Source organism: Luteococcus peritonei (assembly GCF_039526385.1).
GTDB classification, from domain to species: Bacteria; Actinomycetota; Actinomycetes; order Propionibacteriales; family Propionibacteriaceae; genus Luteococcus; species Luteococcus peritonei.
Genome location: NZ_BAAAIX010000034.1, coordinates 111098 through 167379, shown reverse-complemented (window position 1 = coordinate 167379; position 56282 = coordinate 111098). Strand labels below are relative to the sequence as shown.

Here is a 56282-nt window from a genome sequence, read left to right as displayed (position 1 = left end):
GTCATCCAGTCGGGTGGTCTGCACCGGCGTGCTGGAGACCACCTCGGCCATCCTGGGGAAGTCCACCAGCAGCGCCAGCTGCTGCTCATCGGGCTCCAGCAGGCTGGAGAAGCCGGTCATGGCGCAGGTGTGCAGCACGTGCTCGGTACCGTCGCCGATGGCGTGCGGCAGGTAGGTCTCGTGCGGACCGGCCTCGCGACGCAGCCGCTCCAGGGCCTCGGGCTGGGGCTCGAAGCCGGTGACATGGCACAGGCCTTCGGCGAGCAGGGCGGCGTAGGGCGCCTGCTCGTCGAGCGGGTTGGCGCCGATGTCCAGCACCTCGCTCAACCGCTCCGGATGCAGCAGCTCGGCCAGTGCGTGGGCCTGTGCCCCGGTGGTGTCAGATCTCACGTCGCCATCCTGCCCCCTGCCGTGACGCTCCAGCGGCGGCCCGCCGGGAAGGGGGCCACGGGTTGGGACGATAGGATGCCGAAGTTTTTGCGGTGGAACGATGCCACCATTCACTCATTCTGGAGGATCTCTCGCATGAAGCACCCCAGGCCCGCCCGGGCCGTCGGACTGCTCGCGATCGGCAGCCTGCTGCTGGCCACGGGCTGCGCCGACAACCTCACCGGCTCCGGCATGCCCACCACCAGGGCCTCGTCCTCGCTGCCGCCCATCGAGGCGAGCCAGGAGCTGTTCGCCAAGCTGCCCGCGGACATCCAGAAGAGCCGCCGGATCGTGGTGGGCAACTCCCCCACCTACAAGCCGGTCGAGTTCCTGGAGGGCGGGAAGACCGCCGGGCTGGACGTCGACCTGTTCGAGGCGGTGGGTGACCGGCTGGGCGTCGAGGTGGAGTGGAAGCAGTCCCCCTTCGACCAGATCCTGATCGGCATCCAGGCCAGGAAGTACGACGTGGGCGTGAGCGCCTTCACCGTCACCAAGGAGCGCGAGAAGAGCGTCACCATGGTCAGCTACCTGTCGGCCGGCTCGCTGTGGGCCGTGGCCAAGGGCAATCCCCAGCAGCTGGAGCAGGGCAAGCCCTGCGGCCGCACCATCGCGGTGCAGACCGGCACGGTGCAGGAGGCCGAGATGAAGGCGGCGCAGGCCGGCTGCGGCAGCAACCGGATCAACCTGCTGAGCTTCACCGACCAGGGTGAGGCCACCGCGGCGCTGGTGAGCGGCCGGGCGCAGGCGATCGCCGCCGACTCCCCCATCGCGCTCTATGCGATCAAGATGTCGGGCGACAAGATCGAGCAGCTCGGCGAGTCCTATGACGCGGCGCCCTATGGCGTCGTGGTGCCCAAGGCACAGACCGAGTTCGCGGAGGCGATCCGGCAGGCCTTCGACGACGTGCGCGCCAGCGGCCACTACGACCAGGTCCTGGCCGAGTGGGGCCAGGCGGACGGCGCCATCGACTCCTTCCAGGTGAACCCGTGAGCACCGCAGCGAACCCGTCCGCGGGGCACGAGGGCCCCGCGAAGGCCGAGAGCACCCAGAGCACCGACGTGATCGACGCCGTGCCGGTGCGCCACCCCTGGCGCACGGTGGGAGCCGTCGTGGTGGCCCTCGTGCTGGCCATGGTGGTGCACCAGCTCGCCACCAACCCGGCCTTCGACTGGGGCTTCACCCTCGACGCCATGCGCCAGACCCCGGTGGTCTACGGCTTCTTCCTGGGCGTGCTGCTGGTGACCGCCGGTGCCATGGTGCTGGGTGTCCTGGGCGGCGTCCTGCTGGCCGTGATGCGGATGAGCCCGAACAAGCTGCTCAGCGGCGTGGCCTTCGCCTATGCCTGGTTCTTCCGCTCCATCCCGCGCTACGTGCTGCTCTCCATCCTGGGCGCGGCGGGTGCCTTCTTCCCCAACGGGGTGGGCATCGGCATCCCCTATGACCGTCAGATCATGGACCTGCTCGGTCTGGACGGCACGCTGCGGATCGCCACCCTGGACGCCAACCAGCTCTTCACCGGCTACCTGGGCGCCATCCTGGGCCTGGCGCTGAGCGAGGCGGCCTACTTCAGCGAGATCGCCCGCTCCGGCATCATCAGCGTCGACAAGGGCCAGCACGAGGCCGCCACCGCCCTGGGCATGGACCGCGGCCAGGCGATGCGTCGCATCATCCTGCCCCAGGCGATGCGCGTGATCGTGCCGCCGATGGGCAACGAGACCATCGCCATGTTCAAGGACACCTCGCTGCTGGTGGCGCTGCCGCTGGCCGGTGAGATGCTCTTCCAGCTGCGCAGCATCGGCACCAACTACTACAAGATGATCCCGGTCTACATGGCAGCCTGCCTCTACTACCTGATCACCACGAGCCTGATGATGTGGGGCCAGTCCTGGCTGGAGAAGCGCTTCGGCCGCGGTTACGCCCCGCTGTCCTACACCGGAACGGACCACTGATGAGCCAGAACATGTCGCACCGTCCCACCGACGAGGTGCAGGTCCGCGCGGTCAACGTGCGCAAGTCCTTCGGCGACCTGGAGGTGCTCAAGGGCGTCGACCTGGAGGTGCACCGCGGCGAGGTCGTCGTGCTGCTGGGCCCGTCGGGCTCGGGCAAGACCACCTTCCTGCGGCTGATCAACCAGATGGAGACGCTCACCGGCGGCCGGATCTGGGTGGACGGCGAGCTGGTGGGCCTCGAGGAGCGCGACGGGAAGCTGTACCGCCGCACCGACAAGGACATCGCCCGCCAGCGCTCCAGCATCGGCATGGTCTTCCAGCGCTTCAACCTGTTCCCGCACAAGACGGCGCTGGAGAACATCACCGAGGCGCCCATGGTGGTCAAGCGCACCCCGCGCGCCGAGGCGGAGCAGCGGGCCACGGAGCTGCTGGCCCAGGTGGGCCTGGGCGATCGTGGTGCCTCCTACCCCAGCCAGCTCTCCGGCGGCCAGCAGCAGCGGGTGGCGATCGCCCGCGCCCTGGCGATGGATCCCGACCTGATGCTCTTCGACGAGCCGACCAGCGCGCTGGACCCGGAGCTGGTGGGCGAGGTGCTGAACACCATGAAGGACCTGGCCGCCAAGGGCATGACCATGATCGTGGTGACCCACGAGATCGGCTTCGCCCGCGAGGTGGCCGACCGCGTCGTCTTCATGGACGGCGGCGTCGTGGTGGAGCAGGGCAGCCCCGACGAGGTGATCGGCAACCCCCGCGAGGAGCGCACCCGCGCCTTTCTGGGCCGCGTCGCCCACTGAAACCCATTCCCCGGCGAGCTCAGGGCACGCCACGAGGGCGACCACCGTGACGGGTGGCCGCCCTCGTCGTCGTCGGGCAGGAGATCGGTTCAGAGCACGGTGTCGCGCAGTCCGCAGAAGACGTCGGTGGACGGCTTGCCATGGAAGTCGCTGCGACCCTCCAGCTTGTCCACCACGGCCCGCACGGTGTGCTCGTAGCCGTCGTAGGCATTGACGAAGGTCTTCACCTGCGGCACGTCGGCCAGGTGGTAGGGGCAGGCGAAGGAGACGAAGACGGTGGGCAGCTCGTGGACGTACCAGGGGATGTCCGGGGTGCCCTTGGAGGCCGGCCAGTAGATCCGCTCGGTGGGCTGCATCAGGCCGTTCACCTGGGCCGCGGAGATCACCAGGTCATAGGAGTCGGTGAGCGCGCTGACCGGTGCCTTGCCGGCATAGGCGCCGCGCACCACCTCGGCGAACTCCTCCTCGGTCATCCGCTCGGCCTTGTCGGTGAGCGACTCGTAGAGCTCCACCTCGTAGCCACGCTCGCGCAGCACCTCGGCCAGCACCGCGGAGGCCTTGGGGCCCTTGCCGTGCGCCATCGGGTTCTTGGGGCCGCTGATCGGCACCACCAGCACGCGACGGTGCTTGTCCGGGCTGATCGGCAGCACGCCCGTGTCCTTGTCCTTGACCAGGGTGACGGCCCGGTCGGAGAGCTCCTCGGCCACCTTCAGGTTCTCCGGCAGCTGGATGCGCGCCATGGCCTCCTGCTTGGGCGGCAGGATCTCGGTGCGCTGCTTGCGGTGCAGGCCGATCTTCGCCTTGAGCCCGAGGGTGCGGGTGATCGCCTCGTCGAGCCGCTCACGGGTGAGGCGGCCGTCCTGCAGCGCCTCCATCATCCAGGCGAAGTCCTCGTCGGGGTCGTTGAAGAACAGGAAGAGGTCGCAGCCGGCCATGATCGCGGTGGGCAGGATCTCGGAGCGCTTCATGGCGCCGGTCATGGCCACCATGTGCGAGGCGTCGGTGACCACCACGCCGTTGAAGCCCAGCTTGCCGCGCAGCAGGTCGGTGGTGATCTCCTTGCTCAGCGTGGCGGGCAGGATGTCCTCGTCGGTCATCTCGGGGTTGAAGTGCTTCTGGTAGCTGGGCAGGGCGATGTGCCCGGCCATGATGGAGGGCAGGCCGGCCTCGATCAGGGCGGAGTAGACCCGCCCGAAGCTCTGGTCCCACTCCTCGGCGGAGCACCAGTTGGGCGCCGAGCTGAGGTGCTGGTCGCGCTCGTCGATGCCGTCACCGGGCCAGTGCTTGGCGGCGGGCATGATGTTGGACTCCATGATCCCGCGCATGTACTCGGTGGCGAGCTCGATGGTCTGGTCCGGATCGGCGGACCAGGTGCGCACCGAGACGATGGGATTGCGCCAGTTGCGGTAGAGGTCGACGATCGGCGCGAAGCTCCAGTTGCAGCCGATGGCCGACGCCTCGACGCCGGAGATACGGCCCAGCTCGTAGGCGAAGCGCGGGTCCTGGGCGGCAGCCACCTTGATCTCCCAGCCGACATAGGTGCCGTCGGTGCAGGCACCGTTGCCGCCGGCCTCGGTGTTGGCGGCGATCAGCATCGGGATCTTCGACTTCTCCTGCAGGATGCGGTTCTGCTCCCAGATCTCCTCGGCCGGGCCGGGCTGGTAGCGCACGGCGGCGATGTGGTAGCGCTCCACCATGTCGGTCAGGTAGTCCTCGTCGCGCGAGGAGCCCATGTTGACGAAGAGCTGGCCGATCTTCTCCTCGTCGGACATCCCGGCGAGGGTCTGCTCGACCCACTGTACGGACTCGGCATCGAGGTTGAACGGCTTGGCGGTCAGGTCGACCATGGTCACTCCTTCGTGGTGGCTTCTCCCTTTGCTCCAGTTGACCGTCCGGCGCGGGTCCCTGTCCCGGGGATGCCGCAAGTTGCCACGGATCTGTCGGCTGCCATCGGCGCTCCTGGCGGCCGGCCAGAGGTCCGCAGGGACCCGCGGGTGTCCGGATGGGCCTGCCGAAAAGTCTTGTCCCGTGGCCTCACCGGAACTACAATTAGAACATGAATTCGAATCCATCGACGCCGATGGTCGGGCCCTCGGGTCTCGGCTCCCACGGCCTGCCCGCGGGTGCGGTGGAGACGATCGAGGCACTGCGTGCGGTACGACGGGAGCGTCGGCTGGCCGAGGCCAAGGAGTTCGAGCTGGCCGCCCATTTCGCCGACCTCGCTGCCGAACTTCCCGCCTCCGTGGTCCCGGGCTGTGAGCGCCTGCGCCAGCTGGGTTCCGACGGCACCCCACTGGTGGCCGAGTTCTGCAGCCTGGAGCTGGCGGCCGCGCTGGGCATGCGCGACGTCGAGGCCGCCGCCCTGGTGGCCAGCGCACTGGATGTTCGGCACCGCCTCCCGTGGGTGTGGGCCCGCACCGTGTCCGGCGAGCTGCCGGTCTGGCAGGCGCGCCGTCTGGCGTCGCTGGTGCGCGAACTCGACCTCGACGGGGCTCGGCTGCTGGACCGTGATCTCTCCCGCTCTCTGCCCGGCATGGCCTGGAGCCGGGTGGAGCGGATGGTGGAGGGCCTGGTTCTCGCCCATCTCGCGCCGGAGCGGGCCGAGCAGCGCCGTCAGGAGGCGATGGACTCTCGCGGGGTGTGGATCGCGCAGGAGGACGACGGGGTCGCGGGCGTCCAGGCCCGGATCGACGCCCCGCAGGCCGCCCACCTGGAGCAGAGTGTCGACTGGTTGGCGCGGATCCTGGCCGAGGGTGGCTGCACCGGCGGAGCCGACGCGCTGCGCGCCCGGGCCCTCGGCGTCCTGGCCTCCCCGGCCCGCGCCCTGCAGCTGATGCAGGCCAGCCTGCTGGACCAGCTGCCCGAGGAGCCGGAGGCGCTGAGCCAGTTCTGTGCCCACGAGGGCGAGCCGGGCCACCTGTGCGGCACCGTGACCGTTGACCCTGAGCTGCTGCAGCCCCGGGCCCAGTTGGTGGTGCACCTCACCGACGAGTGCCTGGCCGGCGGAACCGGGCCGGCACGAGCCGTGCTGGGCAGCAGCCCCGCCACCCGGATCCGGCCGCTGCTCACCGAGTGGCTCAGCGACCTGCTGGCCGATGCTCGGGTGCTCGTGCGGCCGGTGCTCGATCCCGACGGCCAAGTACCCAGTGACAGCTACGAGTGCCCGCGCACCATGCGCGAGGCACTGGAGATCCGCAACCCCTACGAAGTCTTCCCCTTCTCCACGCGCCGCTCCGCCGGCTTGGACCTGGACCACACCCAGCCGTGGCGCGACGACGGCCCGCCGGGTCAGACCCGGCCGGACAACCTGGGGCCACTGGGACGCGGGGTTCACCGCGCCAAGACCCATGGCGGTTGGCAGCTCACCCAGCCGATGCCCGGCATCTTCCTGTGGCGCAGCCCCTTGGGCTACCTCTACCTGGTGACCCCGTCACGCACCATCGAGCTGGGCCGCCCCGGGCGAGCTTGTCCGACCACCACCCACCCGCCGCCGGTGCTGGCGGCCTGAACTGTTCCGGGCACCTAGGATTCTCGGGTGCCCGACCTCCCCAGCCCTTCCGACCCAGCGGCCTCCCCCGGCGTCGACCCGCACGAGCTGGAGCGTGCCTTCGCGCTGCTGGAGCAGCTCGGCGAGCTGGAGCCTGACCATCCGCAGCAGCTGCAGATGCGCCAGGCGGTGAACCGGATGAACCGGCAGATCCGTGCCCGGCGTCGTCGCCAGGCCCGCCAACCAGTCATCGACGCCGATCGCGCGGTGCTGGAGCGCACCGCCACCGGATCCCCGCTGCGGATCGACGACGAGACCCGCGGCATCCCGCTCACCTCGTCGGCGCCCGGCGCGGTGGCCGGACACCTGGCGGAGCCCCGCGACTGCTACATCTGCAAGCAGGCCTACACCCAGGTGGACGCCTTCTACCACTGGCTCTGCCCCGAGTGCGCCGCCGAGAACCATGCCCGGCGAGACCAGCGCACCGACCTGCGTGGGCGACGCGCCCTGCTCACCGGGGGTCGCGCCAAGATCGGCATGTACATCGCGCTGCGGCTGCTGCGCGACGGCGCGCACCTCACCATCACCACCCGCTTCCCGCACGACGCCGCGCGACGCTTCGCGGCCATGCCCGACGCCGCCGACTGGCTCGACCGGCTGGAGATCGTCGGCATCGACCTGCGCGACCCCGGCCAGGTGGTGGCGCTGGCCGACCAGGTGGCCGCCGCGGGGCCGCTCGACATCCTGATCAACAATGCGGCCCAGACCGTGCGCCGCTCCCCCGGCGCCTACACCCACCTGGTGGAGGGCGAACGCACGCCGCTGCCCACCGACCGGCCGCTGCCCCGGATCAGCAGCTTCGAGCGCATCTCGGAGGCCCACCCGGCCGCCCTCGCGGGGATCGGAACCGAGGCCGGTCTGGCGCGCAGCGCGGCCGAGACGGTGGCCCAGGCCCTGGAGGCGGGCCATGCCTCGCTCGAGCGCCACCTGGCCGGCACCGCCATCGACGCCGGAGGCCTGCTGCCCGACCTGGCCCGCAGCAATTCCTGGACCAAGACCGTCGAGCAGGTGGACCCGCTGGAGATGCTGGAGGTGCAGCTCTGCAATGCCACCGCGCCCTTCCTGCTGGTCTCCCGGCTGCGCGGCGCCATGCGTTCCAGCAGCTTCGAGCGGCGCTATGTGGTCAACGTCTCCGCCATGGAGGGCCAGTTCGCGCGCCGCTACAAGGGCGCCGGGCACCCGCACACCAACATGGCCAAGGCCGCCCTCAACATGCTCACCCGCACCAGCGGCGAGGAGATGTACCGCACCGACCGGATCCTGATGACCGCGGTGGACACCGGATGGATCACCGACGAACGCCCCCACGAGGACAAGCTGCGCATCGCGTCGGAGGGCTGGCACGCGCCGCTGGACCTGGTGGACGGTGCCGCCCGGGTCTATGACCCGATCGTGCAGGGCGAGGGCGGCAACGAGCTGTACGGCGTCTTCCTCAAGGACTACCGGCCCCACCCCTGGTGAGACCCAGCCCCGCCGGAACGCCCCCGGCCCGCCCGAGGCGCTAGATTCCTGCGCATGGTGCGACTCGACGTCTGGCTCTGGTCGGTGCGGCTCTACAAGACCCGTTCGATGGCCAACAAGGCCGTCGACGGCGGCCACGTCCGCCTCAACGGCTCCCCGGTGAAGCCGGCCCACTCCGTGGTGCCGGGCGACGTGGTCACCGTGCGCGAGCCGGGCTGGGAGCGCCGCTACGAGGTCACGCAGACCATCTCCAAGCGGGTCGGCGCCCCGGTGGCGCGCACCTGCTACGTGGACCAGTCACCGCCCAAGCCGGAATACCTGCTGGCCGGTCCGGTGGCCCGTCGTGACCGCGGCGCCGGGCGCCCCACCAAGCGCGACCGTCGCGAGATCGAGAAGCTGATCGGACGCCACCCGGTGACCTTCGAGGAGTGATCCCGAGGCTGCCCGGTCAGGGCCGGCCACCGAGCAGGTCCTTGATGCTGGCCAGCCGGTCGGCGATCTGTGCCTCGTTGCCGTTGCCCGTGGGGTGGTAGTAGCTCTGCCCCACCAGCTCGTCGGGCAGGTACTGCTGCGCGGCGACGGCATGCGGCGCATCGTGGGCGTAGACATAGCCCTTGCCGTGGCCCAGCTGCTGGGCACCCGAGTAGTGCGCATCGCGCAGGTGGGGCGGGACCAGGCCAACCCGTCCGGCGGCGACGTCGGCCCGGGCCGCGCCGATGGCGGTGGTGACCGCATTCGACTTGGGGGCGGTGGCGGCGGCGATGGTGGCATGGGCCAGGGTGAGCTGGGCTTCCGGCATGCCGATCAGCTGAACCGCCTGACCCGCGGCCACGGCGGTCTGCAGCACGCTCGGCGCCGCCATGCCGATGTCCTCGCTGGCCAGGATGATCAGTCGCCGCGCGATGAAGCGGGGGTCCTCCCCGGCCTCCAGCATCCGCGCCAGGTAGTGCAGGGCGGCGTCCACGTCGGAGCCTCGCACCGACTTGATGAAGGCACTGATCACGTCATAGTGCTGGTCGCCGTCCTTGTCATAGCGCAGGGCGGCACGGTCGACGGCCTTCTCAACCACCTCGGGCCCGATCACCTCGCTGCCGATCGCCTGGGCTCCGGCAGCGGCCTCCTCGATGAAGGTGAGCGCGCGACGGGCGTCGCCACCGGCCAGCCGCACCAGGGTGGCGCGTGCCTCCTGGTCCAGGCTGAACAGTCCGCCGTCGGCGGTGCGCAGGCCCCGCTCGTCGCTCAGCGCGCGGTCGAGCAGGCCGGAGATGTCCTCTGCGGTGAGCGGCTGCAGGGTGAGCAGCAGGCTGCGCGAGAGCAGCGGCGAGATCACCGAGAAGCTCGGATTCTCCGTGGTGGCGGCGATCAACGTCACCAACCGGTTCTCGACGGCGGGCAGCAGCACGTCCTGCTGGGCCTTGGAGAATCGGTGCACCTCGTCGACGAAGAGCACGGTGGCCCGGCCACGGGCCAGTTCACGCCGGGCGGTCTCCAGCTCGGCGCGCACCTCCTTGACCCCCGCGGTGACCGCGGAGACCTCGACGAAGCGACGGTTCGTGGAGTGCGAGACCACCGAGGCGATGGTGGTCTTGCCCACGCCGGGCGGTCCCCACAGGAAGACCGACATGGCCGTGGTGCCCTCGGCCAGGCGACGCAGCGGCGAGCCGGGTGCCAGCAGGTGCTGCTGGCCCACGATCTCGTCGATGGTCTGCGGGCGCAGCCGCACCGCCAGCGGCAGGTCGGAGTGGGTGGCGCCGGACAGCGTGCCGCCCGTCTGCTGGCTGGCCAGCTCGGCGGGATCCGGGTTTCCGAAGAGGTCGGTCATCGTCCTTCGAGCCTACCCGCGCCGCGACGCGGATGCTCAGCCGCGCGGTGCGTACATGATCAGCGCCACGCCGCCCAGGCACAGGGCCGCCCCGGCCAGGTCGAAGCGGTCCGGGCGGAAGCCGTCGAGCACCATCCCCCAGGCCAGCGAGCCGATGATGAAGACACCGCCGTAGGCCGCCAGGATGCGGCCGAACTCGGCGCTGGGTTGCAGGGTGGCGACGAAGCCGTAACCGCCCAGAGCCGCCACCCCGGCGAGTGCCCAGAGCCAGCCGCGGTGCTCGCGCACCGCCTGCCAGACCAGCCAGGATCCCCCGATCTCGGCGAGCGCGGCGAGGGCGAAGAGCAGGACGGAGCGCACGGTCAGCATGGCGTCCATGCTGCCAGCCCCTCGCCCGGAGAACGATTCCGCTGCGACGCCAAAGAAGACGCGAAAGAAGCTGTGCGAATCGGCCCTCATGACGCCCGTCATGGCGCACAATGCCAGTGGGTGCCCGTCGAGGACGCCCGCCAGGCCACGTCGTCGTGCTGCCTTCACCACATCCCGAGAGGTTCCCCCGACCATGTCCAAGCGCGCCATCGCCATCGCAGCACTCAGCCCCCTCGCCCTGCTGGGCGCCACCCTGCCCGCCCAGGCCGCCGATTCAGGCTGGGCCCCCGTGCCCAAGCAGCAGACCGTCAAGGCCAAGATGGTGACCGGCCGCACCGCCCCGGGGGCCAGCCCGCTGCGCCAGATCCGCTCCAGCTCGGTGCGCTGCGCCGGCACCCTGATCGACCGCCAGTACGCCTACCTCGGGCGGACCGTGGTGGGAGAGCTCACCATCTACACCACCAGCGCCAACCGCGGAACCGCCATCGCCTGCTTCAAGCACGTCGGCCCCACCAAGGGCGTCAACCTGCCCACCAGCGTCAGCCTGGTGGCGATCAAGAGCGAGCGCGCCACCCGACCGGCGGTCCAGGTGGTGGCCAGCGGGCGTTTCCGCAGCTGGGCCGGCCCGGCCGCCATCGGCGGGGTGAACAACAAGGGCTACTGCGTCCTGGCTGCGGGCGCGATGCAGTACAAGGGCCGCACCGTGGTGGTGGAGTCCGACCTGATGTGCCGGCAGTGATCTGGTTGCTGGCCTGACGACGTCCGCCGCGGTCCTGATGGGCCGCGGCGGATGCGCGTCACCGGCAATCGGCACCCCCGGCCCATCGTCGTGCACCCCAGGCAATAGCGTGGCCTGGAACACGTCCCATCGGGTGATGCCTGCTCACCCACGTGTCTGACCATGAAGGTGATTGCCATGTCTGGTGCCGCACCGCAGAAGGCCTCGGGCGTCTCGGTCGACAAGGCCGACCACGGCTACGAGAAGGACCTCAAGCCCCGCCACATCCGCATGATCGCCATCGGAGGCTCGATCGGCACCGGCCTGTTCCTGGGGGCGGGCGGTCGGCTGGCCGCCGGTGGTCCCTCGTTGGCCTTCGTCTACGCCCTGTGCGGGCTGTTCGCCTTCCTGATGGTCCGTGCCCTCGGCGAGCTGACCATCCACCGTCCCTCCTCAGGTGCCTTCGTCTCCTATGCCCGCGAGTTCATGGGAGAGAAGGGCGCCTACGTCACCGGCTGGCTCTTCTTCCTCGACTGGTGCACCACCGTCATGGCCGACATCACCGCCGTCGCCCTCTACATGCACTTCTGGAGCATCTTCGCGCCGATCCCGCAGTGGGTGATCGCGCTGATCGCGCTGGCCATCGTCTTCACCATGAACATGCTGAGCGTGAAGTTCTTCGGCGAGTTCGAGTTCTGGTTCGCCATGATCAAGGTGGCCGCCATCGTCGGCTTCATGCTGATCGCGGTCTTCTTCATCGCCACCGGACACCAGGTGGCCGGCCACACCCCCGGCCCCAGCCTGATCACCGACAACGGCGGCTTCTTCCCCAAGGGTCTGGCCCCGATGGTGACGCTGGCCCTGGGCGTGGTCTTCGCCTTCGGCGGCACCGAGATGGTGGGCGTCGCCGCCGGCGAGGCCAAGGACGCCGAGAAGATCATGCCCGGCGCCGTGAACTCCATGATGTGGCGCATCGCGCTGTTCTACGTCGGCTCCGTGGTGCTGTTCACCATGCTGATGCCTTGGACCGCCTACTCCAAGGGCGAGTCCCCCTTCGTGACCTTCTTCAACGCCATCGGCGTGCAGAATGCCGGCACCATCATGAACCTGGTGGTGCTCACCGCGGCCCTGTCCAGCCTGAACGCCGGCCTCTACGCCACCGGCCGCACCCTGCGCTCCATGGCGATCGCGGGCTCGGCGCCCAGCTTCGCCGCTCGGATGAACCGCTTCTCGGTGCCCTACGGCGGCATCCTGATCACCTCGGTGCTGGGTCTGATCGGCGTGCTGATCAACTACGTCTACCCCAGCCAGGCCTTCGACATCGTGATGAACCTGGCCGGCATCGGCATCGCCGGCACCTGGATGAGCATCATGGTGAGCCACTGGATCTTCGTCCACAAGGCCAAGCAGGGCCTCTACGAGCGGCCGAAGTACCGCCTGTTCTGGGCGCCGTGGACCAACCTGGCCACGATCCTGTTCCTGGTGGGCGTGATCATCATGATGTGGTTCGCCGACGAGATCGGCCGTCCCACCATCGGGCTGTTCGCGGTGATCGCGCTGATCATGGTGCTGGGCTGGTTCCTGGTGCGTGACAAGATCGACGGCGACGTGCTGGAGACCTCCTTCCTGGAGACCGACGTCGAGGCGCAGGCCGAGGGCCACCGACTGGAGGCGGACGAGAAGTGAGCACCGAACCGCGGCGACTGCTGGTCGTCTACACCGGCGGCACCCTCGGCATGCAGCTCACCGAGCGCGGCTGGGAGCCGGGGGCCGACCTGGCCGGCTGGCTGGCCGACCTGATGGCCGAGCACTGCGCCACGGTGGACTGGGAACTGGTCAGCCTGGAGCCGCTGATCGACTCCTCCAATGCCGGACCGGACGACTGGCAGCGCATCGTCGACGCCGTCGTGCAGCACCGCGAGAGCCACCAGGCCTTCGTGGTGCTGCACGGCACCGACACCCTCGGCTTCTCGGCGGCGGCCACGCACTTCGCGCTGGCCGGCCAGGGGCTGCCGGTGGTGCTCACCGGGGCGCAGCGCTCCTTCGTCGTGGACGACTCCGACGCGCCCGGCAACGTGCTGGGGGCCATCCGGTGCGCCCTGGACGAGCGCTTCTGCCAGGTGGCGGTCTACTTCGACCAGGCGCTGCTGGCGGGCCACCACGCCACGAAGATCAGCTCCACCGACGACCACGCCTTCGACTCGGTGAACCTGCCGCCGTTGGCGGTTCTCACCGACGACGACGAGCTGATCTTCACCGAGCAGCCGGAGCTGGGCGTGGACCGGCCCCTGGTGGCCGAGCCGAAGCCCTACTGGCGCAGCGACCTGGTGGTGCTCACCCTGCATCCCGGCCTGACCGCCGAGCGCCTGGCCGCCCAGCTCACCCCGCCCCCGCAGGCGGTGGTGCTGCGCGCCTACGGCACCGGCAATGCCCCCGACAACGACCCGGCCCTGCTGGCCGCCCTGAGCCGCGCCAGCGAGGCCGGGACCGTGGTGGTGGTCACCACCCAGTGCCCGCACGGCGCGGTGGAGCTGGGCCACTACGCGGTGAGCCAGGGGCTGTTGGCCACCGGCGCGGTGGCCGGCGGCGACTTCACCACCGACGGGCTCGTCGCCGGGCTCACCTTCCTGCTCAGCCAGGACATGGCCCCCGAACAGATCCGTTCGCTGCTGCGCGAGCGGATCAGCGGCGCGGAGACCGAGAAGGTCTAGAGCGTCCTGCTCGCAGGGACGCGAACGATGTCGTCAGAGCGTCCTGCTCGCAGGGACGCGATCAATCTCGTCAGAGCGTCCTGCTCGCAGGGACGCGATCAATCTCGTCAGAGCGTCCTGCTCGCAGGGACGCGATCAATCTCGTCAGAGCGTCCTGCTCGCAGGGACGCGATCGATGTCGTCAGAGCGTCCTGCTCGCAGGGACGCGATCAATCTCATCAGGATGGTGCTCCAGCAGCCAGACACAGGTCTCGCGCCAGGCGTCCTCGCTGGCGGCCTGGTTGTGGAAGATTGGCAGCGAGTTGTCGAAGGCGTGGTCCGCGCCGGGCCAGGAGCTGAACTCGACGTCGGCGCCCCGGGTCACCACCTCGCGGATGTGCTGCACCGTGGCGAAGGGGACGTAGGAGTCCGCCTCGCCGAAGTGGTGCAGGCTGGGCACCTGCACCACGGGGATGGTGTCCACCAGGTCGGGCAGCGCGGAGCCGTAGTAGCAGACCAGCGCGTCGGGGGCGACGGGCGCCTCCACCCCGGAGGCCGCCGCATAGGCCAGTCCCCCGCCGTAGCAGAAGCCCAGCAGCGCCACCCGACCACCGGTCTCGGGGCGCTCGCGCAGCGACTGCACGCAGGCCCGGATGTCGGCGACGGTCTCGTCCCAGGGATTGGCCTGCAGCAGCTCCATGGCATGCGGCATCATCGCCGGGTCGTCGTCCTCCACCACGGCACCACCAATGCGCCAGTACAGATTGGGCACCAGCACGGTCCAGCCCAGGTCGGCCAGGTCCGCGGCCCGCTGCTGGATGTAGCGGCTCACGCCGAAGATCTCCTGCACCAGCACGATGCCGGCCCCGGTGCCGCCCTCGGGGCGGAAGAGCTTGGCGGGCACCTGCCCGTCGGCCACCTCGACGGTGGTCTCGGTCATGGTCACGCCGGTGGCGGCCTGCCAGGCGCGGGGAACGACGCCGCTCATGCCTGGGGCTCCAGCAGCTTGGCGCGCAGCCGGCGGCTGTCCTCGTCAGTCCAGCCCTGGCCGGCGAGCCAGCCCTCGACGCCGTTCGCGTGGCCGGCACCGTACTGCTCGTCGAGCACCTGCAGCAGCATCCGCATGCTCTCGGCCGGGGTGGACTGGTCGGCCACCACCTGGCCCTCCAGGTCTGCCCGGTAGGTGTCGGAATTGGCCAGCCGGTCGAAGATCAGGTGCACCCGCTCGTTCGTGGCGTCGTAGTCCGCCACCACCGCGTCACGGTCCGCACCGGCGACGGTGAGCGCCAGGGCGCAGATGGTGCCGGTGCGGTCCTTGCCGGCGGCGCAGTGCACCAGCACCGCGCCCGGGGCTGCGGCGATCGCCCGCAGTGCGGCGACGATGTTGTCCGGCCGGCCCTCCAGGTAGCCGAAGTAGTGGTTGGCCAGGTGGGTCTCGTGGCCCACCTTGGCCTTCGCGGCGCCGGCGAAGTCGTCCTTCCAGGGGAAGGTGGGCGGCTCGTCGGTGTCAGGATCGGGGATTCCGTGCTCCATCGAGGCCTCCGGGTAGAGGCTCAGCGTGTGGAAGCGGACTCCTTCGGCGGCCAGCGGACCGTCGCCGGTGCTGGCGCGCTCCACGTCGGTGCGCAGGTCCACCACGTCGGTGACGCCCAGCTCGTCGACGAGGCGCCGGACGGAGGCGGCGGGCAGGTCCTGCAGGTTGTCGGTGCGGATCACGGAGCCGAACCGGGTGGTGGTGCCTGCGGCGGGCTTGCCGCCCAGGTCTCGCATGTTCACCACACCGGGCAGGTCGATCCAGCGGATCTCGGGAAGCTCGGACATGGCTCCAACCTATCGCGGCTCAGCGGATCAGCCGCCGCTCCCGGGCGACGGCCACCAGGGCGGTGCGGTTGTCCACGCCCAGCTTGGCGAACAGGTGCGCGAGATGGGTCTTCACGGTGGACTCGCTGATGAACAGAGCCCGGGCGACGTCCCGGTTGGAGGCCCCGGTGGCCACCTGCTGCAGGATCTCCGTCTCGCGTGGGCTGAGCGCGGCACCGGGATCCATGGTCCGTTGCACCAGCCGCTGCTGGACCTGCGGTGACAACGCGGTTCGCCCGGCCGCCACGTCCAGGGCGGCCGCCACCAGCTCGTCAGTGGGGACATCCTTGAGCACATAGCCCAGCGCACCCGCGTCGAGTGCGGCCAGGATGTCGGCGTCGGAGTCGAAGGTGGTCACCACCAGCACCCGGAAGCCACGTGCGGCGAGGCGACGGGTGGCCTCCACCCCGTCGGGTCCCCCACGGCCCAGGTGGAGGTCCATCAGCACCACCTGCGGGCGCTCACCGGTGCCTGCCAACCGCTCCACCACGGCGACGGCACCCGCGGCGTCCCCGGCCTCCCCCACCACGTCCAGCCGACCGTCGGCCTGCAGCAGCGCCACCAGGCCGGCGCGGACCACCGGGTGGTCGTCCACCAGCACCACGCGAGGCCTCACGGCCGGCCCCCGCCCAGCGCCACTCGCAGCCCCACCGATGTCCCCTGGCCAGGAGTGCTGTCCAGCTGCAGCTGGCCGCCCAGCGCGTCCAACCGGGCCTGCAACCCGGTCAGGCCGTAGCTGCCCTGGCCCACCTGGCCCGGTTCGAAGCCGGTCCCGTCGTCCACCACGTCCAGCGTCACCTCCTGCTCGTGCCAGCCCAGGCTCACCACGCACCGCCGCGCATCGGCGTGCTGCACCACATTCGCCAGCAGTGTCCGGGTGGCCATCAGCAGCGCCTCCTGCGCCGCGCCGGGCAGCGGGCGAGCGGTCCCATCGGTGCGCAGCTCCAGCTGCAGTCCCGATCCAAGTGCCTGCTCCCGTCGCGCCGTGTCGGCCACCAGCCGGCCCAGCTCCGCCTCCAGGTCTGCTGCCGGCTCCGTCATCCGGCGCACCAGCTGGCGTGCCTGCGCCAGGTTCTCGCGCGCCGAGGACTCGATCAGCTCCAGCTCACCGGCGGCCTGCGGATGCCGGGCGGCGGCCGACCGGGAGAGCACCACGATGGAGTTCAGACCCTGCGCCAAGGTGTCGTGCAGATCGCGCGCCAACCGGTCCCGCTCCTGGGTGCGGGCCGCGGCCTCGGCGGCCCGGAGCAGCTCCTGCTGCCCCTCGGCCACCTGGTGGGCCAGCCGCCGCTGCTCGGCCACGTCCTCGCGCAGCTGCCGGAAGACCAGCCAGGACAGCACGGCCGCCCCGGCGGCGAGCACCGGGCCCAGCACCCCGCCCACGGTGGGCCGCTGTCCCAGCAGCAGGGGTGAGACCACCATCCAGCCGGTCATCGCGGCCAGGACCACCGCGTCGGCGGGACGCGGCAGGATGAACAGCACCAGGAAGAAGAGCGGGAAGCCCAGCCACGCCCACACCGGCGAGCACAGGCACAGCAGCAGCCACAGCCCCACCAGGCAGGCCACCCAGCTCCGTCCGGCACGACGGCTGCGCCCGCGGTGACGCGCCTGCCACACCAGCCCGGCCACGTAGGCGGCCAACCAGCACGCCGCCAGCAGGAGCGCCCACGGCTGGTGCAGGCTGCGCCAGCAACCCACCAGCCACAGCACGCCCAGCACCAGGTGCATGCTGTGGCGCAGCATGGTGCCCAGCCGCCGCGCCTGGCCTGTCGCGTCCATCGAACCTCCCGCCGCCCAGCCTAGGTTCTGGGACCGGTGGGGCCACCACCGGCGGCCCCGGGGTCATCCAAAAGGACGAGGGCCCGATCACCCGCACGGCGACGGGGCCTGTCACCCAGCACGATGTGCCGCGCGGGGCGCGGCGATGGGATGGAGCCATGTTCCTCGCACTGCACGACATCCGCTTCGCCAAGGGCCGCTTCGCCCTGATGACCACCGTGGTGGCCCTGGTCACGCTGCTGCTCGTCATGCTCTCCAGCCTCACCCGCGGGTTGGGCGAGCAGACCACCTCCGCGGTGGCGGGGCTGCCGTCGGGCCGGCTGCTGCTGGCCCCGTCGGGCAGCACCACCTCCTGGGCAGATTCGGTCATCACGCCACAGCTGGTGAACGATGCTCGCCGCGCTGACCCCGACGCCGAGGCCCTGGCGCTGGGCCGCGCCCGCGCCATCCGGGGCGAGGCCATCACCAGCCCAGCCGTCATCGGGGTGGAGCCGGGCGGGCGCAGCATGGCCGCACTGGGCAGGCCGCTGTCCGACGACCAGGTGGTGCTGGCACAAGAGGTGGCCGACGAGCTCGCGCTGGCCCCCGGCCAGGCGCTGGATCTGAACGGTGTGCGGCTCGTCGTCGCGGCCGTGCAGCCCACCCACTGGTACTCGCACTCCCCCGTGGTGTGGACGACGCTGGCGACCGCGAACCGGATCACCGGCCAGCCGGCCGGCCAGGCCACGGCGGTGCTCAGCCCGGGCTCGGCGCCGGCCCCGGCCGCGCTGACCGCCCTGGACCGTGGGGAGGCTCTGGCGGCCCTTCCCGGCTACAGCTCGGAACGCGGCTCGTTGCTGATGATCCAGGGCCTGCTCTACGGGGTGACCGCCCTCGTGGTGCTGGCCTTCCTGAGCGTGTGGACCATCCAGCGCACCCGGGACATCGCGGTGCTGCGGGCACTGGGAGGCTCCCGGCGTTACGTGCTGCGTGACTCGCTGGGCCAGGCCGCCATCCTGCTGGGCATCGGCTGCCTGTTGGGCGGCACGCTGGGCACCGCCGCCGCCCTGGCCGCACGCCAGGCGGTTCCTGTGCTGGTGCTGCCCGCGACCACGCTGGCCCCCACCGCAGGTGTGCTGCTGGTGGGACTGCTGGGCTCCGTGCTGGCGGTACGCCGGGTCGCCGCCGTGGACCCGCTGCTCGCCCTCGGCGGCAACTGACCATCACCACCACCCACAGGAGACACCATGGCCACCATCACCACCGCTCCGCGCCACGCTGTGCTCGAGCCCGTCCCGCCAGCGGCGCTGCTGCTGGAGGGCATCACCGTCCGCCACCGCGACGGCACCGACGCCGACGGCACCCCGCGCCACCAGGTGGTGCTCGACACCGCCCACCTGTCGGTGGCACCGGGCGACTTCCTGGCCGTGGTCGGCCCCTCCGGCTCCGGGAAGTCCACGCTGCTGTCAGCCGCCGCCGGCCTGGTGCGTCCCAGCAGCGGCCGGGTCCACGTGGCCGGGACGGCGCTCACCGGGCTGTCCGACGACCAACGCACCCGGGTGCGGCGCGACCACATCGGCATCGTCTTCCAGCAGGCCAACCTGCTCGCGAGCCTGGACGCCACCGAACAGGTGCTGCTGCCGCTCCACCTGGCAGGCATGCGTGGCCGCGTACTGCGCCGCCACCGCAGCCGCGCCGACGAGCTGCTGCGTCGGGTGGGACTGCAGGGCCTCGGCTCACGACGGCCGCACCAGCTGTCCGGCGGACAGCGGCAACGCGTCGCCATCGCGCGGGCCCTGGTGGGCAGCCCTTCGCTGCTGCTGGTGGATGAGCCCACCAGCGCGCTGGACCAGCAGGCCTCCCTGCAGGTGGTTGATCTGCTGCACGGTGTCGCGCAGGACCTCGGACCCGCCGTGGTGATGGTGACCCACGACGCGGAGATGGCGCAGCGGGCGGATCGTCGGGTGCGGGTACGTGACGGGCGGCTGCTCGACTGACCTGGGGCGGGCTCAGCGGCCACGGCGCTGCGGCGGCACCCACCGGGCCGTGACGCCGCAGCGGGCCCAGGGCGCCCCCAGCTCGCGGAAGCCCAGTTGGGACTGCAGGGCCCGGTCGACCCAGTCCGCCACGTCAGCCACGACGGCGCGACGCTCGTCGCCCTCCCCCACGAAGCTGACGCCATCCTCCAGCGGCACCGGGTCGGGGGCGGACTGGGTGGCCTCCAGCACCGCCATGAAGGCACCGGTGGCCTCCAGCGGCACCAGCAGGTCGGCGCCGTGCTCCAGGTGGTCCAGCAGGTTGGCCAGCAGGTCGGTGCGCGCGAAGCGTTCCCGACTGCTGCGACCGTCCACCACCAGCTCCAGCTCGTCGTCCTCGTAGTGGTAGCTGGCCCGTCCCCGGCTGCCCCGCAGCTCCACCGTGGCCCCCTCTTCCTGCTCCGCGCAGACGGTGAGCGCTGCGCACAGGGTGCTCCCGTCGGCCAGCTCCACCCGCACGAAGGCGGTGTCGTCGGCCTCGATCGGATTGGCGCGGTAGAGCTCCAGCTCGACGCCCGCCACGTCCTCCAGGTGCCGGGCGCCGAGCGCCGCCAGGGCGGTCACCACGGCGTGCGGCAGCTGGTTGGTCACCACCCCGTCGGCCACCCGTCGTCCCTGGTGGCGGCGCCGACCGGCCCAGGCGGAGCGCTCGTAGTAGGCACGATCCCGCACCCACAGCCCGCGGGCTCCCACCTGCACGGGACCGCCCAGTTCGTCGCCGGTCACCAGCTCACGCAGCCGTCCGATCCCGTCCGAGCCGAGGCTCTGGAAGCCCACCTGCACCACCCGCTGGTTGGCGGCGGCGGTGTTGAGCAGCGCCTCGAAGTCGGCCAGCGAGGTCACCGGCGGCTTCTCCAGCAGGACGTGCGCCCCACCCAGCACCGCCCGGGTGGCCAGCTCGGCATGGCTGTGCATCGGACTGGCGATGCTGACCACGTCGGGTCGCAGCGCCTCCAGCGCGGGGCCCAGGTCGTCGAACCAGGCCACCTTCAGGCCCTCGGGCAGACCGGATGGTGCCACGACGCCCACCAGCTCCACGCGCCCCTCCGCCTGCAGCGCCGCGATCCGCTCCAGGTGCACCTCGCCGAAGCCGCGCACCCCCACCTGGACGATCCTCGTGGTCATCGTCGTGCCGCTCAGCGCGCCGTCACGAGTTCGCCGTGCTCGTCGCGGTCGTCGCCGATGTAGTCGAGCATGGAGTCCACCTCGGCCGGAACCTGCTTGCCGCGGGAGGCGTTCAGCACGCCGCCCAGGATGTAGAAGAAGGCGGAGACCAGCATCGGACCGGCGGTGACCCAGTCGGAGGGGAAGTCGCTCTTCCAGATCTGGCTGGCCGCGAAGGTGAGCATGCCGAAGATGATGCCGATGATCGCCCAGGTGCCGTCGGTGTGGCGGAATCGCTTGAACAGGCCCAGCAGCAGGGGCACACCGGTCACGCCCACCAGGGCGCCGAACCAGGTGATGATCATGCCGATGATGTCGCCGAAGGCGTCCTTGTTCAGGCCCACCACCAGGGTGACGACGGTGAAGAAGATGGTGATCAGGCGCGCCATCCGCAGCGAGGCGCGGCCGGACAGGCGCGACTCGTCGAACTTGCGGCTCAGCACCGGCAGGATGTCTCGCTGGGTGACCGCGGAGAGGGTGTTGATGTCGGAGACGGTCATGCCCATGGTGGAGGCGAACATGCTGGCCAGCACCAGGCCGATCAGACCGGCGGGCAGGTAGGTGTCGGTGAGCAGCGGGTACAGGTCGCCGGCCGGGTCCTCGAGGCCCGGGTGCAGCAGCCGACCGGCCCACATCGGGGCGAAGATCAGCAGCGGCCAGACGAAGTAGAGCAGCGAGCTGAGCAGCTCGGCCTTGCGGGCCTCCTTGCCGCTGGAGGTGGAGATGAAGCGCGCGGCCAGGTTCCAGTTGCCGCCGTTGTACTCGAAGGTCTTGGCGAACAGGTAGAGCGCGCACCACAGCATGGTGTAGTTGCCAGCGAAGGGGCTGGAGAAGTTGGGCTGCACCTTGTCGAGCTCGCCCCACATGGTGAAGTAGTTCAGCCCGCGGTCGGCCAGCGCGGCGCCGACGCCCACCAGGATCACGAGGCCGGCCACCAGCTGCACCAGGAACTGCACGAAGTCGGTGAGCAGGTCGGCCCACAGTCCGCCGATGGTGATGTAGATCATGCTGACCGCGCCGGAGAGCAGGATGCCCAGCCAGATCGGCACGCCGGTGAAGCCGTGCATCAGCACGCCGATCGAGGCCCACTTGGCGCCGATGTCCACCAGCTTCATCAGCACACCCAGCCAGGCGATGGTCTGCTGCGCGGGCAGGCCGTAGCGCATCTTGAGGTACTCGGTGGGCGACTGGATGCCCAGCTTCTGGCGCAGCCGCGGCCAGCGCGGCGCGAAGATCCGGGCGCCGATCAGGGTGGCGAAGGCGATCACCAGAGCCCACCAGACGTACATGGTGAAGCCGAGGTTGTAGGCGATGGCGGCATAGGCGACGAAGACCACGCCGGAGTGGCCCGAGACGTGGTGCGAGACGCCGGACAACCACCACGGCACCTTGCCGCCGCCCACGAAGAAGTCGCCGGAGTTGGAGCTCTTGGACTTGGAGTAGATGCCGATGCCGATCATCGCGGCGAAGAACAGGGCCACGACGACCCAGTCGAGAACAGCCATGGGAAGGTCCTTCAGTCATGTGGACCCGGCGACGGCCTCGTCGCCGGTCGAACCTTGGCAGTCAATCGCCTGGCGGGCGCGCCGCGCCGGTTGTTGCCAGGACTTTCCTTGCACACGCCACGGACCCGGCACCGCGACAGCGGTACCGGGCCCGTGGACCGGCGGTTCGATCAGTTGGAGGGCAGCGGGTTGGCCTTCTTCTCGGCCGCCTCGGCCTGCTCGCCCTTCTTGACCGGCTTGGCGTCGACGCCGGCCTCCTTGCGCTGCTGCGGCGTGATCGGCGCCGGGGCCTGGGTCAGCGGATCGAAGCCGCCGCCGGACTTGGGGAAGGCGATCACGTCGCGGATGGTGTCGAAACCACCCAGCAGCATGACCAGACGGTCCAGGCCGAAGGCGATGCCACCGTGCGGCGGGGCGCCGAAGGCGAAGGCTTCCAGCAGGAAGCCGAACTTCTCACTCGCTTCCTCCTCGCTGATCCCCATCACGTTGAAGACGCGCTGCTGCACGTCGGGGCGGTGGATACGGATCGAGCCGCCGCCCACCTCGTTGCCGTTGCAGACGAAGTCGTAGCCATAGCTCAGCGCGCTGCCCGGATCGGTGTCGAAGCTGTCCAGGTGCTCCGGCTTGGGCGAGGTGAAGGCATGGTGCACGGCGGTCCACTTCGAGTGGCCCAGCGCCACGTCGCCCGAGGCGGTGGCCGCGGCGGTGGACTTGAACATGGGGGCGTCCACCACCCACAGGAAGCTCCAGGCGTCCTCGTCGATCAGCTCGCAGCGGCGGCCGATCTCCAGGCGCGCGGCACCCAGCAGCTCCTGGGAGGTCTCGCGCTCCCCCGCCGCGAAGAAGATCGCGTCGCCCGGCTTGGCGCCAGCGGCCTCGGCGATGCCGGCCTTCTCGGTCTCGGAGATGTTCTTGGCCACCGGACCGCCGAGCTCGCCGTTCTCGTCGACGGTGATGTAGGCCAGGCCCTTGGCGCCGCGCTGCTTGGCCCACTCCTGCCAGGCGTCGAACTGGCGACGCGGCAGCGAGGCGCCACCGGGCATGACCACGCAGCCCACGTAGGGGTTCTGGAAGACCCGGAAGGGGGTCTCGGCGAAGAAGCTGGTCAGCTCGCGGATCTTGAGGTCGAAGCGCAGGTCGGGCTTGTCGGAGCCGTAGTTGTCCATGGCGTCGTGCCAGGTCATCCGCGGCAGCGGGGTGGGCATGTCGACGCCGATCAGCTTCCAGCAGGCGGCCATCACCTTCTCGGCCAGGGCCATCACGTCGTCCTGGTCCACGAAGCTCATCTCGATGTCGAGCTGGGTGAACTCGGGCTGGCGGTCGGCGCGGAAGTCCTCGTCGCGGTAGCAGCGCGCGATCTGGTAGTAGCGCTCCATGCCGGCCACCATCAGCAACTGCTTGAACAGCTGGGGGCTCTGCGGCAGGGCGTACCAGGCACCCGGGTGCAGGCGGGCCGGCACCAGGAAGTCGCGGGCGCCCTCGGGGGTGGAGCGGGTCAGCGTCGGGGTCTCGACGTCGTAGAAGCTGGCCTCGTCCAGCACCTCACGGATGGTGTGGGTGACCTGGGAGCGCAGCACCATGGCCTCGTGCATCCGGGGCCGGCGCAGGTCCAGGTAGCGGTACTTCAGGCGGGCGTCCTCGCCGACACCGGTGCGCTCGTCGACCTGGAAGGGCAGCGGCGCGGCGGTGTTCAGCACCTCCAGCTCGCGGATGGCCACCTCCACCTCTCCGGTGGCGATGTTGGGGTTCACGTTCTCGGGGGTACGGGCGTCGACGACGCCGGTGACCTTGATGCAGAACTCGTTGCGCAGGTCGTGGATGCCGGCCTTCTCGAGGTACTCGTCACGCACGACGACCTGGCAGATGCCGGAGGCGTCGCGCAGGTCGATGAAGGCCACGCCGCCGTGGTCGCGCCGCTTGGCGACCCATCCGGCCAGGGTGACAGTGGTTCCGACGTCGGCCTTGGACAGGGTCCCGGCCTCATGGGTGCGCAGCATGAGCAGCTATTCCTTTCTGGGGCCGCGCATAGACGGTGCGCGGCCGGTTGGTGTGCGCCTCCACCCTAGGGCATCGCCACTGGTGCCCGCCGCGGGATTCCTGGCTCGCCGGATGCTCAGAAGACGCCGTCCAGGCACTGCGCGACCATCCGGTGGCCCTGCTGCTCGAAGGCCTCGTCGCCCACGCCGAAGGCCCAGACGGCGGTGGTGACGGCCTGGGCCAGCAGCTGGCGGGGCCACAGCTCGTCGCGGCGCGGGTCACTGCCGTAGCCGGCCAGGAAGGCCTGCTCCAGCCGGGGATCGTCCTGGAAGTCCTGGCGGTGCAGCCGCACCAGGTCCACCAGCGCCGGCGCCAGCTCCATGCCGCCGAAGTCGATCAGCCGCACGCGCGCCTCGTCCACCAGCCAGTTGCGCGGCTGGAAGTCCTGGTGGGTGGGCACCACCTCGGCGCCCTGGTCGGGCCAGGCCGAGACCCGGCGGTGCAGCTCGCGCGCGGTCGAAGGCTCGATGCGGTGCGGGCGGGACAGCCAGCGCAGCGTCGTCTCGCGCAGCTGCTGGCCGTAGCCGGCATCGACGCCGCAGGACTGGCCGTGCAGCAGCCGCAGGATGCGGCCGGCCTGGGCGAAGGTCTCCGGTTCGCTCTGGGCGGGGTGGCCCAGCACCAGCTCACCGGGAAGGTGCTCGGCGACCAGGATCCGGGCCGCCTGATCGGCATGCAGCAGCCGCGGTACATGGCCTTCGGCCACCAGCGGCGCCAACCAGGCGCGATGGGCGGCGATCTCCCGGGCGGTGTGGCGGTCCTGCGGCGGACTCGCCTTGACGGTCACCCCGCCCTGGTCGGTGGCCAGGTGCAGCACGGTGCGCTCCACCAGTCCCCAGCCCATGTCGCGCACCAGACGGGCTCCCGGGCACCAGGCGTCCAGCAGCGCCTGCTGACCCGCGTCGAGTACCATGGGCCGATCCTAGGCAAGGCCCCTGCCACCGGCGCGCAAGACTGGTGCGGTGGACGAGGTGATGCGCGACTGGCAACTGATCCCTGACGGCGAGCCGTACAGCGAGCTGGTGCGTCCGGTGCGCACCGTCGACGGGCGCGCTGCCGTGCTCAAGGTGGCGCCACCGCGGGGCTGGCGAGCCGGCTCGGTGGCTGCTCTGAAGTTCTGGCGCGCCGAGGGTGCCGTCGAGGTGCTGCGTGCCAAACCCGCATGGGGAGCGGTGCTGCTGGAACCGTTGCAGCCCACCTGGGCCGGGGCCGACGAGGTGGCCCAGCTGTGGGCCCGGCTGCACCGGCCGGCACCGGCCGCGCTCCCCCGGCTCGCGGAGCTGCTGGCCGACGAGCTGGCAGCCATGGAGAGCGTCGGGCGTTCCCTGCCCCTGCCGCCTCGGCTGGTGGAGCAGGCGCTGCGGACCGGACGACGGCTGCTGGGTCAGGAAGATCACCTGGTGAGCCTGCACGGTAACCTGCGCGGCGAGCACGTCCTGCTGCGTGGTGGCGAGCCGGTGGCCATCGCGCCGCTGGGCCTGGCCGGCAACCGGCATGCCGAGGCCGCGGCCTTCCTGGCCGATGCGCAGGGCGGCACCGCCCAGCTGCAGGAGGTCTTCTGGCAGCTCGTGGACGCGCTGGTCGCGGCAGGTGTCGAGACCGACGAACAGCAGCTGCGTGACTGGACCGTCGTGCTCTCCGTGGTGCGTGCGGCCCGTCCGGGGCAGCCCCGTGACCAGGTCACCCGGTTGATCGGCCTGGCCAAGGCGGTGGCCTCGCTGCAGGTCGACCTCGACCTGTGAGCCCCGGCCCGGGCCCACGGCCCGTCGTCAACCCGCTCAGCCCTTGCGGGCGTACTCCTGGCGGTTGATGCCCAGCGCGCCGCGCACCAGGCCGATGCCGCCGGCGCGCTCACCGGCCCAGTGGCCCTCGGTGCGGGGGTCGTTCTCACGTCGGGCGCGCACCACCTTGGCCTGCCCCTCGACGGTCTTCATCACACCCTTGACCAGCGCCGTGCCACGGAACATCAGCGCCTCCTTGCCCGTCAGGTCGATGCCGCGCACCCGCACCCAGCTCTCGCCGAAGCGCACCAGGCGGTCGTTGATCCAGCGACGCTCCAGCCGGGCCGCAGGGACGGTCTCGCTCACCTCGGCCTCGTCGCACCAGACGATCCGGCCGCCGGCGGCGCGCAGCGCCTGCCCGAAGCGGGAGTCCTCTCCCCCGGTCAGGCCGAAGCGGTCGTCGAAGCGCAGACCGTGCTCGCGCACGAAGTCCAGGTCGAGCAGCAGGTTGTTGGTGGCCAGGCCGGGTCGCTCGCTGCCGGTGGGGTGGCTGGGCCGGGCGAACAGGGCCGTCCCCTCGGTCCACGGGTCCACCTCGCCCTCCGGCTCGGAGCGCACCGGGCCGGTGACCGCCTGGGCGCCGCTCTCGCGCCAGGTCTGCAGCAGGCTGGCCAGCCAGCCCTCGCCGGGCTGCTCGTCGTCGTCGATGCAGGCCAGCAGGCGCGCCTCACCGGCCTCGGTGAGCAGGCGGTTGCGGGCGGCGGACAGCCCGGGCCGCGGCTCGTGCGCGTAGCGGGTCTCGACGCCCAGATCGAGTCCCTCCACCACCGATCGGGCACCGCTGTCAGGATCGTTGTCCACCACCTGCAGACGTACCTGGTGGCCCATCTGCTGGGCCGCTCGCAGCTGGTCGGCCAGCCGCGGCAGCACGGCGGCCAACAGGTCGTTGCGGCGGAAGGTCAGCACGCCCAGCACCAGGCTGGGGGCGTCGGAGACAGGCTGCGCGAACTCGGACATGGCGGCCATCCTAGGGCCTCGCCGCCGCAGCGGCCGTGCCGATCAGCCGGCGATCGACACCCCGGGACGCAGGTCCTCGGCCGGGGGCATCCAGCTGGATGCGTCCGCCTCCACCTGCTCGCCGGAGCGGATGTCCTTGGCCTGGCCCTGCAGGCCACCGAACCAGACGAAGGGGATGCCGCGACGGTCGGCATAGCGGATCTGCTTGCCGAACTTGTCGGCCTTGGGGGCCACCTCGCAGGGAATCCGGCGGGCGCGCAGCGCGGCAGCCACCTCCTGGGCCACGTCGCGGGTCTCCTCCGCGTCGACGGCCACCAGCACGGCACTGGGCACGCTGCGGGTGGCGGTGATCTGGCCCTTGGTGATCATCGGTCCGAGCAGCCGGGTGACGCCCAGCGAGATGCCCACGCCCGGGAAGGTGGTCTTCCCGTCGCTGGCCAGCGAGTCGTAGCGGCCACCGGAGCTGATCGAGCCCAGCTTCTCGTGGCCCACCAGCTCGGTCTCGTAGACCGTGCCGGTGTAGTAGTCCAGGCCGCGGGCGATCTTCATGTCGGCCACCATCCGGCCCGGCACGCGTCGATTGGCCTCGTTGATGACGGCCTGCAGCGCGGCCAGGCCCTCGTCGAGCATCTCGTGCTGCACGCCCAGGGCGCGTACCTGCTCAACGAAGGAGTCGTCGGGGGTGCAGATGCCGGCCAGGGCGACGCACTTGGCCGCCACCTCGGCGGACAGGCCCAGCTCCTCGGTGAGCAGCGCGGCCACCGCCTCGGCGCCGATCTTGTCGTACTTGTCCACCCGCTGCAGCACCTCGAGGGTGTCGGTGATGCCCAGGCCGCGGTAGAAGCCCTCGGCCAGCTTGCGGTTGTTGACGTGCATCAGCGCCTGCGGCAGGCCCAGCTCGACGTGCATCCGCTCCAGGGCGGCCAGCATCACCAGCGGCGCCTCGACGTCGAAGTGCTCGGGCAGGCTGTCCTGGCCCACGATGTCGATGTCGGCCTGCAGGAATTCGCGGTAGCGGCCCTCCTGCGGGCGCTCGCCGCGCCAGACCTTCTGCACCTGGTAGCGACGGAAGGGGAAGGCCAGGTGGCCGGCATTCTCCAGCACGTAGCGCGCGAAGGGCACGGTCAGGTCGAAGTGCAGGCCCAGGTCGTCCTTCTCCGGCTGCGCCTCGTCGGCGTGCAGCCGGCGCACCACGTAGACCTCCTTGGTGATCTCACCCTTGCGGGTGAGCGTCTCCATGGTCTCCACGGCGCGGGTCTCGATGGAGGCGAAGCCGTGCAGCTCGAAGGTCTCGCGCAGGATGTCCAGCACGCGCTGCTCGACGATGCGGCCGGCAGGCAGGAATTCCGGGAATCCGGACAGGGGCTTGGGACGAGCCATCGGGTGGGTCACTTCCAGTTCGTTCGGTGGTCGGCCGCGCGAGCGGCGATGGGGTCAGGCGGTGCCGTGGCCGGGCTGCTGCAGCGCGACGAGACGGTCGGCCTGCAGCCAGGGGTTGGTGGCCCGTTCAGCCGCCATCGTGGTGGTGGGGCCGTGCCCGGGCAGCAGGTGCGCCTCGTCGTCCAGCGGCAGGACGGCGGTGACCAGACTACTGGCCATGGTGAAGGCGTCGCCGCGCGGCAGATCGGTGCGCCCGATCGAGCCCGCGAAGACCACGTCGCCGGTGAAGACCAGGCTCATGTCGTCCAGCTCGGGCAGCAGCAGGGTGCAGCCCGGCGTGTGCCCGGGCGCATGGCGGGTGGCGAAGCGGATGCCGGCGGCCTGCACGTCGCCCTCGTAGTGGCGCACCTGGCGCGGCGGGGTGAACTCGGTGCTGCCGTAGATCTGCTCGATGATGTCGGCCGACTGCTCCCCCAGCGCCCGCAGCGGGTACTGCAGCAGGTCGGCGTCGGCCTCGTGGATCCAGACCGGCACGTCCGCCTCGTCGGCAATCTGCGCGGCGCTGGCCACGTGGTCCACGTGGCCGTGGGTCAGCAGCACCGCGTCCAGTCGCAGGCCGTACTGGGACAGGCCCTGACGGACCCCGTCGACGGCGTCCACGCCGGGGTCGACGACGACGCAGGGACCGCCCCGCTCGCGGGCGAGCAGATAGCAGTTGGCCTGCCAGGGGCCGGCCGGAAATGAGGCGATGAGCACAAAGGGCACCATATCGGGCAAGATGGGACCATGAGCGAAACTGCAGGTCCGAACCCGATCGAGAGCGCCGGGGGCGCACGGGAGTTTGGTCGCGTCGAGGATGACGGCACGGTCTACGTCATCACCGCAGACGGCGAGCGGCGCGTCGGCCAGGTCCCCGATGTCGATCCCTCCGAAGCCCTCGCCTTCTACGTGCGACGCTTCCAGACCCTGGAGACCGAGGTGGGCCTGCTCGAAGCGCGCGTGAAGAGCGGGACGCTGGGCTCCGACGAGGCGCGCAAGTCCGTCGATGCCGCCCGCAAGAACATCACCGACGCCAATGCCGTGGGTGACCTGGCCGGCCTGCTGACCCGTCTGGACGCCCTCACCCCCGCCCTGGAGGCGGCCGCCGAGCAGAAGAAGGCCGAGAAGGCGAAGGCCGCCGAGGCCGCCCGCGCCGAGAAGGAGCGCATGGTCGGCGAGGCCGAGAAGCTGGCCCAGGGCAATGACTGGCGCGGCGGGGTCAACCGCTTCCGCGCCCTGCTCGAGGAGTGGAAGGCGCTGCCGCGCATCGACCGCGCCACCGACGACGCCCTGTGGCACCGCTTCTCCAGCGCCCGCACCACCTACACCCGTCGCCGCAAGGCCCAGTTCGCCGAGCAGAACAAGAAGCGCGAGGGCGCCAAGCAGCTCAAGGAGCAGATCATCGAGGAGGCGCGCGGCCTGGCCGGCTCCACCGAGTGGGGCCCCACCGCGGGTGCCTTCCGTGACCTGATGACCCGCTGGAAGGCCGCCGGCTCCGCCCCGCGCCACGAGGACGACAAGCTGTGGGCCACCTTCCGTGGCATCCAGGACGACTTCTTCAGCGCCCGCGACGCCGCCATGGCCGAGCAGGACCAGGAGTTCGTGGGCAACAAGGTGGCCAAGGAGGCGCTGCTCGACGAGGCCGAGAAGTCCATCCTCCCGGTCACCGACCTGGCCACCGCCCGCACCCAGTTCCGCGACTTCCTGGCGAAGTTCAACGAGTACGGCAAGGTGCCGCGCGACGCGATCCGCCCGCTGGACAACCGGGTGCGTGCCCTGGAGAACGCCGTCAAGGAGGCCGAGGCCGAGGAGTGGCGTCGCACCGACCCGGAGGCCCGCCAGCGCGCCGCCGACACGGTGGCGATGTTCACCGCCCAGATCGACAAGCTCACCAAGCAGGCCGAGAAGCTGGAAGCCGAGGGCAAGGACAAGAAGGCCAAGGAGGCCCGCGAGTCCATCACCACCTACCAGTCCTGGCTGGACCAGGCGCAGAAGGCGCTGGACGAGTTCAAGGCCTGAGACGCACTCGCCGACGACACGGCCCCACGACCGCGAAGGTCGTGGGGCCGTTGTCATGGGTTGCGCCGCTGCGGACCGGCTTGCTGACCCGCTGGCGTGGTGTCATGACCGGGCCCTGCCGGGCACCCGTCCTGACGTCCAGAACTGGAGGAATCCGATGCGCAAACCCGTCGCCCTGCTCACGAGCACCCTGGTGGCCACCGCAGCCCTCACCACGGTGGCCCCGGCCCAGCCGGCCGAGGCCTACACCTACGTCGCCAGTGCGGTCTGGGGCACGACCAGAGCGGACTGCGAGAAGCACCTCAAGCAGACCCAGCTCTCGCACCGGTACAACATCCGCAGCCTGGTCTTCTTCCAGAGCTTCGGCTGCGTCCGGGTCAAGAATCCGCAGCGAGGAGGCCCCTACTGGAAGGCGACCTACCGCTACGCCTTCCGCTGACCGGGGTCGCGCTGGGGCCGACCGGACCGGGCCGGCCTCAGCGCACCCGGTAGACGTCGTAGACGCCGGGGATGCGGCGCAGGTGGCCCAGCACGTGCTCCAGGTGGGTCGGGTCGGGCGACTCGAAGGAGAGCCGCACCTTGAACAGCCGGTCGCTGGGATTGGTGCTCATGGTGGCCGAGATGATGTTGAGGTGCTGGTCGCTCATCACGCGGGTCACATCGGCCAGCAGACCCTGGCGGTCCAGGCCCTCCACCTGCACGTTGACCAGGTAGGCCTGTCCCACATTGCTGGCCCACTCCACCGGGATGATCCGTTCCGGAGCGCTCAGCAGGTTGTCGGCATTGGTGCAGTCGCGCCGGTGCACGCTGACCCCGTCGCCCCGGGTGACGAAGCCCAGGATCTCGTCGCCGGGCATCGGGGTGCAGCACTTGGCGAGCTTCACGTACACGTTCGGGTCGCCCTGCACCACCACGCCGGTCTCACTCGTGGTGGAGCGATGACGACGACGAATCGCCGGGGCCTCCTCCAGCGACTCCTCGGCAGCCTCCTCGCGACCCCCGGCGATCGCGATCAGGCGCTGCATCACGGCCTGCGCGCTCACCGAGTTCTCGCCGATGCCGGCGTAGAGCCCATTCACGTCGCCCAGTTTGAAGTTGTCGGCGACGGAGGCCAGGTGCTCGGCAGTCAGCATCCGCTGCAGCGGCAACCCGGAGCGGCGCATCTGGCGGGCCAGCTCCTCCTTGCCGCGCTCGATCGCCTCCTCGCGACGCTCCTTGGAGAAGTAGGCCTTGATCTTGCTGCGGGCCCGCGGGCTGGTGACGAAGTTCAGCCAGTCCCGGCTGGGGCCGGCATTCTCGGCCTTCGAGGTGAGGATCTCCACCACGTCGCCATTGCTGAGCTGCTTCTCCAGCGGCATCAGTCGACCGTTGACGCGGGCGCCGATGCAGCGCGCCCCCACCTCGGTGTGGACGCTGTAGGCGAAGTCCACCGGCGTGGCGCCGGCGGGCAGCGCCACCACGTCGCCCTTGGGCGTGAAGACGTAGACCTCGGTGGAGTTGATCTCGAAGCGCAGCGAGTCCAGGAACTCGCTGGGGTCCTCGGTCTCCTTGCTCCACTGGTTCAGGTTGTGCACCCAGGACAGGTCGGTGGCCTCGGGGTCGGCCTGGCCGGGGGTGCGCAGGTCCTCCTTGTACTTCCAGTGGGCCGCGACACCGTACTCCGCCTTGCGGTGCATCTCGTAGGTGCGGATCTGCAGCTCCACCGGCTTGGCACCGGGGCCCAGCACGGTGGTGTGCAGGCTCTGGTACATGTTGAACTTCGGCATGGCGATGTAGTCCTTGAACCGCCCCGGCAGGGGGTTCCACCGCACGTGCATCACGCCCAGCGCCGCATAGCAGTCGCGCGGGCTCTCCACCAGGATCCGCAGGCCCACCAGGTCGTAGATGTCCTTGAACTCGCGGCCCCGCACCACCATCTTCTGGTAGATCGAGTAGTAGTGCTTCGGCCGGCCGTAGACGGTGGCGGGGATGTTGGCGGCCGCCAGGTCCTCCTGCACCTGGGCGATCACCTCGCGCAGCTGGCGCTCGCGCTGCGGGGCCTGCTCGGCCACCAGCCGCACGATCTCGTCGTAGACCTTGGGCTCCATGGTGGAGAAGGCCAGGTCCTCCAGCTCCCACTTGACCGCATTCATGCCCAACCGGTGGGCCAGCGGGGCGAAGATCTCCAGCGTCTCGTTGGCGATCCGGTACTGCTTGTCCGGGCGCAGGAAGGACAGGGTGCGCATGTTGTGCAGCCGGTCGGCCAGCTTGATCACCAGCACGCGGATGTCGCGGCTCATGGCGATCACCATCTTGCGCAGCGTCTCGGCCTTGGCCGAGTCGCCATAGGTGACCTTGTCCAGCTTGGTCACCCCGTCCACCAGCAGCGCCACCTCGCTGCCGAAGTCGGCGGTGAGCTGCTCCATCGTGTACGAGGTGTCCTCGACGGTGTCGTGCAGCAGGGCGGCCACCAGGGTGGGCTCGGTCATGCCGAGTTCGGCCAGGATGGTGGTCACCGCCAGCGGGTGGGTGATGTAGGGATCACCCGACTTGCGCAGCTGGCCGCGGTGGTAGTGCTCGGCAGTGCTGTAGGCGCGCTCCAGCAGGGCCAGATCGGCCTTGGGATGGTTGGCCCGCACCACGGTGAACAGCGGGTCCAGCACCGCACTGGTGGGCGACTTGCTGGCTCCCAGCCGCGCCAGCCGCTGGCGCATCCGCATCCGCGGCGCCTCCGGTCCAGTGGAGAAGCGGTCCTGGGCGGCCGACATGGGGCTACCGGGCACGGCAGCCTGCTCCGGCCCGCCATAGGGTCCGTAGACCTCGTCGACGCCCACTGTGCTCCTTCCCAGGACTCCCCCAGCCGTCGGCTCAGACGGTGACGATGGTGCTGAAGGAGTCGATGCCATTGCTGTCCAGCAGGGCACGACCACCCAGGAAGCTGAGCTCCATCACCGTGGCCACGTGCACCAGGTTGACGTCGAGCTTCTTGAGCAGCTGCGCCGTGGCGCCGATCGTACCGCCGGTGGCCAGCACGTCGTCGACGACCAGCACTCGGGCACCGGGCTTGATGGCGTCACGGTGCACGGTGAGGGTCTCGGTGCCGTACTCCAGGGCGAAGTTCTCCTCGAAGACCGGGCGGGGCAGCTTGCCGGGCTTGCGCACCGGCACGAAGCCGGCGCCCAGCTTGATGGCCACCGGGGCGGCGAAGATGAAGCCGCGGGCCTCCATGCCCACCACCACGTCGATCTTCTCGGGCGCGGAGTCGGCAATCGCGTCCACGGCGGCCTGGTAGCCCTCCGGGGAGGCCAGCAGCGGGGTGATGTCCTTGAAGACGACGCCCGGCTTGGGGAAGTCAGGAACGTCGGTGATCAGCGACTCGATCAGGGCGCGGTCAGCGGTCATGTCAGGGTGTCCTCGGTCACTTGGTCTTGCGGTTGGCACGGGTGGTGCGGGGGCGCTGGGTGCGCTCCCCGGAGACGGCGGGTGCGTCGGCGACGGCGCCGGTGGCCGCGGCCACGGCGGGGGTGCGGGCGGCCTTGCGGCTGGCGCGACGCTCCAGGTTGGCGCGGTGCTCGCGCATGGCGGGCTCGCGCTCACGCAGCCAGGCCAGCAGCGGCGTGGCGATGAAGATCGAGGAGTAGGCGCCCGCGATCATGCCGACGAACAGGGCCAGGCCCAGGTCCTCCAGCGGCCCGGAGCCCAGCACGAAGACACCGGCGAAGAGCAGCGCGGCCACCGGCAGCACGCCGATCACGGTGGTGTTCAGCGAGCGCACCAGCACCTGGTTGACGGCATGGTTGGCCGCCTCGGAGTAGCTGCGACGCTGGCTGGACAGGCCGCGCACGTTCTCGCGCACCTTGTCGAAGACCACCACGGTGTCGTACAGCGAGTAGCCCAGGATGGTGAGCACGCCGATCATGGAGGCCGGGGTCACGGTGAAGCCCAGCAGCGAGTAGACGCCGACGGTGAGCAGCAGGTCGTGCAGCAGGGCCACCAGGGCAGCCACCGACATCTTCCAGTCCCGGAAGTAGGCCCAGATCAGCAGGCAGACCAGCACCAGGAAGACCACCAGGGCCTGGACCGCCTTCTTGGTGATCTGCTCACCCCAGGAAGCGCCGATGGCGGAATAGGCCACCTGGTTGGGCTGGGTGCCGGCCTCGGCGGCGATCGCGCCGCGGACCTTCGCCAGCTCCTCGGTTCCCAAGGTGCGGGTCTGCACCTTCACCTGGTTCTCGCCGATGGTGAGCACCTGGGTGGCGTCCAGGTCGCCCACGCCGGAGGACTGGACGGCCTCACGGAAGTCGTCGACGGTGGTGGCGGTGACCGTGGCCGGGGCCGTGAAGTCCGCGCCACCCTTGAACTCGATGCCCAGGTTGAGACCGCGCAGCAGCAGCGAGCCGAGCGCGATGGCCATCACCAGGCCGGAGATCAGGAACCACAGCTTCTTGCGGCCGACGAAGTCCCAGGAGACGTCGCCGGTGTAGAGGCGGTGGGCGAGGCTGAGCTTGCGACCGTGGTGGTCGACATTGCTGACGGCCTCACCGGAGAGCTGGTCGTCCTCGCCGAGGTACTGGGTGCTCATCAGATCTCCTCGGTCTCGGTGGGCTGCGCGGCGCGATTGGCGCGCGTGGTGCGGGTGGTTCGGGTGCTGGTGGCGCCGGAGCGCGAGGCGGCCTCTCGACGCTCGGCGCGCGAGGTGCGTCGGTTCACCGCGGCGGCGGCGCGCGAGGCGGTGCGGCCCCGGATGCCCAGCAGGGACTCGCGGGAGACACCCATGTGCTCGGGGTCCAGGCCGGAGAACTTGTGGCCCTGGCCGAAGAACTTGGTGCGGCCCAGCAGGCTGACCAGCGGCTTGGTGAACCAGAAGACGATCGCGATGTCGATCAGGGTGGTCAGGCCCAGCGTGAAGGCGAAGCCCTTGACGGCACCGACGGCCAGCACGAAGAGCACCACGGCGCTCAGCAGGGAGACGCCGTCGGCGATCACGATGGTGCCGCGGGCCTTCTCCCAGCCGGTCTCGATGGCCGAGTGCAGGCTGCGGCCGTCGCGGATCTCGTCGCGGATCCGTTCGAAGTAGATGATGAAGGAGTCGGCGGTGACGCCGATCGCCATGATGGCGCCGGCCACGCCCGGCAGGTTGAGGGCGTAGCCCATCGCCTCGCCCAGCAGGGTCATGCAGGCATAGGTGATGACCGCGGCCAGCACCAGGGAGCCCACCACCACGATGGACAGGCCCCGGTAGTAGTAGAGCGAGTAGAGGATCACCAGCAGCAGGCCGATGGCCCCGGCGATGAATCCGGCGCGCAGCTGCTCACCACCCAGGGTGGGGCTGACGGTCTCCACCGTCGACGGCTCGAACTTCAGCGGCAGGGCGCCGTAGTTGAGCACATTGGCCAGGTCCTGGGCGCTGGACTGGGTGAAGTTGCCGGTGATCTGGGCCATGCCGTCGAGGATGGCCGACTGGATCGCGGGGGCGGAGACCACCTTGGAGTCCAGCACGATGGCGTTCTGGTTCATCGGCGCCTGCTGGTTCACCAGCTTGCTGGTGACGGTGCCGAAGTCGGTCTTGCCCTTGTCGTCGAACTGCAGGTTGACCGCCACCTGGACCATGCCCTGCGGGATGCCGGAGGTGGCGTTCTTGACGTGGGTGCCCTCGATGACCACCGGACCCAGCAGGTACTTGGCGGTGCCGCTCTGGTCACAGGTGATCAGCGGCTGGTCGGGGTTGTCGGGGAACTTCTTGTCGCAGGTCCACTGCGCGAACTGGGACTGGTCGGAGCCGCTGGGCTGCCAGGCCATCGCCTTGTCCAGGGCCAGCGGCTTGCCGGTGCTCTTGCCCGGCGCCGCGGGGGCCGCGGTGGGCAGGCCGGGCGGTGTGGCGGCGGCCGAGGGGCTGGCCGACGCGCTCGCGCCGCCGCTGGCACCGGAGGCACTGGCCGAGGCGGAGGCGCTGGGTGCCGCCGTGGGGGCCACCTGCTCCATGGCGTAGACATTGCGGAAGGTGAGCTGGGCGGTCTGACCCACCATCTTCACCAGCTGCTCGTCATCGGTGACATTGGGCACGCTCACCACGATGTGCTGATTGCCCTGGGTGGCCACCGAGGTCTCACCGACGCCCAGCGAATCGACGCGCTGCTGGATGATCATGCGGGCCTGCTCCAGGTTCTCCGGGGAGATCTGGTTGGCGCCGGTGGTGTTGGAGGCCGTCAGCGTGATGGTGGAACCGCCGGCCAGGTCCAGGCCCAGCTTCGGGGTCCAGACCTTGCCGAGGGCCATCAGGCCGAACAGTGCTGCGGTGCACAGCAGGAAGATGGCCAGCGTGCGGCCGGGGTGTCGCCGGCGGGTGCTGCTCGTTGCCACAGTCGTCTACGTCCTTGTCAGGGGGCCGCCGCAGCGGTCAGTTGGTCCGGGGGCGGTCGGTGTCGAGCTGCTCGGGGTAGCCGAGCGAGTCGCCGGTGCCGCGCGGAGCGTCGGTCATGGTGTCGCCGTCGGTGCCGGGTTCGATCCCGTCGACCGGGTGGGCCTCGGTGACCGGCTGCGCGAAGGCCTCGCCGTCATCGACCGCGACCGGCGCAACGGCCTCGTCGGTCTCGTCGGCGAAGACGAACTCCTCGTCCTCCGGCGCCACCAGCTTGGCGATGGCCTGCTTGAGGCAGGTGACCTCGACGCCGGGTGCCAGCTCCACGATGACCTGCTCGGCGCCCACGTGCGTGACGGTGCCGAACAGCCCGGTGGTCAGCATCACCCGCGAGCCCTCGCCCAGCGACTCACGCATCTGGGCAGCCGCCTCCTGCTGCTTCTTCAGCGGTCGCTGCAGCAGGAAGGAGAAGAGCACCATGGCGAGCACGATGATGAGCAGGGTGGTCATGCTGGGCATTGGATTCCGTTCGTCGGCGGGGCTGCGGACAGCATCAGGCTGCGGACCGCAGCAGGTCCATCCGCAAGACTACCCACCGGGGTGGACCGGGCACGAAACGACGGGCCGGGCGGGGCGCCCGCGGCTGTCGGCTCAGCCGAACAGGTCGTCCTGGGCGGGCGGCACCAGGCCCAGGTGCTGCCAGGCACGGGCCGTGGCCACCCGACCCCGCGGCGTGCGCATCAGGAAGCCCAGGCGTACCAGGAAGGGCTCGGCCACCTCCTCGACGGTCTCGGTCTCCTCCCCCACGCTGATCGCCAGCGTCGACAGGCCCACCGGCCCGCCGCCGAACTTGGTGCAGATGGCCTCCAGCACCGCGCGGTCCAGCCGGTCCAGACCCAGCGGGTCCACCTCGTAGAGGTCAAGCGCCTCCCCGGTGATGGCCCGGGTGACGCGGCCGGCATGGCGCACCTGGGAGTAGTCGCGCACCCGGCGCAGCAGCCGGTTGGCGATGCGGGGGGTGCCGCGCGAGCGCATCGCGATCTCGCGGGCGGAGTCCTCGTCGAGGTCCACGTCGAGCACCTGGGCGGAGCGGTGCACGATGTGCTCCAGGGAGGCCGCCTCGTAGAAGTCGAGCTGGGCGGTGAAGCCGAAGCGGTCGCGCAGCGGGCCGGGCAGCAGGCCGGCGCGGGTGGTGGCGCCCACCAGGGTGAAGGGCGGGATCTCGATGGGGATGGCGGTGGCGCCGGGCCCCTTGCCCACCACCACGTCGACCCGGAAGTCCTCCATGGCCAGGTAGAGCATCTCCTCGGCCGGCCGGCTCATCCGGTGGATCTCGTCGAGGAAGAAGACCTCGCCCTCCTGCAGTCCGGACAGGATGGCGGCCAGGTCGCCGGCGTGCTGGATCGCGGGGCCGGAGCTGATCCGCAGCGGGGCGCCCATCTCGCCGGCGATGATCATGGCCAGCGTGGTCTTGCCCAGCCCGGGCGGGCCGGAGAGCAGGACGTGGTCGGGCGTGGCGCCGCGGTGGCGGGCGGCCTCCAGCACCAGGCCGAGCTGGTCGCGCACGCGCGGCTGGCCCTCGAACTCCTCCAGGCTCGCCGGGCGCAGGGCGGCCTCGACGGCGCGCTCCTCGGGCTCCGCGTGCGGGTCGACGGGCGAGTGTTCCACTGCTGCCTCCTGTTCCTGGGGGCCAACCCTACTTGCGGGCGAGCGAGGCCAGCGCCTGGCGCATCAGCACCGCGATCCCGACGCCGGGATCCTCCTCCACGAGGTGGGCGACGCCGTCGCAGGCGGCTTCGGCGTCCTTGGCGGACCAGCCCAGGCCCACCAGGCCGTCGGTGACCTGCTCGCGCCACTGGGCGGCCCCCTCGCCGGTGGGGGTGGGTGCGGTGACCGCGCCGAGCGCGTTCACCTTGTCCTTGAGCTCGATGACCATCTTCTGCGCACCCTTGCGGCCGATGCCGGGCACCTTGCACAGCGCCACCAGGTTCTCGGTGAGGATGGCGGAGCGCAGCGCCTCCGGGTCCATCACGCTGACCACCGCCTGGGCGATCTTGGGGCCGATGCCGCTGGCCGACTGCACCAGCTCGAAGCAGTCGCGCTCCTCCGCGTCGGCGAAGCCGTAGAGGGTCATCGAGTCCTCGCGCACCACCATCGAGGTGTGCAGCGTGGTGGTGGCGCCCAGCCGCACCTGGGCACAGGTGGCGGGAGTGCACAGGGCCTTCATGCCGAAGCCGTTGACGTCGAGCACCACCCAGGTGGCGCCCGCGGCGGCGACGGTACCGGTCAGGTGGTTGATCATGCTCGTCCTCTGCTGGGGATGCGGTTGGTGCGGCCGGTGGTGGCCTTCGCCACGGCCTCGGCATAACGGTTGGTGGCGGCGCCGCGCCAGATGTGGCAGATGGCCAGCGCCACCGCGTCGGCGGCGTCGGCGGGCTTCGGCGGCTCGGCGAGCTTCAGGATCCGGGCCACCATGGCGCCCACCTGGGCCTTGTCGGCGCGGCCGGAGCCGGTGATGGCGGCCTTCACCTCACTGGGGGTGTGCAGCACGACGGGGATGGCATGGCGGGCGGCCACCAGCATGGCGATCCCGGCGGCCTGGCTGGTGCCGGTGACCGACTGCAGGTTGTGCTGCGCGAAGACCCGCTCCACCGCGATCGCCTCGGGACGGTAGGCCGTCACCCACTCCTCGATGCCGGTCTCGATGGCCAGCAGCCGGTGGGCGTGGTCCTGGCCGGCCGGGGTGCGCACCACGCCGACGGCCACCAGCTCCAGCGGGCGGCCCACGGTGCCGGAGACCACCCCGATGCCGCACCTGGTCAGGCCGGGGTCCACGCCGAGCACTCGCACGGGTCCACTCCTGTCCTCGGTCCACGCGCATCGGTCGAACACGCGTTCGGAATCCTACTCCAGTAGGCTCGCCCGGTGCTGATGGTCGACCTGCTCGGTGTGTTCGCCTTCGCCCTGTCCGGAGGGCTGGCCGGCGTGCGCCGCCACTTCGACATCTTCGGGATCCTGGTGCTCGCCGTCGTCACGGCGCTGGGCGGCGGGATGATGCGCGACGTGCTGCTGGGCATCACGCCCCCGCGCGGCATCAGCGACCTGCCGCTGATCGCCACCGCGCTGGCCGGCGGTCTGGTCACCTTCTGGTTCTCCGGCACCCTGGACCGGGCCCGGCGCACCATCCTGGTGGCCGACGCGCTGGGACTGGGCGCCTTCGCCGTCACCGGCGCCATGACCGCCATCCAGACCGGCCACCCGGGCATCGAGGCGATCGCGGTCGGCACCCTGACCGCGGTGGGCGGCGGCGTGCTGCGCGACGTGCTCTCCGGCACCGTGCCCAGCGTCTTCACCCGCGACCTCTACGCGCTGCCCGCCCTGCTGGGAGCGGTGCTCACCGACGTCGCGGCGCGGCTGCACCTGCTGGACCCGGTGGTGCAGTGGGTGCTGGTGCTGCTGGTCTTCGGCCTGCGCCTGGCCGCCCTCAAGCTGCACTGGCAGGCCCCGACGCCGCGACGCCTGGAGCGCGACTGAACGCCGCTCCTGCTCAGGCCAGCGGGAGCCCGCGCAGCAGGCCCATCATCTGGATCACCTGGCGCGGGATGTACTCGGCCACCGTCAGGCCCACCATCTCGGCCGCACCGGCGACGTCGTCCACCACGCGCCGGGCCTGCTCCAGGCTGAGCCCGTCGGGCTCGGCGCCCAGGCCCAGCACCACCTGGTTGGCGTCCACCACGTCGACGTCGAGGTGCAGCGCCACCTTGCTGCAGCCGGTGCTGGCCAGCCAGTCCAGCAGCGGTTCGCTGGACTCGCGCAGGTCCTGCGGCGAGAAGCTGGTCAGTCCCCAGTCGGCCACGTGGCCGATGTCGTCCTCGGTCCAGGAGTGCAGGCCGGCCAGCGCCACCCGGGAGGGGTCCACCGTCCCGGGCAGCGCCGCCAAGAAGTCCTGGTCGCCGTGGCCGGTGAGCAGGCTGACCGCCATCGCGTGGTGGCCGTGGTACTCGCTGTCCGGGGTCCCGACGTCGGGATGGGAGTCCAGCCAGACCACGGCCAGGTCCTCCCCGTGGCGCCGGGCCAGCCAGGAGAAGGGCGCCAGGCTCACCGAGCACTCGCCGCCCAGGGTGAGCACCCGGTCGCAGTCGTGCTGCTCCACCAGGGCCAGGGCGGCGCGCAACTGCTCCAGCAGCACCGCGCGCGACTCGATGCCGCGCTCCAGCACCAGGCCGCTGTCGTCGGGGGCCACCGGCACCTCCGCCACCGGGCCGTCGTGCGGCGGCAGCATGTGCCCCAGCAGGCGCGAGCCCATGGCATAGGCCAGCCGGGCGTCGGGCAGCGGGACCTCCGGGAAGAGCTCCACGACATTGGCGGCGGTGGCTCCCTGCCACTGCGGCCACAGCAGGCGCAGGGTGGTGGGCGACTCGGTCATGACGACTCCTGTCTCACGGCTGCTCACCACGCTAACCAGCCACGGACCCCGGACGGAAGGGCCCCGGACAGCACGACGCCCCGGAACCGGCAGGTCCCGGGGCGTCGCGGCAGGTCAGCTCACTCGCTCTCGAGCTGGGTGCGCACCTCGTCGGTCAGGTTCGCGTTGGTGTAGACGTTCTGCACGTCGTCGGACTCCTCCAGCGCGTCGATCAGGCGCTCCAGCTTCTGGGCGGCCTCGACGGTGTCGATGTCCTGGTCGAAGGTGGCGACGAAGGCCACGTCGGCGGCGTTGTAGTCGATGCCGGCGGCCTGGACGGCCTTGCGGACCTCCACCAGGTCGTTGGGGTCGCAGGTCAGCTCGAACTCGTCACCGTTGTCCGCGACGTCCTCGACGTCGGCCTCCAGGGTGGCCTCCAGCAGCTCGTCCTCGGTGACCTCGCGGGTCTCGGTCTTGCGACCCTCGCCCGGGACCTCCTGGCTCTTGGCGACGGTGACCAGGCCCTTGCGCTCGAACAGGCGCTGCACGGAGCCGCCGTCGGCGATGGTGCCGCCGTTGCGGGTGACCGCCACGCGCACGTCGGAGACGGCGCGGTTGCGGTTGTCGGTGAGGCACTCGATCAGGATGGCGACGCCGGCGGGGCCGTAGGCCTCGTACATGATGGTGTCGTAGTTGACGGCATCGGCGCCGACACCGGAGCCACGCTTGACGGCGCGGTCGATGTTGTCATTGGGGACCGAGTTCTTCTTGGCCTTCTGGATGGCGTCGTAGAGGGTCGGGTTGCCGCCGGGGTCACCGCCGCCCACGCGCGCCGCCACCTCGATGTTCTTGATCAGCTTGGCGAACAGCTTGCCGCGCTTGGCATCGATGACGGCCTTCTTGTGCTTCGTCGTGGCCCATTTGGAGTGACCGCTCATGCGTCAACCTCACCTCTCGTGGAGAAAATTCGTGTGCTGCGCGGCCGTAGGCACGCTGACGGACCCGGCCCGGGCAGCCTGTCAATCCTAGCCGCTGCGCCCGCGGCACCGTGAATCGCCCGCGGGGGCGGTGCGTCGCGACGTTCCCGGGCTGCTGGCCTCAGACGGCGATGGGCGGGACCACCGTGCTGTGCAGCACCACCATCTCCTCGGCCTGGTAGCCGATGGACTCGAACAGACGCAGCGCGGCATCCGGCCGAGCGGTGTCGACGCCGACCCCGGCACCCTCGAGCCCGGCGTCGAGGAAGGAGCGCATCGAGGCCAGCAGCAGGGCCCGGCCCAGGTTGTGGCCGCGCCAGCCGGGGCGCACGCCGAGCCGGTCGGTCCAGCCCTCGCTGAACCCCTGCGGGCCCCAGTCCTGCTCGTAGGCGGAGTTGAGCGCATAACCCACCACCTCGCCGTCCTGGGTGGCCACCCAGGACCACTCGGGGCGGGCGGCGCTGCGGTCCATCGAGTGCTCCCAGTTGGCCACCGAGACGGTGTGGGAGCCGAAACTGGCGGCGAAGACCTCGTTGTGGGCCAGCCGCACCTGCTCCGAGAGCGCCGGATGGTAGTGCTGCAGCTGCACCCGGCCGGTGAGCGGGATGACGGGCAGCACCGGACCGGGCTGGTCCATCCCGAAGGTCAGGTGCATGTCGAAGTACCAGCGCTCGGGCGCCAGGCCCAGCGTCTCGCACAGCGCCGACTGCCCCTCCAGCTTCTGGTCCACGTAGGTGCCCAGCCACAGCGGTGCCTGCAGCCACGGCTGCTCGCGCAGCACCTTGGCGTACCACAGGCGTGCGCGCTCCACCTGCCACTCCATCAGCCGACGACCTATGTGCTGGTGGCGCCAGGCCGGGTGCACTCCCCCGTCCAGCCAGACCCGGGGCTCGCCCACGTCGAGGCCCCGGACGTGGTTCCAGCCGTAGGCGACGATGGTGCCGCCCTTGTCACGCCCCACGGTGCAGTTGAAGACCGGGTCGGCGCCGGGTGCGGTCCAGTACTCCTGCAGCTGCGCCAGGTCCTGGCGCTCCACCGGGTCGTCGAAGTACTCGATGGTGGTGCGGAGCTCGGCCAGCTGGGGCAGGTCGGCCGCGCACAGCGCGGACCACTCCAGGCTGCCCTCGACGATGTACTCCACGATGCTCCTTTGCCCCGGGGGACCCAGCCTAGCGCCGGTGCCGTCCAGCGGCACCGGCGCAGGGTCTCAGCGTCCCTGGCCCGGGCGGGGCAGGCGCCAGCGCGGCAGCTTGGGCTGGCTGTGCCAGTCGACGATGCTCCAGCCGTTCTTGCGGGCGGCACGCAGCAGACCCACGTCGGGCTGGACCACCACCGGGTTGCCCACGGTGGTCAGCATCGGCAGGTCCACATGGCTGTCGGCATAGGCGAAGGACTTCGCCAGGTCGATCCCGTTCAGGGCGGCGTGGTGCTTGAGCCAGGCGGAGCGCGCCTCGCCGACCATCGGCGGGCTGGTCAGGAAGCCGGTGATCACGCCGTCGGCGTCGGTGGCCAGTTCGGCGGCCACGATCACGTCGAAGTACTCCTCCAGCGGCCGGGTGAGCGGGCGGATCACGCCGGTGAGCAGGACGGTGGTGTGACCGGCGCCGCGGTGCTCCTTGATCCGCTCCAGCGCCTCGGCGCTCATCCGGTCCTGCACCAGCGGGGTCATCTGCTCGTCGACCAGCTTCTCCAGCTCGGCCATCCGCATGCCCTCGTAGCGGCGGTACATGGTGCGCAGGAAGTCGGCACGGTCGCGACGGTCGGCGCCCAGGTAGCGCGGCAGGCTGGCGGCCACGCCGGCCACCTCCTTGGCGCGCCCCAGCGGGCCGAGTTCGGGCAGCCGGGCCCACAGGTAGGTCTCCACCACATTGGTGTCCATCACGGTGCCGTCCAGGTCGAAGGCGGCCAGGACGGTGCCGGGCTCGGAGGCCTTCAGCTCGCGGTAGGTGGTGGCGCGGTTGCCGCGACGGCTGCGGGCGGCCTCCAGCCGGCGCACCGGGTCGGTGATGGCCGGGACGTGGATGTCGGTCAGGTAGTACTTCCAGTCCACCGCGGCGGTGTCGAAGCCGAAGGCCTCCACGTCGTCGGGGTGCAGGCTGTGGTGCAGGGCCAGGGTGCAGTCGTCGACGAAGTGCAGCTGCGACTGCAGGTACTCCCCGTACAGGCTCAGGTAGCGGCGCAGGAAGGACAGGTTGCGCCCCTGCCGGTCCAGCGCCACCACGGCCTCGCGGGTGCGACGGCCGCGTGGCGCCCAGGAGAGCATCCGGTTGCCCACCGAGTGGGCCACCTCGGCGGCATCCAGCATCCGGCGCACCGGCTGCTCACCGGGGAACTTCCAGGTGGCCAGCGGCGCCACGGTGCCGTCGGAGCGGGTGTAGGGGTGGGCCTCGAAGTAGGCGCGGATGTACTCGTAGATCTCGCGGAAGGTGATCGGGTTCCGGGCGCCGGTGGAGACGTGGTAGAACTCCGGCTCCCCCACCGTCGGCTCGGTGGCGCAGACCGCCACGATGGCATTCACCACGTGGTCACAGGGCACGATGTCCAGGGCCGCGTCCGGGGAGGCCGGGAACTCGCTGAGCTGTCCCTTGGCATAGGCCAGGATGATCGGGTCGGCCATCTTGAAGCCCTCGATCCAGCCCGGGAAGGGGTGCACCAGGCTGGACTCCACGATGGCCGGGCGCACGATGGAGACCTTGATGTCCTTGCCGAGGTCGGCCACGACGCGCTCGCCCATCGCCTTGGCGAAGGTGTAGACGTCGGTCCACCCCAACGAGCGGGCGCGCTCGGTGCCGGCCTTGACCAGTTCCTCCTTGACCCACTCCTGGCGGCGGCGCTCGGTGTCCTCGGCGGTGGTCAGGAAACCGGCCTGGCGGTGCTCGCGCTCGGCCTGCTTGCGCAGTTCGGTGAGCTTCTCGGCGGTGCGGGACTGCTCCTCCACCAGATCGCCCATCCGCAGCGCGGCGGCGGTCTCCACGGTGTAGTCGACGTCGTGGACGTGCGCGGCCTCCGGGATGGCGCCGCGGCGACGGCCGGCGGTGTAGGCGGTGGAGACGTGCACGTAGTGCGGGATGCGCACCAGGGTGCCCTGCTCGTCTGTGCAGGCCTCGAGCATCTTGCCCATCAGGGCCTGGGTGCCCAGCACATTGGTCTTGAAGGCCGCGTCGATCGGCGGGTCGAAGCTGACGTCGCCGGCGCAGTGGATCACCACGTCGAGGTCGCGCGGCAGGTCGGGCACATTGGGCAGGTCACCGGAGAGCACATCGATGCGGGCGTCGAGCAGCTGCTCGGTGCCGCCGGCGGCCTCCACCAGGGGCTTGAAGATCTTCTTCTTCAGCAGGGACAGGATCCGCTCGCGCGCGGTGACCGAGCCCTTGGGGCGCACCAGCACGACGGCGCGGGTGTGGGGCAGCTCGGTGAGGATCTTCCACAGGATCTGCTCGCCGATGAAGCCGGTGACACCGGTCATCACGATCTTGCGGCCGTCCAGCAGGTCGGTCAGCCGGCCATCCAGCAGCGGGGGCACGTGCACCGGGGCGGGTCCGGCGGCCTCGACGGGGGTGGGGGTGGTGGCTTCGCTCATCGGTTCTCCTCCGGGGTGGAGCTGACGGCCAGGGCCTCGGGCAGGGTGAAGTTGCCGACGTAGAGGGCGGTGCCGATGATGGCGCCCTCGACGCCGATCGGCACCAGGCCGCGCAGCTGGCGCAGGTCGTCGAGGGTGGAGATGCCACCGGAGGCGATCACGGCGGCCTCGGTGCGGGCGCAGACCTGGCCCAGCAGCTCGAAGTTGGGTCCGGTCAGCATGCCGTCGCTGGCCACGTCGGTGACCACATAGCGCTCGCAGCCGGCCCGGTTGAGACGCTCCAGGGTCTCGAAGAGCTCGCCGCCCTCCTCGGTCCAGCCGCGGGCGGCCAGCCGGGTGCCCTTGACGTCGAGGCCGATGGCCACCTGGTCACCGTGGTCGGCGATGATCCGCTCGCACCACTCCGGGTTCTCCAGGGCGGCGGTGCCGATGTTCACCCGACGGGCGCCCGCGGACAGGGCGCGCTCCAGGGACGCGTCGTCGCGGATGCCGCCCGACATCTCGACCTGGATGTCCAGCTCGCCGACGATGCGGGCCAGCACCTCGTAGTTGCTGCCCCGGCCGAAGGCTGCGTCGAGGTCCACCAGGTGGATCCACTCGGCACCCTCCTCCTGCCAGCGGCGGGCGGCGGCGAGCGGGTCACCGAAGACCTTCTCGGACCCGGCCACCCCCTGGGTGAGCTGGACGGCCTGGCCGCCCTGGACGTCGACAGCGGGAAGCAGAACTAGTGAAGTCACGGGTCGAACCCTAGTGCATGGCCCCGCGCGCCAGCCGCCCCGCGAGCGTCGGTGGAAGCTCAGTTCGCGAGCCAGTTGCGCAGCAGCCGCGCCCCTGCCGCACCCGACTTCTCGGGGTGGAACTGGGTGGAGCTGACCGGCCCGCGCTCGACGGCCGCGACGAAGCGGTCTCCGCCGTGCACGGCCCAGGTGACCCGGGCCTCGGCGGGCGCCTGGTGCACGCCGTAGGAGTGGACGAAGTAGAAGCGCTCCTGCTCGATCCCGGCGAACAGGCGGCTGCCCGCTGGCGGCTCCACCTGGTTCCATCCCATGTGGGGCAGGCGCTCGGAGGTGAGCTGCTCGACCGTGGGCTGGTACAGACCGAGCCCGGGCACGGTGGTGCCGTGCTCGCTGCCGCCACCGAAGAGGACCTGGTGTCCGACACAGATGCCCAGCACAGGACGTTCGTCGGCCACCCAGCCGGCCACCAGCTCGTCGCCGCCGACGGCCAGCAGACCCGCCATGCAGGCGGCGAAGGCGCCGACCCCGGGCACCAGCAGCCGGTCGCAGGTGCGCAGCTCGGCGTGGTCACTGCTCAGCACCACCTGGGCGCCGGCGGCCTCGAGCGCCCGGCAGGCGGAGTGCAGGTTGCCCGAGCCGTAGTCCAGGACACCCACCCGAGGGCTCGGCGAGGTCACAGGGCGCCCTTGGTGGAGGGGATGCCCTTCACGGTGGGGTCCAGGGCGATGGCCTGGCGCAGGGCCCGGGCCAGGGCCTTGAACTGCGCCTCGACGATGTGGTGCGGGTCCCGGCCGGCCAGCAGGCGCAGGTGCACGCACAGGCCGGCATTCAGCGCCAGCGACTCCACCACGTGGTAGGTCATCGAACCGGCATAGGGCACCCCGGAGCCACCGATCAGGGCGTAGACCTGGCCGTCGGGCTCCCCGGTGCAGACGCAGTAGGGACGACCCGCGACGTCGACCACGCACTGGGCCAGCGCCTCGTCCAGCGGCACCATGGCGTCGCCGAAGCGGGTGATGCCCTGCTTGTCACCCAGCGCCTGGCGGATCGCCTGGCCCAGCGCGATGGCGGTGTCCTCCACGCTGTGGTGGCCGTCGATGTGCACGTCGCCGGTGCAGCGGATGGTCATGTCGATGCCGGAGTGCTTGCTCAGCGCGGTGAGCATGTGGCCGTAGAAGCCGACCCCGGTCTCGATGTCGCTGGTGCCGGTGCCGTCCAGGTCGATGGTCACGCTGATGCTGGACTCGCTGGTGGCGCGCTCGACGGTGGCGGTGCGGCGGTTCGTCTGGGTCATCACGGCATCCTGTCGATGGTGGGCTTGAGCTGGGTCAGTGCGGTGCGGAAGGCATCCATCTCCTCGGGGGTGCCGGCGGAGACCCGCAGGTAGCCCTCGGGGCCGGTCTCGCGGACCAGGACGCCCTGGTCCAGCAGGCCCTGCCAGACGGCATGGCGGTCGGCGAAACGGCCGAAGAGGCAGAAGTTGGCCTGGCTGGGTACCACCTCGAAGCCCTGGTCGCGCAGCCAGCCCTGCAGCAGCTGGCACTGCTCGCGCAGGTCCTCCACGCGCTCCAGCATCTCGTCGGCATGGGCCAGGGCCACCAGGGCGATGGCCTGGCTGGCGGCCGAGAGGTGGTAGGGCAGCCGGACGATGCGGCAGGCGTCCACCACCGCCGGCGAGGCGGCCAGGTAGCCCAGCCGTCCACCGGCATAGGCGAAGGCCTTGCTCATGGTGCGGCTCACCACCAGGCGCGGGTACTTGGGCAGCAGCGCCACCGCGGAGTCCTCCGGCACCTCGGTGAACTCCTGGTAGGCCTCGTCCACCACGACGATGCAGTCCAGCTGCGAGCAGACCTCGTCGATGACGCTGATCGGGGTGGTGGTGCCGGTGGGATTGTTCGGCGTGGTGATGACCACCACGTCTGCGTGGTGCTCGCGGGCGGCGGAGACCATCAGCTCGGCGGAGAGCTGGTGGTTCGCGTCGCGCGGGACGGCGACGTAGTCGGTCAGGGTGTTGCGGGCGTACTCCGGGTACATGGAGTAGGTGGGCGAGAAGGAGAGCACGGTGCGCCCCGGCCCGCCGAAGGCCTGCAGCAGGTGGGTCATCACCTCGTTGGAGCCGTTCGCCACCCAGATCTGGTCGGCGTCCAGGCCGAAGCCCAGGTAGCGGGCCAGGGCGGTGCGCAGCGCGCGGGCCTCGCGGTCCGGATAGCGGTTCATCTTCGCCGCGGCCTCGCTGACCGCGCGGCCCATCTCGGCGCAGACGGCCGGGCTGGGCGGGTACGGGTTCTCGTTGACGTTCAGCGCCACCGGCACGTCCAGCTGCGGCGCGCCATAGGGCTCCTGGCCCACCAGCTCCGGCCGCAGCGGCAGGTCCTCCAGGCCGCTCATGCCTGCTCCCCGATCTGCTGGTCGGCCTGCTGGCCACGACGGCGCACGGTGACCGCATTGGCGTGGGCGGGCAGGTTCTCCGCCAGGGCGAAGGCCTCCACCGAGTCGGCCAGCTCCATCAGCGCCCTCTCGTCGTAGGTGATGACGTGCACCGCCTTCATGAAGGAGCGCACGCTCAGCCCCGAGGAGTGGCAGGCGCAGCCGGCGGTGGGCAGCACGTGGGTGGAACCGGCCGAGTAGTCGCCCAGCGAGACCGGCGAGAAGGAACCGACGAAGATCGCACCGGCATTGCGCACCCGGGCAGCCCAGGCGGCCGCATCGCGGGTCTGGATCTCCAGGTGCTCGGCGGCATAGGCGTCCACCACCTGCAGGCCCTGCTCCAGGTCGCGGACCAGGATGGTGCCGGACTGGGGGCCGGTCAGCGCGGTGCGGACCCGCTCGTGGTGACGGGTGGCGGCCACCTGGCGCTCCAGCGCCTGGTCGACGGCCTCGGCCAGCTCCGCGGAATCGGTGACCAGCACGGAGGCGGCCATCGGGTCGTGCTCGGCCTGGCTCACCAGGTCTGCCGCGACGTGCTCCGGGTTGGCGGAGTCGTCGGCCAGCACGGCGATCTCGGTGGGGCCGGCCTCCGAGTCGATGCCGACGATGCCGCGCAGCAGCCGCTTGGCGGCCACCACGTAGATGTTGCCGGGACCGGTGACCAGGTCCACCCGGTCGCACAGCCCGGGCACCCCGTGGGCGAACATGGCGATGGCCTGTGCACCGCCGACGGCGTAGACCTCGTCGACGCCGAGCATGTGGCACAGCGCCAGGATGTTGGGGTGCGGCAGGCCGCCGAACTCCTTTTGCGGTGGGCTGGTGACCGCGATGGAACCGACGCCGGCCACCTGGGCGGGCACCACGTTCATGATCACGCTGCTGGCCAGCGGGGCCAGGCCGCCGGGCACGTAGAGCCCGACGCGGCCCACCGGGACGATGCGCTGGCCCACCCTGGCACCGGGCGCGAGGGTCACCGCGGGGCTGTCGGTCTCGCGCTCGGCCAGCTCGCAGACCTGGCGGCGACGGCGGATGGACTCGGTGAAGGCCTGGCGCAGCACGGGGTCGAGCTCGGCGGCGCAGCGCTCCAGCACCTCGGCCGGCACCCGCAGCCGCTCGGGCACCACCCCGTCGAACTGCTCGGCGAAGCGCAGCAGCGCCGCCTGTCCCTCGCTGGCCACGGCCTCGCTGATCGGACGCACCGCGGCCAGGGCATGGTCCACGTCGAAGGCCGCCCGCGGCATGGCGGAGCGGTAGTCGAAGGCGTCGCCGTCCAGGCCGGCCTGGCTGAGGTCCACAGTTCTGAGCACGGCAGGAGTCTAGTGAAGGCCGCCGACAACGCCCGACCCCGACCACGCGCTGGCACGACCCGCGTCCCGGCGCGGCCCTGTGGTGGGATGCAGGCGTGGATTTCGTGGGAGTTGGAACCGTCGTCAATGTCACCACGGTGGTGCTGGGATCGCTGCTGGGACTCGCCCTGGGCCACCGGTTGCCACAGCGCACCAGCTCGACGGTGACCGACGTGCTCGGCCTCTTCACCCTGGTGATCGGGGCCAGCTCCATCATGCCGATGTTCGGCGAGCGCCTGAACCAGGCCGTGGGGCACGGAGCGGTGATGGTGGTGATCCTGCTGGCCATGATGGCCGGGGCGCTGACCGGTTCCGCCCTGCGCGTCGAGGACCGCTTGGAGGATGTGGGCGGCTGGGCGAGGCGACGCTTCGGCGCCGACGGCGACAGCCGCTTCGTGAACGGCTTCGTCACCGCCACGCTGGTCTTCTGCATGGGCCCGCTCACCATCCTGGGCTCGCTGAGCGACGGGCTGGGCCGCGGAGCAGACCAGATCTTCGTCAAGTCCGTGCTCGACGGCTTCGCCTCCATCGCCTTCGCGGCCTCGCTGGGCATCGGGGTGCTGGCCTCTGCGGCAGGCGTGCTGGTGATCCAGGGCGGCATCACCCTGGTGGGCTTCCTGCTGGGCGACGTGATCCCGCCCGCCCAGGTGGACGCGCTCACCGTGGCCGGCGGCATCATCCTGCTCGGGCTGGGCATCCGGCTGCTGGGGATCAAGGACATCCGGGTGGGCGACCTGCTGCCCGCCCTGGTCTTCGCTCCCCTGTTCGTCTCCGTGGCCGAACGGATCGCCTGATGGCTGCGTCGACGCCGGCCACCGTCGCCCTGACGCGCGCCCGGGTGGCCTTCGAGCTGCACCCCTACGAGCACGACCCTGCCAACCAGCACTTCGGTGAGGAGGCCGTCGCGGCCCTGGGCCAGGACCCGCACCAGGTCTTCAAGACCCTGGTGGTGCAGCTCACCGGCACCCGCCAGCCGCTCGCGGTGGCGGTGGTGCCGGTGGCCCGCCAGCTGGACCTGAAGGCGTTGGCCGGCGTCGCCGGCGCGAAGAAGGCGGCGCTGGCACCGCAGGAGGTGGCCGAGCGCACCACCGGCTACCTGGTGGGTGGCATCTCACCGCTGGGCCAGAAGAAGGCCCTGCCCACCTGGCTGGACGCCTCCGCGGAGGGCTTCGAGACGATCATGGTCTCGGGCGGGCGACGCGGGCTGCAGGTGGAACTGGCGCCCGGCGACCTGCTGCGGGTGGTCGACGGCCGGATGGCGCCGATAGCCCGCTGAGCGGTGATCGATCCGTCAGGCCCCGCGGGTCTGGCGGACCACCACGTCGTCCTCGACGGGCGCCGGTACCGGCGTCGAGGCGGCCACCGTGGTGGGAGCCGGGTGGCGGCGGTGCGCAGGATCATCCTCGTCGCGGCCCAGCGAGGAGAAGAGCAGTACCGGGATGGTGGCGAAGAAGGGCCAGACCAGCAGGGCGGCCAGGCTGCGCAGCCGGAAGTCGATCGGGACGTCGTCGCCGGGCTGTGCGGCGGCGATCCGGGAGGCGAAGTCGTCGGGCCCCAGGGCGGTGCCCACCCGCCAGCAGACCAGGCAGGCCACCAGCGAGGCCATCAGCGCCAGCGGCACCACCGGCCAGCCGATCCGGCGGAACCAGCGCCAGGCCAGCGTGCCGGCCACCAGGCCCACCACTGCCCCGAGCAGACAGAACCAGGCGTCGGTGGAGAAGTAGCGGGTCAGCCCACGTTCCGTGGTGGCCGTCCTGCCCTCGGCACCGACGTGGTAGACCGGCAGCCGCACCGCGGAATGCCAGACCACCGCGGCCAACAGACCGAGCAGGACGAAGAGCAGCAGGTAGAAGGCCATCCCCCGCACCACCGGGCGCCGCACCAGGCGGCGCAGCCGGTCGCCGGACAGCCGCGGCCGAGGAGCATAGCTCTCGCTCGCCAGGATCCCCGGCGAGGCGGCCGAGCCGGCGTGCGCGGGCAGCGACATCGGAGGCACCGGCGCACTGGGCTGCACCGTCACGGAGACGGGCGTCTCCTCCTGTGGAGCCACGGCTCCTCCTGTCGTCTGGCGCCGCAGGGCTGCGACGCGGGTCCAAGACTAGGGCCTGCTGCTCACGAGGCCAGGCAGGAGGGCCCCAGCAGTGCCTTGAGGTCGGCCATCAGCGGCCCGGAGGCGGTCACCCGCAGCGTCTCGTCGAGCCGGAACAGGGTGGCCTTGTTCTGGCTCATCAGCCGCAACCGCACCTCCGTCATGCCGGGATGGTTGCCCAGCACCTCCTTGAGCTGCTCCACCACCGGCGGGGTGCAGCGCCCCGCGGGGAGCTGGATCACCACCGGCCCGGACGGCCCCTCGGAGACGTCGGGCACGGAGATCTCCTGGCACTGGACCTCAACCGAGTCCTCCTTCTCCCGGATCCGGCCGCGCACCTTGACGATCTGGTCGGTGGCCAGGTGCATCGCCACCTGCTCGTAGACCTTCGGGAAGCAGAGCACGTCCACCGAGGCCTCCAGGTCCTCGACGGTGATGATCGCCCAGATGTTGCCGGTCTTGGTCTGCTTGCGCTGGATCTGGGTGATCATGCCCGCGATGTTGAGCATCGTGTCGCGCGGGCCGTCGGGGGCCAGCAGGTTGCCGATCGAGACGTCACGCTCGGACTCCAGGATGTGCTCCAGGCCCTGCAGCGGATGGTCGGAGACGTACAGGCCGAGCATCTCGCGCTCGAAGGCCAGCTTGGTGCGCTTGTCCCAGTCCTCCAGCTCCGGCACGGTCTCGCGCGGGGCTGCGGGCTCGTCCTCGGCGTCCCCGAGGCCGAAGTCGCCGAACAGGTCGTCCTGGCCGTTGGCCTGGTTGCGCTTGATGTCGAGCACCGAGTCGACGGCCGACTCGAAGATCCCCATCAGCGCCCGGCGGGAGTGGCCCAGTGAGTCGAAGGCGCCGGCCTTGATCAGCGACTCCACCATCCGCTTGTTGCAGACCTGCAGCGGCACCTTGTCCAGGAAGTCGTAGAAGTCGGTGAACTCGCCGTGCTCCTCGCGGGCAGCGACGATGCCCTCCACCACGTGCTCGCCGACATTGCGGATGGCGCCCAGACCGAAGCGGATGTCGGCCCCCACGGCGGTGAACTCGAGCTCGGAGGAGTTCACGTCCGGGGGCAGCACCTTGATCCGCTGGGCGCGCATGTCGCCCAGGTACATCGCCATCTTGTCCTTGTCGTCGCCGACGCTGGTGAGCAGCGCGGCGCCGTACTCGGCCGGGTAGTTGGCCTTCAGCCAGGCCGTCCAGTAGGAGACCAGGGCGTAGCCGGCGGCGTGGGACTTGTTGAAGGCGTAACCGGCGAAGGGGACCATGACGTCCCACAGCGCCTTGATGGACTCGTCGGAGAAGCCGTTGGCGCTCATCCCGTCGTGGAAGTGGGTGAACTCCTTGGCCAGGATCTCGGGCTTCTTCTTGCCCATGGCCCGTCGCAGCAGGTCTGCGCCACCCAGCGTGTACCCGGCCAGGGCACGCGCGATGGCCATGATCTGCTCCTGGTAGACGATCAGGTGGAAGGTGTCACCGATCAGCGGGTCCAGGGCCTCCTTCAGCTCCGGATGGATCGGGATGATCTCCTGGCGGGCGTTCTTGCGCTCGGCATAGCTGATGTGGGCATTGGCGCCCATCGGGCCCGGCCGGTACAGGGCCAGCACGGCGGTGATGTCGTCGAAGCCGGTGGGGCCCATCTGGCGCAGCAGGGAGCGCATCGGGCCGCCGTCGAGCTGGAAGACGCCCAGGGTGTCGCCGCGGGCCATCAGCTGGTAGGTCTTCTCGTCGTCCAGCGGCAGCTGGGAGACGTCCACCTCGACGCCCTGGTTGCGCTTGATGATCTGGACGGCGTGGTCCATGATGCCGAGGTTGCGCAGGCCCAGGAAGTCCATCTTCATCAGGCCCATTTCCTCGAGCTGAGGATAGGCGAAGCCGGCGATGATCATGCCGTCCTTGTCCCGACGGTGCATCGGGATCACGTCGAGCAGCTTCTCGCTGGACAGGATGAAGGCGCAGGCGTGCACGCCGGTGCCGCGGATCAGGCCCTCCAGGCCCATGCCGGTGTCGATCACCTTCTTGACGTCGGCCTGGGTGTTGTAGAGCTCGCGGATCTCCATGCCCTCGGCGTAGCGGGGGTGCTGCTCGTTGAACAGGTCCTTGAGCGGGACGCCCTTGCCCATCACGTCGGCGGGCATGGCCTTGGTGATCTTGTCGCCCAGTCCGAAGGGGTAGCCGAGGATGCGGTTGGCGTCCTTGACGGCAGCCTTCGCCTTGATGGTGCCGAACGTGTTGACCTGGCTGGTGTAGGCCTCGCCGTACTTGGTGGTGACGTAGTCGATGACCTTGTCACGCTTGCGGTCGTCGAAGTCGAGGTCGATGTCGGGCGGGCTGATGCGCTCCGGGTTGAGGAAGCGCTCGAAGAGCAGGCCGTGCTCCAGCGGGTCCACCTGGATGATGCCGGTGAGGTAGGCGATCATCGAGCCGGCGGCGGAGCCTCGTCCGGGGCCGACGGCCACGCCCATCTCGCGGGCGGCATTGCAGATGTCGGAGACCACCAGGAAGTAGGAGGAGAAGCCCAGCGGCTCGATCACCTGCAGCTCGGTCTCGACGCGCTCCAGCACCTCGTCCGAGGGGTTCTCGCCGTAGCGGACCTTGATGCCCTCGGTGACCTTCTTGCGCAGCCAGGAGTTCTGCGTCTCGCCCTCGGGCACGTCGAACTGCGGCATCCGGTCGACGTGCTTGAAGACGTCGTCGTAGCTCTCGATCCGCTCGGCGATGGCCAAGGTGTTGTTGCAGGCCTCCGGGATCTCGCTGAAGAGCTGGCGCATCTCCTCGGAACTCTTGATGTAGTAGCCCGAGCCGTTGAAGCGGAAGCGGTTGGGGTCGTCCTTGTTGCGGCCCACGCCGACGCAGAGCAGGTCGTCGTGGCTGTCGGCATCGTCTTCGTGGACGTAGTGGGAGTCGTTGGTGGCCAGCAGCGGGATGTCGAGCTTGTCGGCGATCCGCATCAGGTCGGCACGCACGCTGCGCTCGATGTCCAGGCCGTGGTCCATCAGCTCCAGGAAGTAGTTCTCCTTGCCGAAGATCTCCTGGTAGCTGGCGGCGGCCTCCAGTGCCGCCTCGAACTGACCCAGGCGCAGCCGGGTCTGCACCTCGCCCGACGGGCAGCCGGTGGTGGCGATGATGCCCTCGTGGTACTGGCTGATCAGCTCACGGTCCATGCGGGGCTTCATGTAGTAGCCCTCGAAGCTGGCCAGCGAGCTGAGCCGGAAGAGGTTGCGCAGGCCGGTGGCGTTCTGCGCCCACATGGTCATGTGGGTGTAGCGGCCGCCGCCGGAGACGTCCTTGCCGCCCTCGAAGGAGGCGTCGCCGTTCTCGTGGCGGCCAGTGGCCCAGAACTCCTGCTGGCGCGAGTGGCGGGTGGAGGGCGCCACATAGGCCTCGATGCCGATGATCGGCTTCACCAGGTTCTCGACGTCGCGGTAGTTCTTGGCGAGGTTCTGGAACTCGTAGGCGCCGAACATGTTGCCGTGGTCGGTCATGGCGACGGCGGGCATGCCCTGGCGCGAGACCTCCGCGAAGAGCTTGGAGTTCTTCGCGGCGCCGTCGAGCATCGAGTACTCGGTGTGCGTGTGGAGGTGGACGAAGGAGTCGACCATGGGGTGCGCAAGCCCTCTTTTCTGCGTGAGCTCTGCCCGGTGTGCCGGGGTGGGGCCACCCAACCTACTCGGTGGCCCCGACAGTTTCCCACGCGCCGGGCATCGGGGTCGGCTGCGGCGCGCAGCAGTCCTGGGTCGCCCTCCCGGCTGGTGGCTGTGAGGAGGCTGTCGCAGGGCAGGCTGGCCTTGCTGGAAGCCGCTCGTCATCGCTGCCCACACTGGGATCCATGAACCTGCTCAGCCTGCCGGTGCACCCCCTCGTGGTGCACGCCGCCGTCGTCGCCATCCCCACCGCGGCGGTCCTGTCCGTCTGCTTCGTGCTGCGGCGCGACTGGCGCTGGGCCCTGCGCCTACCCACCGCGGTGCTCGACGTGCTGGCCGTCGTGGTGCTCTTCGTCACCCGCGCCACCGGTGACCAACTGGCGCACGCCACCAGCGAGCACAAGGACCTGATCGAGCGGCACGACCAGCTGGCG

The 56282-nt window shown here is 70.6% G+C and carries 50 protein-coding genes and 2 pseudogenes (2 of these 52 running past the window's edge); 18 read left to right on the top strand and 34 right to left on the bottom strand.

Annotated elements, in window-relative coordinates; genetic code table 11:
• On the bottom strand, positions 1-390 hold the 5' portion of the coding sequence (locus ABD073_RS14880; RefSeq protein WP_343875873.1) for an FkbM family methyltransferase. 486 nt of this gene lie to the left of the window's left edge; 390 of the gene's 876 nt are visible here — the first part of the coding sequence; the start codon lies at positions 388-390; its stop codon lies beyond the left edge, outside the window.
• Between the two features lie 135 nt (positions 391-525).
• On the opposite strand from ABD073_RS14880, the gene ABD073_RS14875 reads away from it, so the two are divergent.
• From ABD073_RS14875 to ABD073_RS14865, 3 genes are read left to right on the top strand one after another with little or no spacing between them, the layout of a single operon-like run.
• Positions 526-1419, top strand: coding sequence for an ABC transporter substrate-binding protein (locus ABD073_RS14875; RefSeq protein WP_343875871.1), 894 nt, complete (start codon positions 526-528; stop codon positions 1417-1419).
• Positions 1416-2378 (top strand): amino acid ABC transporter permease, encoded by a 963-nt coding sequence (locus ABD073_RS14870; RefSeq protein WP_343875869.1) that lies wholly within the window; start codon positions 1416-1418, stop codon positions 2376-2378. The genes ABD073_RS14875 and ABD073_RS14870 overlap by 4 nt, the downstream gene beginning before the upstream one ends.
• Positions 2378-3172, top strand: coding sequence for an amino acid ABC transporter ATP-binding protein (locus ABD073_RS14865; RefSeq protein WP_343875867.1), 795 nt, complete (start codon positions 2378-2380; stop codon positions 3170-3172). Before ABD073_RS14870 ends, ABD073_RS14865 begins: the two co-directional genes overlap by 1 nt.
• Positions 3173-3261: 89 nt before the next feature.
• Here the strand turns inward: ABD073_RS14865 and ABD073_RS14860 are convergent, their stop codons facing one another.
• Positions 3262-5019 carry a glycoside hydrolase family 3 protein gene (locus ABD073_RS14860; RefSeq protein ID WP_343875866.1) on the bottom strand — a complete coding sequence of 586 codons (1758 nt, stop codon included), beginning with the start codon at positions 5017-5019 and terminating at the stop codon, positions 3262-3264.
• Between the two features lie 209 nt (positions 5020-5228).
• On the opposite strand from ABD073_RS14860, the gene ABD073_RS14855 reads away from it, so the two are divergent.
• Genes ABD073_RS14855 through ABD073_RS14845 form a run of 3 tightly spaced genes read left to right on the top strand, consistent with a single transcriptional unit; the run spans position 5229 to position 8612 of the window.
• Positions 5229-6680: a DUF222 domain-containing protein gene (locus tag ABD073_RS14855; RefSeq protein ID WP_343875864.1), complete on the top strand. Its 1452-nt coding sequence runs from the start codon at positions 5229-5231 to the stop codon at positions 6678-6680.
• Between the two features lie 27 nt (positions 6681-6707).
• Positions 6708-8180, top strand: a complete 1473-nt coding sequence (locus ABD073_RS14850) for an SDR family NAD(P)-dependent oxidoreductase (RefSeq protein WP_343875862.1) — start codon at positions 6708-6710, stop codon at positions 8178-8180.
• A gap of 54 nt (positions 8181-8234) precedes the next feature.
• On the top strand, positions 8235-8612 hold the full coding sequence (locus ABD073_RS14845; RefSeq protein WP_343875860.1) for an RNA-binding S4 domain-containing protein: 378 nt from the start codon (positions 8235-8237) through the stop codon (positions 8610-8612).
• A 16-nt stretch (positions 8613-8628) separates the two neighbouring features.
• Here ABD073_RS14845 and ABD073_RS14840 read toward each other — a convergent pair whose 3' ends face one another.
• Both ABD073_RS14840 and ABD073_RS14835 read right to left on the bottom strand, forming a co-directional pair.
• A complete protein-coding gene (locus tag ABD073_RS14840) occupies positions 8629-10002 on the bottom strand; it encodes a replication-associated recombination protein A (RefSeq protein WP_343875858.1) in 1374 nt (457 codons plus the stop codon).
• Between the two features lie 36 nt (positions 10003-10038).
• Positions 10039-10371 (bottom strand): YnfA family protein, encoded by a 333-nt coding sequence (locus tag ABD073_RS14835; protein ID WP_343875941.1) that lies wholly within the window; start codon positions 10369-10371, stop codon positions 10039-10041.
• Between the two features lie 193 nt (positions 10372-10564).
• Between ABD073_RS14835 and ABD073_RS14830 the strand changes: the two genes are divergently transcribed.
• From ABD073_RS14830 to ABD073_RS14820, 3 genes are all read left to right on the top strand, one after another.
• Positions 10565-11110, top strand: a complete 546-nt coding sequence (locus ABD073_RS14830) for a hypothetical protein (RefSeq protein ID WP_343875856.1) — start codon at positions 10565-10567, stop codon at positions 11108-11110.
• A gap of 177 nt (positions 11111-11287) precedes the next feature.
• Entirely contained in the window at positions 11288-12775 is a 1488-nt protein-coding gene (locus ABD073_RS14825) for an amino acid permease (RefSeq protein ID WP_343875854.1), read from the top strand.
• A complete protein-coding gene (locus ABD073_RS14820) occupies positions 12772-13800 on the top strand; it encodes an asparaginase (RefSeq protein WP_343875852.1) in 1029 nt (342 codons plus the stop codon). The genes ABD073_RS14825 and ABD073_RS14820 overlap by 4 nt, the downstream gene beginning before the upstream one ends.
• Before the next feature lie 181 nt (positions 13801-13981).
• On the opposite strand, the gene ABD073_RS14815 is transcribed toward ABD073_RS14820, so the two are convergent.
• Genes ABD073_RS14815 through ABD073_RS14800 form a run of 4 tightly spaced genes read right to left on the bottom strand, consistent with a single transcriptional unit; the run spans position 13982 to position 17418 of the window.
• Positions 13982-14767: a dienelactone hydrolase family protein gene (locus tag ABD073_RS14815; protein WP_343875850.1), complete on the bottom strand. Its 786-nt coding sequence runs from the start codon at positions 14765-14767 to the stop codon at positions 13982-13984.
• Positions 14764-15600, bottom strand: coding sequence for a tyrosine-protein phosphatase (locus ABD073_RS14810; protein WP_343875848.1), 837 nt, complete (start codon positions 15598-15600; stop codon positions 14764-14766). Before ABD073_RS14810 ends, ABD073_RS14815 begins: the two co-directional genes overlap by 4 nt.
• Positions 15601-15619: 19 nt before the next feature.
• Positions 15620-16255 carry a LuxR C-terminal-related transcriptional regulator gene (locus ABD073_RS14805; RefSeq protein WP_343875847.1) on the bottom strand — a complete coding sequence of 212 codons (636 nt, stop codon included), beginning with the start codon at positions 16253-16255 and terminating at the stop codon, positions 15620-15622.
• Positions 16252-17418 carry a sensor histidine kinase gene (locus tag ABD073_RS14800; protein ID WP_343875845.1) on the bottom strand — a complete coding sequence of 389 codons (1167 nt, stop codon included), beginning with the start codon at positions 17416-17418 and terminating at the stop codon, positions 16252-16254. The genes ABD073_RS14805 and ABD073_RS14800 overlap by 4 nt, the downstream gene beginning before the upstream one ends.
• A 158-nt stretch (positions 17419-17576) precedes the next feature.
• Between ABD073_RS14800 and ABD073_RS14795 the strand changes: the two genes are divergently transcribed.
• Together ABD073_RS14795 and ABD073_RS14790 are read left to right on the top strand one after the other, a co-directional pair.
• Positions 17577-18617 carry an FtsX-like permease family protein gene (locus ABD073_RS14795; protein ID WP_343875843.1) on the top strand — a complete coding sequence of 347 codons (1041 nt, stop codon included), beginning with the start codon at positions 17577-17579 and terminating at the stop codon, positions 18615-18617.
• A gap of 27 nt (positions 18618-18644) precedes the next feature.
• Positions 18645-19394: an ABC transporter ATP-binding protein gene (locus ABD073_RS14790; protein ID WP_343875841.1), complete on the top strand. Its 750-nt coding sequence runs from the start codon at positions 18645-18647 to the stop codon at positions 19392-19394.
• Positions 19395-19406: 12 nt separating this feature from the next.
• On the opposite strand, the gene ABD073_RS14785 is transcribed toward ABD073_RS14790, so the two are convergent.
• From ABD073_RS14785 to ABD073_RS14770, 4 genes are all read right to left on the bottom strand, one after another.
• On the bottom strand, positions 19407-20558 hold the full coding sequence (locus ABD073_RS14785; protein WP_343875839.1) for a Gfo/Idh/MocA family protein: 1152 nt from the start codon (positions 20556-20558) through the stop codon (positions 19407-19409).
• Positions 20559-20569: 11 nt separating this feature from the next.
• Positions 20570-22102: a sodium:solute symporter family protein gene (locus ABD073_RS14780; protein WP_343875837.1), complete on the bottom strand. Its 1533-nt coding sequence runs from the start codon at positions 22100-22102 to the stop codon at positions 20570-20572.
• Between the two features lie 170 nt (positions 22103-22272).
• The gene (gene aspS / locus ABD073_RS14775) at positions 22273-24099 is read right to left on the bottom strand and encodes an aspartate--tRNA ligase (RefSeq protein ID WP_343875835.1); all 1827 of its coding nucleotides are present in this window, start codon (positions 24097-24099) and stop codon (positions 22273-22275) included.
• A 116-nt stretch (positions 24100-24215) separates the two neighbouring features.
• Positions 24216-25052, bottom strand: a complete 837-nt coding sequence (locus ABD073_RS14770; RefSeq protein ID WP_343875833.1) for a phosphotransferase — start codon at positions 25050-25052, stop codon at positions 24216-24218.
• Positions 25053-25101: 49 nt separating this feature from the next.
• On the opposite strand from ABD073_RS14770, the gene ABD073_RS14765 reads away from it, so the two are divergent.
• Positions 25102-25881: an aminoglycoside phosphotransferase family protein gene (locus tag ABD073_RS14765; RefSeq protein ID WP_343875832.1), complete on the top strand. Its 780-nt coding sequence runs from the start codon at positions 25102-25104 to the stop codon at positions 25879-25881.
• A gap of 36 nt (positions 25882-25917) precedes the next feature.
• On the opposite strand, the gene ABD073_RS14760 is transcribed toward ABD073_RS14765, so the two are convergent.
• From ABD073_RS14760 to ABD073_RS14750, 3 genes are read right to left on the bottom strand one after another with little or no spacing between them, the layout of a single operon-like run.
• A complete protein-coding gene (locus ABD073_RS14760; RefSeq protein WP_343875830.1) occupies positions 25918-26877 on the bottom strand; it encodes a glycosyltransferase family 2 protein in 960 nt (319 codons plus the stop codon).
• 42 nt (positions 26878-26919) lie between these two features.
• Complete coding sequence (gene hisS, locus ABD073_RS14755) at positions 26920-28257, bottom strand: histidine--tRNA ligase (RefSeq protein ID WP_343875828.1); 1338 nt, start codon at positions 28255-28257, stop codon at positions 26920-26922.
• A gap of 54 nt (positions 28258-28311) precedes the next feature.
• Positions 28312-29013 (bottom strand): MBL fold metallo-hydrolase, encoded by a 702-nt coding sequence (locus ABD073_RS14750; RefSeq protein WP_343875826.1) that lies wholly within the window; start codon positions 29011-29013, stop codon positions 28312-28314.
• Here ABD073_RS14750 and ABD073_RS14745 point away from each other — a divergent pair.
• Together ABD073_RS14745 and ABD073_RS14740 are read left to right on the top strand one after the other, a co-directional pair.
• Positions 29006-30315 (top strand): annotated as a pseudogene (locus ABD073_RS14745) (DUF349 domain-containing protein). The gene ABD073_RS14750 and the pseudogene ABD073_RS14745 sit on opposite strands and share 8 nt — an antisense overlap.
• 157 nt (positions 30316-30472) lie before the next feature.
• Positions 30473-30754: a hypothetical protein gene (locus ABD073_RS14740; protein WP_343875824.1), complete on the top strand. Its 282-nt coding sequence runs from the start codon at positions 30473-30475 to the stop codon at positions 30752-30754.
• Positions 30755-30791: 37 nt separating this feature from the next.
• On the opposite strand, the gene ABD073_RS14735 is transcribed toward ABD073_RS14740, so the two are convergent.
• The 8 genes from ABD073_RS14735 to ruvC all read right to left on the bottom strand — a co-directional run bounded on the left by ABD073_RS14735 (position 30792) and on the right by ruvC (position 39502).
• Positions 30792-33062: a RelA/SpoT family protein gene (locus ABD073_RS14735; protein ID WP_343875940.1), complete on the bottom strand. Its 2271-nt coding sequence runs from the start codon at positions 33060-33062 to the stop codon at positions 30792-30794.
• Positions 33063-33162: 100 nt separating this feature from the next.
• Entirely contained in the window at positions 33163-33696 is a 534-nt protein-coding gene (locus ABD073_RS14730) for an adenine phosphoribosyltransferase (RefSeq protein ID WP_343875822.1), read from the bottom strand.
• 16 nt (positions 33697-33712) lie between these two features.
• Positions 33713-34876: a protein translocase subunit SecF gene (gene secF, locus ABD073_RS14725; RefSeq protein ID WP_343875820.1), complete on the bottom strand. Its 1164-nt coding sequence runs from the start codon at positions 34874-34876 to the stop codon at positions 33713-33715.
• Positions 34876-36570: a protein translocase subunit SecD gene (gene secD, locus ABD073_RS14720; RefSeq protein WP_343875939.1), complete on the bottom strand. Its 1695-nt coding sequence runs from the start codon at positions 36568-36570 to the stop codon at positions 34876-34878. The genes secF and secD overlap by 1 nt, the downstream gene beginning before the upstream one ends.
• Before the next feature lie 121 nt (positions 36571-36691).
• Complete coding sequence (gene yajC / locus ABD073_RS14715; protein ID WP_343875818.1) at positions 36692-37162, bottom strand: preprotein translocase subunit YajC; 471 nt, start codon at positions 37160-37162, stop codon at positions 36692-36694.
• 141 nt (positions 37163-37303) lie between these two features.
• Positions 37304-38320 carry a Holliday junction branch migration DNA helicase RuvB gene (gene ruvB, locus ABD073_RS14710; protein WP_343875816.1) on the bottom strand — a complete coding sequence of 339 codons (1017 nt, stop codon included), beginning with the start codon at positions 38318-38320 and terminating at the stop codon, positions 37304-37306.
• Between the two features lie 28 nt (positions 38321-38348).
• A complete protein-coding gene (ruvA, locus tag ABD073_RS14705; protein WP_343875814.1) occupies positions 38349-38954 on the bottom strand; it encodes a Holliday junction branch migration protein RuvA in 606 nt (201 codons plus the stop codon).
• Complete coding sequence (ruvC, locus tag ABD073_RS14700) at positions 38951-39502, bottom strand: crossover junction endodeoxyribonuclease RuvC (RefSeq protein ID WP_343875812.1); 552 nt, start codon at positions 39500-39502, stop codon at positions 38951-38953. Before ruvC ends, ruvA begins: the two co-directional genes overlap by 4 nt.
• Positions 39503-39583: 81 nt before the next feature.
• On the opposite strand from ruvC, the gene ABD073_RS14695 reads away from it, so the two are divergent.
• Positions 39584-40186, top strand: a complete 603-nt coding sequence (locus ABD073_RS14695; protein WP_343875938.1) for a trimeric intracellular cation channel family protein — start codon at positions 39584-39586, stop codon at positions 40184-40186.
• A 13-nt stretch (positions 40187-40199) separates the two neighbouring features.
• Here ABD073_RS14695 and ABD073_RS14690 read toward each other — a convergent pair whose 3' ends face one another.
• The 9 genes from ABD073_RS14690 to hisD form a co-directional block, all read right to left on the bottom strand.
• Positions 40200-41078: an arginase family protein gene (locus ABD073_RS14690; protein ID WP_343875810.1), complete on the bottom strand. Its 879-nt coding sequence runs from the start codon at positions 41076-41078 to the stop codon at positions 40200-40202.
• A 119-nt stretch (positions 41079-41197) separates the two neighbouring features.
• Positions 41198-41995, bottom strand: coding sequence for a YebC/PmpR family DNA-binding transcriptional regulator (locus ABD073_RS14685; RefSeq protein WP_343875808.1), 798 nt, complete (start codon positions 41993-41995; stop codon positions 41198-41200).
• A 160-nt stretch (positions 41996-42155) separates the two neighbouring features.
• Positions 42156-43175, bottom strand: coding sequence for a GNAT family N-acetyltransferase (locus ABD073_RS14680; protein ID WP_343875806.1), 1020 nt, complete (start codon positions 43173-43175; stop codon positions 42156-42158).
• 66 nt (positions 43176-43241) lie between these two features.
• Positions 43242-45614 carry an HAD-IB family hydrolase gene (locus ABD073_RS14675; RefSeq protein WP_343875805.1) on the bottom strand — a complete coding sequence of 791 codons (2373 nt, stop codon included), beginning with the start codon at positions 45612-45614 and terminating at the stop codon, positions 43242-43244.
• Entirely contained in the window at positions 45611-46351 is a 741-nt protein-coding gene (gene priA / locus ABD073_RS14670; protein ID WP_343875804.1) for a bifunctional 1-(5-phosphoribosyl)-5-((5-phosphoribosylamino)methylideneamino)imidazole-4-carboxamide isomerase/phosphoribosylanthranilate isomerase PriA, read from the bottom strand. The genes ABD073_RS14675 and priA overlap by 4 nt, the downstream gene beginning before the upstream one ends.
• Positions 46352-46410: 59 nt before the next feature.
• Entirely contained in the window at positions 46411-47028 is a 618-nt protein-coding gene (gene hisH, locus ABD073_RS14665; protein WP_343875803.1) for an imidazole glycerol phosphate synthase subunit HisH, read from the bottom strand.
• Positions 47025-47645 (bottom strand): imidazoleglycerol-phosphate dehydratase HisB, encoded by a 621-nt coding sequence (gene hisB, locus ABD073_RS14660; protein ID WP_343875801.1) that lies wholly within the window; start codon positions 47643-47645, stop codon positions 47025-47027. The genes hisH and hisB overlap by 4 nt, the downstream gene beginning before the upstream one ends.
• A complete protein-coding gene (locus tag ABD073_RS14655) occupies positions 47645-48739 on the bottom strand; it encodes a histidinol-phosphate transaminase (RefSeq protein ID WP_343875800.1) in 1095 nt (364 codons plus the stop codon). The genes hisB and ABD073_RS14655 overlap by 1 nt, the downstream gene beginning before the upstream one ends.
• Positions 48736-50085, bottom strand: a complete 1350-nt coding sequence (gene hisD / locus ABD073_RS14650; protein WP_386751675.1) for a histidinol dehydrogenase — start codon at positions 50083-50085, stop codon at positions 48736-48738. The genes ABD073_RS14655 and hisD overlap by 4 nt, the downstream gene beginning before the upstream one ends.
• Before the next feature lie 95 nt (positions 50086-50180).
• Between hisD and ABD073_RS14645 the strand changes: the two genes are divergently transcribed.
• Both ABD073_RS14645 and ybaK read left to right on the top strand, forming a co-directional pair.
• Positions 50181-50918 (top strand): DUF554 domain-containing protein, encoded by a 738-nt coding sequence (locus ABD073_RS14645; RefSeq protein ID WP_343875798.1) that lies wholly within the window; start codon positions 50181-50183, stop codon positions 50916-50918.
• Positions 50918-51400 carry a Cys-tRNA(Pro) deacylase gene (gene ybaK, locus ABD073_RS14640; RefSeq protein ID WP_343875796.1) on the top strand — a complete coding sequence of 161 codons (483 nt, stop codon included), beginning with the start codon at positions 50918-50920 and terminating at the stop codon, positions 51398-51400. The genes ABD073_RS14645 and ybaK overlap by 1 nt, the downstream gene beginning before the upstream one ends.
• 15 nt (positions 51401-51415) lie before the next feature.
• Here ybaK and ABD073_RS14635 read toward each other — a convergent pair whose 3' ends face one another.
• Both ABD073_RS14635 and dnaE read right to left on the bottom strand, forming a co-directional pair.
• The gene (locus ABD073_RS14635) at positions 51416-52174 is read right to left on the bottom strand and encodes a hypothetical protein (protein WP_343875794.1); all 759 of its coding nucleotides are present in this window, start codon (positions 52172-52174) and stop codon (positions 51416-51418) included.
• Positions 52175-52229: 55 nt separating this feature from the next.
• Positions 52230-55806 (bottom strand): annotated as a pseudogene (gene dnaE / locus ABD073_RS14630) (DNA polymerase III subunit alpha); the annotation flags it as partial.
• 227 nt (positions 55807-56033) lie between these two features.
• On the opposite strand from dnaE, the gene ABD073_RS14625 reads away from it, so the two are divergent.
• A protein-coding gene (locus ABD073_RS14625; RefSeq protein ID WP_343875791.1) for a DUF2231 domain-containing protein crosses the window boundary here: on the top strand, positions 56034-56282 show its 5' portion. The gene runs 231 nt beyond the window's last position; only the first 249 of its 480 coding nucleotides appear in the window; the start codon lies at positions 56034-56036; its stop codon lies off the right edge, out of view.

Bases quoted from the DNA above. Each gene is read 5' to 3' on its own strand.
- ABD073_RS14760 (WP_343875830.1), bottom strand. From the start codon at position 26,877: ATGTCCGAGTTCGCGCAGCCTGTCTCCGACGCCCCCAGCCTGGTGCTG.
- ABD073_RS14770 (WP_343875833.1), bottom strand. From the start codon at position 25,052: ATGGTACTCGACGCGGGTCAGCAGGCGCTGCTGGACGCCTGGTGCCCG.
- ybaK (WP_343875796.1), top strand. From the start codon at position 50,918: ATGGCTGCGTCGACGCCGGCCACCGTCGCCCTGACGCGCGCCCGGGTG.
- ABD073_RS14685 (WP_343875808.1), bottom strand. From the start codon at position 41,995: ATGAGCGGTCACTCCAAATGGGCCACGACGAAGCACAAGAAGGCCGTC.
- ABD073_RS14875 (WP_343875871.1), top strand. From the start codon at position 526: ATGAAGCACCCCAGGCCCGCCCGGGCCGTCGGACTGCTCGCGATCGGC.
- aspS (WP_343875835.1), bottom strand. From the start codon at position 24,099: ATGCTGCGCACCCATGAGGCCGGGACCCTGTCCAAGGCCGACGTCGGA.
- ABD073_RS14795 (WP_343875843.1), top strand. From the start codon at position 17,577: ATGTTCCTCGCACTGCACGACATCCGCTTCGCCAAGGGCCGCTTCGCC.
- ABD073_RS14790 (WP_343875841.1), top strand. From the start codon at position 18,645: ATGGCCACCATCACCACCGCTCCGCGCCACGCTGTGCTCGAGCCCGTC.
- ABD073_RS14655 (WP_343875800.1), bottom strand. From the start codon at position 48,739: ATGAGCGGCCTGGAGGACCTGCCGCTGCGGCCGGAGCTGGTGGGCCAG.
- ABD073_RS14830 (WP_343875856.1), top strand. From the start codon at position 10,565: ATGTCCAAGCGCGCCATCGCCATCGCAGCACTCAGCCCCCTCGCCCTG.
- ABD073_RS14840 (WP_343875858.1), bottom strand. From the start codon at position 10,002: ATGACCGACCTCTTCGGAAACCCGGATCCCGCCGAGCTGGCCAGCCAG.
- ABD073_RS14780 (WP_343875837.1), bottom strand. From the start codon at position 22,102: ATGGCTGTTCTCGACTGGGTCGTCGTGGCCCTGTTCTTCGCCGCGATG.
- ABD073_RS14695 (WP_343875938.1), top strand. From the start codon at position 39,584: ATGGTCGACCTGCTCGGTGTGTTCGCCTTCGCCCTGTCCGGAGGGCTG.
- ABD073_RS14845 (WP_343875860.1), top strand. From the start codon at position 8,235: ATGGTGCGACTCGACGTCTGGCTCTGGTCGGTGCGGCTCTACAAGACC.
- ABD073_RS14800 (WP_343875845.1), bottom strand. From the start codon at position 17,418: ATGGACGCGACAGGCCAGGCGCGGCGGCTGGGCACCATGCTGCGCCAC.
- secD (WP_343875939.1), bottom strand. From the start codon at position 36,570: ATGGCCCTCGGCAAGGTCTGGACCCCGAAGCTGGGCCTGGACCTGGCC.
- hisB (WP_343875801.1), bottom strand. From the start codon at position 47,645: ATGACCCAGACGAACCGCCGCACCGCCACCGTCGAGCGCGCCACCAGC.
- ABD073_RS14860 (WP_343875866.1), bottom strand. From the start codon at position 5,019: ATGGTCGACCTGACCGCCAAGCCGTTCAACCTCGATGCCGAGTCCGTA.
- ABD073_RS14735 (WP_343875940.1), bottom strand. From the start codon at position 33,062: ATGTCGGCCGCCCAGGACCGCTTCTCCACTGGACCGGAGGCGCCGCGG.
- ABD073_RS14825 (WP_343875854.1), top strand. From the start codon at position 11,288: ATGTCTGGTGCCGCACCGCAGAAGGCCTCGGGCGTCTCGGTCGACAAG.
- ABD073_RS14690 (WP_343875810.1), bottom strand. From the start codon at position 41,078: ATGACCGAGTCGCCCACCACCCTGCGCCTGCTGTGGCCGCAGTGGCAG.
- ABD073_RS14785 (WP_343875839.1), bottom strand. From the start codon at position 20,558: ATGACCACGAGGATCGTCCAGGTGGGGGTGCGCGGCTTCGGCGAGGTG.
- ABD073_RS14865 (WP_343875867.1), top strand. From the start codon at position 2,378: ATGAGCCAGAACATGTCGCACCGTCCCACCGACGAGGTGCAGGTCCGC.
- ABD073_RS14730 (WP_343875822.1), bottom strand. From the start codon at position 33,696: ATGACCGCTGACCGCGCCCTGATCGAGTCGCTGATCACCGACGTTCCT.
- ABD073_RS14815 (WP_343875850.1), bottom strand. From the start codon at position 14,767: ATGAGCGGCGTCGTTCCCCGCGCCTGGCAGGCCGCCACCGGCGTGACC.
- hisS (WP_343875828.1), bottom strand. From the start codon at position 28,257: ATGGCTCGTCCCAAGCCCCTGTCCGGATTCCCGGAATTCCTGCCTGCC.
- ABD073_RS14810 (WP_343875848.1), bottom strand. From the start codon at position 15,600: ATGTCCGAGCTTCCCGAGATCCGCTGGATCGACCTGCCCGGTGTGGTG.
- ruvA (WP_343875814.1), bottom strand. From the start codon at position 38,954: ATGATCAACCACCTGACCGGTACCGTCGCCGCCGCGGGCGCCACCTGG.
- secF (WP_343875820.1), bottom strand. From the start codon at position 34,876: ATGAGCACCCAGTACCTCGGCGAGGACGACCAGCTCTCCGGTGAGGCC.
- ABD073_RS14855 (WP_343875864.1), top strand. From the start codon at position 5,229: ATGAATTCGAATCCATCGACGCCGATGGTCGGGCCCTCGGGTCTCGGC.
- yajC (WP_343875818.1), bottom strand. From the start codon at position 37,162: ATGACCACCCTGCTCATCATCGTGCTCGCCATGGTGCTCTTCTCCTTC.
- ABD073_RS14675 (WP_343875805.1), bottom strand. From the start codon at position 45,614: ATGAGCGAAGCCACCACCCCCACCCCCGTCGAGGCCGCCGGACCCGCC.
- ABD073_RS14835 (WP_343875941.1), bottom strand. From the start codon at position 10,371: ATGCTGACCGTGCGCTCCGTCCTGCTCTTCGCCCTCGCCGCGCTCGCC.
- ABD073_RS14740 (WP_343875824.1), top strand. From the start codon at position 30,473: ATGCGCAAACCCGTCGCCCTGCTCACGAGCACCCTGGTGGCCACCGCA.